Below are 57,671 nucleotides of genomic sequence, written 5' to 3' on the forward strand. Positions count from 1 at the left end.
TTTATGAGTTTTCATCAATCGATGAGACTGTTAGGGTTGTAGTTTCTCCTGATTCCGTAGCATTTGTCACAACAAAGTATGAATCTAAAGAAGTGTTCTTTGGATATATTTTTAGTGTTTACGATGCGTTAGTACATGTTGGCATGGGATTACCAATCAAGAGAATTGGACTGCGTTATAAAGATGTAATCCAGAGAAGCCGACTGACCGAAAATGGTGAATCTCTGCAATGGAATGAGCTACTCAAAAGCTCTCTGGTTTCTATACTGGAAGAGGAAGAGTTAGCCAAAGCCCAGATTTTAGGGGCGCATTCAAACTTTACAATAGTTCTCGATAGTATCGACAAAAACGCAAAAATGAATGTGAATTGTGGAATTGTAAATCACGCTCAATCGCATGAACAATGTTTTATGATAGACAGTGATTACTTCATAGAAGGGATTTTTGATTATGACTCAGCAAGCGACTTTTTACACAGAGCAAATGTCAAAGCCAGAGATTTTTTTCAATGGTGCATCACCGACAAGCTATACGAAGCTCTCAGCCCCGAGCATGTCGAGTCTTGAAAGCTTCGGTAAGAAATTTGCTGCGGTCACATGTACTGCTGCATCACTTTTTATCACAATAGGTCTAGCACCAACTAAAGACGTTTTTGACTCAACTCATACAAGCTTTGAGAAAAGTTGGAGCCTAGAGAATTCTGCGACAAAAGAAGTCATCGTCAGTGACTCTGTGGCGCGAAAGCTACCTTGGTTAAGTGAATTTTACCAAAATGCTAAATCAGCTAACACCGCTAGCGAAGTTTTGCCTGCTATATCTGGAATCAAACAGCTTTTTGCAAAAGAACAGTATGATCTTGTAAGTGATATTTTATTGGAAATGGAAATCAATAAATTGAGCCCCACCGCAATGGTAGCCATGATCAGTGCTGCTTATCCTGCAAGACATAAGTTAGATAGTTGGTCATTGGGCGTAGCAAAAGTAAAAATTGCTTTGGCAAGTGATGGTCTCGAACCTGATCAGATATTGAAAGGTTTAATTTAACACTAGATGCTTATTAACTTACCAAACGAAAAAGCTTTTGCTGAGGTTGACGCAGTAGGTGTAGCGTTGGCTCAGTATCAAGGTGAACAGAATCATATTGCTATACTATTCCACAGCGACGAAGGTGTAATGCTTTTGCATGTGGGTGATCATAAACAAAACCTACTTGAGCCACCTTCAAGTAAATATACTTGGTTAGATTTGGGAGAAGATTTTCATCCAATTCGAAAACAAGTGATTCTTGCTCACATACAGCACATTGCTCTAGAAAACAGAGATACCGATATTCGGTATGGACTAGATCATGCTGTATATTGTTTAGATCCAGAAACTGGCAAGTTAAATAGTAATTATGATAGTTCTATTGGGTTTACATGTGCGACATTTGTTATTGAAGTGTTTTTGACATGTGGGGTAAAACTCATAGACTGGGATAGTTGGCCATCTGCTGATGAAGTTCATACTAGTTTTCAGAAAAAAGTATACAGTTACCTTGAGTATCTTCATTCCCAAAACCCAGAAAGGGTTACAATAGAGTATCTAAAAGCCCAACAGAGCAACATTGGTAAGTCTAGATTCTTGCCACAAGAAATAGCAGCTTCGGTACACAGTTCAGAACCATCGAAAAAAGAGGACATAGACGAGAGTGCGTCTTCCATTCACGTCCAACTGACTGACTATACAAAGCAATATTATAGTCAGAGGCAATCTGCATAAACATGAATTGAAGTGCCATTATATAAATAAATCAACAACTTATATTATCAATATTGAGTTCAATTTTATCTGCTAACGTATTTTTTCGTTAAATGTACTGATATTAAGACGCCCCCTTTGTAACAAAGGGGCGTTTTTCAATTTGCCATACCTGAAGTTATTTATGAATTTCTAATATTCGATTTCCCGAAACTGATTTCTGTCCAAAAATCAGCTAGTGAATCACTCTACACCAGACTGATTCATCACTCCGCTAAAACATGCCCTTAAGCCCTGTTATCGGGTATTGGAGGGCATTTTTTTTACCCTAAAATGAATCAAATCTTTTAAGAACTGATTCAAGCTATCTTGATGACGCCACATTATCAACATAACGAGTTTGTGATGGTGGCGCAGTTTCCTGTAACGCAAATTGCATCAGGCTAATGGCTAAATTAGGTCATCAATATGCACGGGAGTTGATGAGATTAAGCACTGGTTTGTAAGTGACCGTTCGTGACAGGGATGTCACGGCCGAGCCCTCAAGGATGAGTTTATGGCGTGTCACTGGAAAGCCAGTGCTTAATCATTTTCTGGTTATTTACACATTGCCTCACACTCAGGATATTGTTGCTTAGTTGACACAATCAACTAATCTCGATATTGTTGATACTGTCAACTATATCGAGAGCCTTCTATGCCTTCTATGCCTTCATTGTCACTCAGTGAAACTTTGCACAGATTAGTGCATGCCTACAAAAAGCAATTGCGTAGCGATATTGCTGCACAAGAGATCGATTTACCTGTCACTCATATCCGTGCCTTGAAGGGGGTGTGTCGCAATCCTGAATCGACAGCCCAGTCTATTGCCCTGCGAATGCAGCGGGATAAAGCACAAATTACCCGTGTTCTTAATGAGCTACAGCAGGGCGGGTTGATCACTAAAATCGATAACCCAAAGGATGGCCGCAGCCAGTTGCTGCGACCCACGGCTGAGGGGGAAAAGATCATGACTCAGATCAATGCCTCAGAACGTAAAACCGTGGCGCGCATGACGCAGGCGCTCAGTTCAGCCGAAGTCGATACTTTTATTAAACTTGCCAATCGGATTAGCAAAAGTGTGGATGAGGCGATTGCCGCCAAAAGTGAAACTGATTGCCTTACTCAAAAAAGACCATCTAGTCAGCCAAAAGACATGACTGGCAAAGGAGCCATTGAGTTGCGCTTAACGGCAGAAAACGCCATAGGAGAAAATCATAATGAATAAACCTGCACCGCGTGAGCTAGAAGTGATCCGCTCCACTTATATCACTCCGCATATGTTACGCATGACCTTAGGCGGTGCGGGATTCGCTGGATTTCCTATTGATCAAGAGAGTGCCTATATCAAGTTGTTATTCCCACAAGCGGGTGAGCGTCCATTAATGCGAACCTACACAATTCGCCAGCAACGCAATGATGAAATTGATGTGGATTTTGTACTGCACGATACCGACGGCCCTGCATCGAGTTGGGCGAAAACGGCGCAGGTGGGCGATATTATTCAAATCGGCGGACCTGGGCTTAAAAAACTGATTAACCTTGAGGCAGATTGGTTTTTACTCGCAGGTGATATGACAGCCTTACCCGCAATTAGCGTGAACTTGGCACAATTGCCAAACAATGCAATGGGTTACGCTGTGATTGAAGTGCTAAGCGAAGCCGACATTCAGCCTCTTGTGCATCCCGAAAATGTTGAGCTGCATTGGGTGATTAATCCTGAGGCCGATCCCGAAGGTCGCCCTTTGGTCGAGCGGATTGCCCAATTACCTTGGCTTACTGGCGAGCCCGCCGTGTGGATTGCCTGTGAATTTAATAGCATGCGCGCGTTAAGAAGGCATTTTAAGCATGCGCATTCATTGCCGAAGAGTCATTTTTATACCTCGAGCTATTGGAAAATCGGTTGTAACGAAGGTGAGCATAAGCTGGTAAAACAAGAAGATGAACAGTTAGAAAATGGGGCCAGTGTTTAAGCTTAAATCCTTTTTAAACTAACCGAGCCATTAAACAAGATAAGGTCGCCAAGTTTGATTTTGCGACCTTATTTTGTTTGCTACTTATGCACATTTGCGGCGAGTACGCGCATTCTATTGATGAACTAACTTACCGTTTTTTACTACATCTTTGCAGGGATTCACGCCGTAGGAATAGGCAAGTTGTGCAGGCGTGGCGATATCCCACAGACAAAAATCGGCTTGTTTGCCGACCACTAAGCTGCCAACATTCTCTTCAATCCCAAGTGCCTTGGCGGCATTGAGTGTTAAACCCGCAAGCGCTTCCTCTGGCGTTAAGCGGAACAAGGTGCAGCCCATATTCAGCATCAATAGGGTCGAGCAAATCGGGGATGAACCTGGGTTGAAATCGCTGGCGAGCACCATAGGTACGCCGTATTGGCGCAGTAAATCGACAGGTGGTTTTTGGGTTTCCCGCAAAAAGTAAAATGCGCCCGGCAGCAGTACGGCGCAGGTGCCACTTTCACTTAAGGCTTTAACGCCTGCTTCATCTAAGTACTCGATATGATCCACAGACTTAGCGCCAAGACGTGCGGCCAGTGCGCTGCCGCCCATATTGGTTAGCTGCTCGGCGTGGAGTTTAATCTCTAAGCCCGCCGCTTTGGCTGCGCTGAGTACCCGTTCGGTTTGCTCAAGATTAAAGGCGATATTCTCGCAGAACGCATCCACCGCATCGGCAAGATTTTCGGCGATCACTGCGGGTAGCATCTTATTGATAATTAAGTCGACATAGCCGTCGCTATTGTCTTTATATTCTGGCGGAATCGCATGGGCGCCAAGGAATGTGGTCTTTACATCCACGTGGTGATGCTTGCCGAGCTCGCGGGCGACACGCAGGATTTTCAATTCAGTTTCAGTATCTAAGCCGTAACCCGATTTGATCTCAACCGTAGTCACTCCTTCTTTGGCTAGGGCGTTTAAGCGCTGACGGCCGAGTTCAAATAATTCTGCTTCATCCGCTTCGCGGCAGGCCTTAACGGTCGAAATAATACCGCCACCTGAGCGGGCAATTTCTTCGTAACTTGCGCCTTGTAGGCGTAACTCAAATTCATTGGCGCGATTACCGGCAAAGATTAAGTGGGTGTGGGCATCAATCAATCCTGGGGTGATCCAGCCGCCTTTGCCTCTGTAAACGGGAATGGACAACACATCGAAGGCGGGCAGTTCGCTGCGGGGGCCAAGCCAAGCAATTTTCCCATCTTTTACTGCGATAGCCGCGTTGGTGATCGCGCCATAAGGTGCTGATATGGAAGGGTCCATTGTGGCTAAGTTAACGTCAATCCAAACCTGATCCCAAGACATGTATTCCCCTCGCTGTGCTGGCAGATGTTAACCAAGTGATTAACGGTTTATTAAATTTATGTGAGCTGGCTTGTATTTACTTGTATATACAAGCTAGGATTGTAGCCGCAATTTTCACCGTTTGAAAGTGGCATGACAGACCCGTGTCTTTGTCGCCTGCGTCAGTGCCACTTTAGCAAGCATGACTTTCGCAAGGGCACAGGAACAAGAAGCTGAATTTAAGAGGAAGTGTTTTGGCTATTCCTAAGTTTGCAGAAATTAAACAATACATTATCTCCTCTATCGAGTCGGGCGAGTGGGAAGAAAGCGCCCGCGTGCCTTCCGAGAATCAGCTGGCCGATTTGTTTACCTGCAGCCGAATGACGGCACGACGTGCGTTAACCGAGCTTACGGATAGCGGCGTCCTCGAACGCTCCCAAGGGCTTGGCACCTTTGTGGCTGGGCGAAAATCCCAGTCATCTATGTTGGCGATTCGCAATATTGCCGATGAGATTAAAGACCGCGGCCACGGCTATAGCGTACAGCAATGGGTGTTAGAACAAACCGTTGCCAGTACAACTATCGCAATTTCCCTTGGGCTTGAGCGCGGTGCAAAGGTATTCCATTCGATCTTAGTGCATTGCGAGCAGGGTTTACCGCTGCAAGTCGAGGAGCGTTACGTGAACCCCGAGTTGGTGCCCGACTATTTATTGCAGGATTTTACCTTGCAGACGCCCCACGAATATTTATCACAAGTGGCACCGTTGACCGAGGCGCATCACACGATTGAAGCGATTATCGCCAGCGCCGAATTACAGCAAAGGCTCGAAATCCCCGCCACTGAGCCCTGTTTACAGATTTTACGCCGCACTTGGTCACGCCAAGGCGTCGTGAGTTTCGCAAAATTAGTTCATCCAGGTAGCCGCTTTAAACTCGGCGGCCACTTAACCTTTAGCAAGTAACGCCAGTGGCATGATTAACAGATGTAAATCAGTCACTCCAATAGCTGTACCCTTATAAGTTAAAAGATAAAAACACAATAAAAACAATAGTGCTAACCCGTATTAGCGACTTAGCGAATACGAGTTAGCACCACAGGTTGAAAGAGGAAAATTCAATGGATAAGCGCCACGACCCAAGCCGCCGTATTATTGCACCGCATGGCACACAATTAAGCTGTAAGAGTTGGCTCACAGAAGCGCCAATGCGTATGTTAATGAACAACTTACATCCAGATGTCGCCGAGCGCCCAGAAGACTTAGTCGTCTATGGTGGTATTGGCCGCGCCGCCCGCGATTGGGATTGCTACGACAAAATCATCGAAGTCTTACAACGCCTCGAAGATGACGAAACCTTATTAGTGCAATCGGGCAAACCTGTGGGCGTATTTCGCACCCACGCCGATGCGCCGCGCGTGTTAATCGCTAACTCAAACCTAGTGCCACATTGGGCTAACTGGGAGCATTTCAACGAGTTAGATAAGCTAGGTTTGGCCATGTACGGCCAGATGACCGCAGGTTCGTGGATCTACATTGGTACTCAAGGCATAGTTCAAGGCACCTACGAGACTTTCGTTTCTGTAGCGAAACAGCACTTTGATGGTATCTCCAAAGGCAAATGGATCCTCACTGGCGGGCTAGGTGGCATGGGCGGCGCGCAAACGCTGGCGGGCACTATGGCGGGCTTCTCTGTGTTAGCCTGTGAAGTCGACGAGACCCGCATCGATTTCCGTTTGCGCACTCGTTATGTCGACAAAAAAGCCACTTCGCTCGATGAAGCATTGGCGATGATTGAAGCGGCAAACCAAGCTGGCAAGCCTGTATCTGTGGGCTTACTGGCGAACGCCGCCGATGTGTTTGCCGAACTGGTTAAGCGCGGCGTTACACCTGATGTCGTAACCGACCAAACCTCGGCCCACGATCCATTAAACGGTTATCTGCCGCAGGGTTGGACTATGGCAGAGGCCGCAGCTATGCGTAAAACCGACGAAGCTGCTGTGGTTAAGGCGGCAAAAGCCTCGATGGCGGTGCAAGTACAAGCCATGCTCGATTTGCAAACTGCCGGCGCAGCAACGCTCGATTACGGCAACAACATTCGCCAAATGGCGTTTGAAGTGGGCGTTGAAAACGCCTTTGATTTCCCAGGCTTTGTGCCTGCATACATTCGTCCGCTGTTCTGTGAAGGCATTGGCCCGTTCCGCTGGGTAGCACTGTCTGGCGATCCAGAAGATATCTATAAAACCGACGCTAAAGTGAAAGAGCTTATTCCTGATAATCCACACCTGCACAATTGGTTAGACATGGCGCGTGAGCGTATCGCCTTCCAAGGTCTGCCTGCGCGTATCTGCTGGGTCGGCTTGAAAGATCGCGCTCGTTTAGCGTTAGCTTTTAACGAAATGGTCAAAAATGGTGAGTTGTCGGCGCCCGTGGTAATTGGTCGTGACCACTTAGATTCTGGCTCTGTTGCCAGCCCGAACCGCGAAACCGAATCTATGCTGGATGGCTCAGATGCGGTATCCGATTGGCCATTATTGAATGCACTACTCAACACCGCCAGCGGCGCAACTTGGGTGTCATTACACCACGGCGGCGGCGTCGGCATGGGCTTTAGCCAACATTCGGGTGTGGTGATTGTGTGTGACGGTACCGATGCGGCGGCAAAACGGGTTGGCCGTGTGCTGTGGAATGACCCAGCGACAGGCGTGATGCGCCATGCCGATGCGGGCTACGAGATTGCGAAAAACTGCGCCAAAGAGCAGGGCCTCGATTTACCTATGCAAGAGTAGCCGATGCTAACTTCTTAAAATAACAATAATAACTAAAAGCTTGGAGCTAAAAATATGAAATCTGTGAATCACTTAGTGTTAACGCCGGGCAGCTTGAGCCTAGCGCAATTGCGCGAAATCAGCCGTCATAAGCTAACACTCGAACTCGCGCCAGAGGCCATTACCGACATCAACACCAGTGCGCAAATCGTGCAAAAAGTGCTGGATGAAGGCCGTACCGTTTACGGCATCAACACGGGTTTTGGCTTGTTGGCCAATACCAAGATAGCGCCCGAAGATCTGCAATTACTGCAACGCTCAATCGTGTTGTCGCACGCTGCTGGTACGGGCCAATACATGCAAGACGCCACAGTGCGCTTGATGATGGTGTTAAAAATCAATTCATTAAGCCGTGGCTTCTCGGGCATTCGTTTAGAAGTGATTAACTTCTTAATCAGTTTAGTGAACGCCGAAGTGTATCCCTGTGTGCCAGAAAAAGGTTCTGTGGGTGCCTCGGGTGACTTAGCGCCACTGGCGCACATGTGTTTGCCTATGCTGGGCGAAGGCGAGATGAGCTATCGAGGTGAGTTAATTTCCGCCGCCGAAGGTTTAGAAATCGCTGGCCTCAAGCCAATCGATTTAGCGGCTAAAGAAGGGCTCGCTTTGCTTAACGGCACACAAGCCTCGACTGCGCTAGCGCTGGAAGGGTTATTCCACGCCGAAGACTTGTTCGCAGCAAGTTCAGTGATCGGCGCCATGAGTGTTGAAGCGGCTATGGGTAGTCGTAGCCCGTTTGATCCACGCATCCATGCGGCCCGTGGTCAGAAAGGTCAAATCGATTCGGCCATGATTTTCCGTCATCTATTGGGCGAAGAGTCTGAGATCAGCGTGAGCCATGCAAACTGTGAAAAGGTGCAAGATCCTTACTCACTGCGCTGTCAGCCACAGGTACTCGGTGCTTGCTTGACCCAAATTCGCCATGCGGCCGATGTGTTAGGCACTGAAGCCAACGGCGTAACCGATAACCCACTGGTGTTCCAAGACACGGGCGATATCATTTCGGGCGGTAACTTCCACGCTGAACCTGTGGCTATGGCGGCGGATAATCTGGCGATTGCGATTGCCGAGCTGGGTTCTATTGCCGAGCGTCGTATCGCACTGTTAATTGATTCTAGCCTGTCGAAACTGCCGCCTTTCCTAGTGAAAAATGGCGGCGTGAACTCAGGCTTTATGATCGCTCAAGTAACAGCGGCGGCATTGGCGTCTGAGAACAAAACCTACGCCCATCCAGCGTCGGTAGACAGTTTACCGACATCTGCTAACCAAGAAGATCACGTCTCTATGGCGACCTTTGCGGCGCGCCGTTTGCGCGATATGAGCGAAAACACCCGTGGTGTACTGGCAATTGAATTGTTAGCGGCGGCGCAGGGTTTAGATTTCCGCGCACCTTTAGCGCCAAGTACTGCGGTGGCTAAGGCCAAAACTGAATTGCGTGAAGTCGTCGCCTATTACGATAAAGACAGGTACTTCGCACCAGATATCGAAGCCGCGACAGACCTGTTATACACAGCAAGCTTTAACGCTTACCTGCCAGCAGGAACGCTAGCGAGCTTTTAAGCGCTTTAGCTCTTAGTGTGTAACGACTAAGCCGATGTTGACTCGGTTGGGTTGGGTGCATTGGGGCGCTTTTGCTGAAATACTCAGGATTCACTCCCCAATTTGCTAAACATAACTGCTGAAATAAAACAAAACGAAGGCATAAGTGGATTGCTTATGCCTTTTTCTTGAGTGTTTTGCCTTTTTAGCTCGATCCTCATCTTTGCCCTTTTGGTGTGTTTAACACCGTAGACTCTGCACTTTTTGCGCTGATCTTTACATTGTCAAATTCAGTGGCTACTTACCCCTCAATAAACCGTCACTTTTGTGTTTTTATCCGCCATCGTTATACACATTTTAATATATAAAACTATTTTTAATAACCATATGGTTAGGTTGTGGGACAATATGGACCTGCATTGCTAGACAAATTGTCCTTTTAGTATTATTGGGCTTTAACTCTTTAAATAGGTGTTTTTTACATTATTTAAAGTTTTTAATTTCAATATTATTTATTTATTTAGATTTAAGTTTTGTGATTGGTTATTTGCGATCTCGATCTCATGTCATTATTTGTTATCTATTTCCTCTTTAAGGATAATCTTAAATTAAGTGTGGTCTTTAAGTGGGCCCACTCGATCGGTTGCAATCTTTACCACCGCAACCACTAGACTCATAACGACAAGAGTGTGAGAGGACGCAATGAACAGACGCCAGTTTTTTAGACTGTGTGCTGCCGGAGCTGCCACCTCAGCAATTTCTGCGTTGGGATTGATGTCCGAAAAGGCCTATGCGGCCGTTCGGGAATTCAAACTCATTAGCGCGAAAGAAACCCGCAATAACTGCTGCTATTGCTCAGTGGGTTGCGGATTGCTGATGTACAGCAAAGGAAGTAATGGCAAGAACGCCGAACAGAGTATTTTCCATATCGAAGGGGATGCAGACCATCCAGTTAACCGTGGGGCCTTGTGTCCTAAAGGCGCTGGTTTAGTGGATTATGTAAATAGTCCCAATCGTCTTAAATATCCAGAGTACCGTGCACCAGGCAGCAATGAATGGACACGTATCAGCTGGAGCGAAGCTTACCAACGCATCGCCCGCCTGATGAAAGATGATCGTGATGCTAACTTAATTGAAAAGAATTCTGCCGGGACGACGGTTAACCGTTGGCTTAGCACTGGGATGATGACCTCGTCGGCGATGCCGAACGAAGGCGGCTATATCACCCAGAAATTTGCACGGGCACTGGGCCTAGTTGCAATCGATACTATTGCGCGTAACTGACACTCTCCAACGGTAGCAAGTCTTGCTCCGACATTTGGACGTGGTGCCATGACCAACCACTGGATCGATATTAAAAATTCTAATTTGATCATTATCATGGGCGGTAATGCTGCAGAGGCTCACCCTGTCGGATTCGGCTGGGTTACAGAAGCGATGCAACATAACAACGCTAAACTTTTGGTGGTCGATCCTCGCTTCACCCGTAGCGCCGCTGTGGCCGATTATTATGCGCCGATCCGTTCGGGCACAGATATCGCCTTCCTGCTCGGGGTGATCCGCTATCTTATTGAAACCAAACAAGTGAACTACGACTATGTGAAGGCTTATACCAATGCCAGTTACATAGTGCGCGAAGACTTCTCTTTTAGTGAAGGTCTGTTCAGTGGTTTCGATGAAGAAACAGATAGCTACGATAAAGAGTCTTGGTACTACGAGTTAGACGAACAGGGTTACGCGAAAGTCGATCCTAGCTTCGAGCATCCACGTTGCGTGTGGAACTTAATGAAGCAACATGTAGATCGCTATGACTTTGAAACAGTAAGCAATATTACCGGTACGCCGATTGCGGACTATGAGATGGTTTGCCAGCAAATTGGCAGCACTCATACCCACGATAGGGCCGCCACTTTTATGTATGCCTTAGGTTGGACTCACCATACTAAAGGGGCGCAGAACATTCGCTCTATGGCTATGGTGCAGTTGCTGCTGGGTAACATTGGGGTGTTGGGCGGTGGCGTTAACGCACTGCGTGGTCACTCTAACGTGCAAGGCGCGACCGATATGGGTTTATTGTGCCAAAGCTTGCCTGGTTACTTGAAGTTACCGAGTGAAAAAGACACTGATCTTAAGACCTATCTCGATCGTTACACGCCTGTCGCCTTGCGTCCGGGTCAAACCAACTATTGGCAAAATTATCCTAAATTCTTTATTTCACAAATGAAGAGCTTCTGGGGCGATAACGCCACGGTTGAAAACGACTTTGGTTATGACTGGGTGCCTAAGTGGGATAAACAGTACGACTTTACTAAGCACTTAGACATGGCTTTCCACGGTGAAGTGAATGGCTACATTATCCAAGGTGTTAACGCCATTAACTCTATGCCGAACCGCAATAAGGTACTCAAAGCCTTGAGTAATCTTAAGTACATGGTGGTGCTGGATGCCTTGGCAACGGAAACCGCAACCTTCTGGCAAAACGCCGATGGCTTCAACGAGGTGAATCCCGCTGAAATCATGACTGAAGTGTTCCGCTTACCGACGACGTGTTTTGCTGAGGAAGAAGGTTCCATCGTCAACTCTGGACGTTGGATGCAGTGGCATTGGAAGGGTGCTAACCCGCCGGGTGAAGCCAAGCCAGATGCTGAGATCCTCTCCGGTGTCTTAATGGCCATGCGTGAACTGTACAAACAAGAGGGCGGTAAATTGCCTGAGCCAGTGCAAGCGATAAGTTGGGATTACCACAATCCTTACTCGCCGCATGCCGAAGAAGTTGCTCGCGAGCTTAACGGTAAGGATCTCGTCACTCAGCGTCAGCTCAGTAGCTTCTCTGAACTCAAAGCTGATGGTAGTACTGCTAGCGCCTGTTGGATTTATGCGGGTTCTTGGACCGAAGAAGGCAACCTGATGGTTCGCCGCGACAACCATGATCCTTCGGGTAAAGGTGTCACTCCGGGCTGGGCATTCGCATGGCCAGCAAACCGTCGTGTGCTGTATAACCGCGCTTCTTGCGATATCAACGGCAAACCTTGGGATCCTAAACGTACTATCGTCGAGTGGGTTGATGGTAAGTGGCATGGTATCGATGTGGGCGACTTCAATATGAAGTTAACACCACAGGAATCCGCAGGTCCCTTCATCATGCAGCCCGAAGGTGTGGGTCGATTCTTCGCCCTTAAGTTGTTGGCCGAAGGTCCGTTCCCTGAGCACTACGAGCCGATGGAGTCGCCTATTGGGGTGAACCCGTTACACAAGGTCACCAGTAACCCTGCGGTACGCATGTTACCGGGTGTGAAGGAAACCTTAGGTTCCCATAAAGACTTCCCTTATGTGGCAACCACTTACTGTGTAACTGAACACTTTAATTTTTGGTCTACTCATGCCCGTTTGGCAGCGATTTCTATGCCGGAAACCTTCGTCGAAATTGATGAAATGTTGGCAGCAGAAAAAGGTATCGCCAATGGGGATTGGGTCACTGTCAGCTCTAAACGTGGCAGCATTGAAACCAAAGCTTTAGTGACTAAACGTCTGCAACCGTTAAAGGTGAATGGTCAGTTAGTTCATACCGTCGGCTTACCCCGTCACGGCAGCCATAATGCGCTCACTCGTAAGAGTTACTCCTGTAACGTGCTCACCACGGAAGTGGGGGATGCAAATACACAGGTGCCTGAGTTCAAAGCATTTTTGGTTAACATCACTAAAGCAAAGGGGCTCTGATTATGGCATCACAAGACATTATCCGCCGCTCCGGTACTTCAGCGGTGACGCCTGCGGCAAAGGGGCGTAATTCGTCAGAAAAGGTCGCCAAGCTGTTCGACGCCACTAAGTGTAATGGCTGTAAAGCCTGCCAAGTGGCATGTTCTGAGTGGAATGATTTACGGGAAGAAGTGGGCACGTTCCAAGGCAGTTATCAAAACCCTATGTCGCTATCGGGCCAATGTTGGACCCTGATGGAGTTCCATGAGGTGATGGAAAGCAACAAGCTGCGTTGGCAATTTACCCACTCGGCCTGTATGCACTGTGCCGACCCTGCCTGCTTAACTGCCTGTTCGACCTCGGGTGCGATTATCCAGCACGCCAATGGTGTGGTGGACTTCGATTCGGACAAGTGTATCGGCTGCGGTTATTGCGCCAGTGCTTGTCCCTTCGATGTGCCCAAAATCGATCCTAAGGACAACAAGGCCTACAAGTGCACTATGTGCTCTGACCGTTTGGCCGTGGGATTGGAACCTTCCTGTGTTAAGTCCTGTACCACAGGGGCGCTGCGTTTTGGCACCCGTGAGGACATGTTGTTTTACTCGCAAAAACGGGTCGAAGAACTGAAGGAAAGGGGCTTTGCTAAGGCAGGACTTTATAACCCTGAGGGCGTAGGTGGTACGGGTATGATGATGATATTGCACGATATCAATCAGCCCGAAAGCTACAACATGCCGGATAACCCGCAGATCCCGCTGTCACTGACTCTGTGGCAAGACTGGGTCAAACCTTTAGGCACTATGGGCATTCTTGCCACTGCCGCTGTCGCTTGTCTGCATAAGATCACCGTCGGTCGCAACATAGTGGAAGAGGACCAGCCGGGTTATCAACCGCCAGAGGAAGAGGCTAAGCAGGAAGAGGAGGGCGACAAATGAGCAAGCATGATAAGCAAGAAATGATAGTGCGTCACAAGCTGTTCGATCGCATCTGTCATTGGTTCATTGTGGCGGTTGGTCTAGTGACCTTTCTCACTGGCTTTTCCTTCTTTTATCCGTCGTTTCAATGGTTGGGGGCGATAGCGGGCACACCGCAATTGGCGAAGTTCATTCATCCCATTGCGGGCTTGATGATGTGTCTACCGCTGATGTTGATGTTGGTGCGTTACTACAAACACAACAAATGGGAAAAACACGATCTCGCTTGGATGCTCGCTATTAAGGATGTGATGTTCGAGAACGAGGAGAAAATCCCGCCTATCGGCCATTACAACCCAGGGCAAAAGGTATTGTTTCGCGCCTTCGTGCTGACGTCTGTCACTTTAACCGTGACGGGGATCATCATGTGGCAACCGTATTTTGCGCCCTATTTCTCAGCCACAGTAGTGGGTTGGGCCATTCTGTTGCACGCCATTTGTGCGCTCATCATGTTGATTTTTGTGATGGTGCATTTCTGGATGGCGACGTGGGTGGAAGGGTCAGTCACGGGCATGCTTTACGGCAAGGTCTCTAAGGCTTGGTGCCGTAAGCATCATCCTGTGATGTTGGATGAACATTCGGACGTGGAGAAAAAATAATGAGTCATACAGCCGAGATACCTCTGGTCCCCGGCAGCGAATCGCCGCTGGAACTTAAACCGTTAAAAGCGGCAGATCCCCAAGCTGTGTATCACAGAAGGGCGCAGCGTTTGCTGTCATTGGCCAAGGACTCGCCGCTGGCTGACTACTTTGAGCTGTGCCGCCGCCTGGTCTCTATACAGGCCAAATTGGCGGAGGAGGCTGACTTCGGTCAGCTGCTCGCTTGGGGGAAAGATGAGGCGACTCCGCTTTCTCTGTTGGGCTCAGAGGCAGATAGCTATTGGCAGGGACTGCTACAGCAACTGCTAAGTGATTTGTTGCCGCAAGTGGATGAATCCATTGCTCGGGTAGTGCGTTTGCTGATGCAGCAATCTCCAGAACAGCTGAGTTCGTGGGGGCGTTCACTGCGCCAAGGACATGTCAGTGAAGTGCCGGCCCATTTTAGCTTATTCATCTGGGCGGCGATGAGCGTCTACTGGTCGCATTGGGCACCTATGGTCATAAAGCGGATGGATCAACGTAAGGTGGCGCAGCAGAGTATGTGTCCCGTTTGTGGATGTCATCCGGTGGCGAGTGTGATTGTCGATCAGCCCCGTGCTGGTTTGCGCTATCTGCATTGCAGTTTGTGTGAAAGCGAGTGGCATTACATTCGCGCCCATTGCACCAGTTGCGGTCAGGACAAAGAGATGACGATTTGGTCGCTAGATGATGCTCAGGCTCAAGTGCGGATCGAAAGCTGCGATGAATGTCATGGCTACACCAAGATGATGTTTGTTGAAATGTCACCGTCTATGGATGTGGCGGCTGACGATCTCGCGACCTTGATGTTAGACAGTGAGCTAAATGCCAAAGGCTTTGGGGCGACAACATTGAACCCACTGCTAATGGCCCACGAAACCACGTAAGCCAAATAGCTTAAGTCAATGCAGGAGGGAGTCGGGTTGCTGATCCCTTCCTGCTTTTTATCCAGCAGATGACAATAACTTAAACAAGATGACACAGATGATGACCCAAGCACCCGAAACGCCACAAGCCTTGTACCGCGCTTTGCCCTCAATGGACAGCTTACTGGCGGAGCCTAGCTTTGTCGTATTGCAGCAGTCTTACGGCAAAGTGGCAGTAAAGGAAGCGCTGGATAGCCAGTTAAAGGCTGCGCGAAGCTTAATCGGCAGTGAGCGCCGTTTGCCGACATGGTGTGGCGAGCTTGCGCAATTGCACGGATGTTTGGTTGATCAACTGTCTAAAGATTACAGCCACAGCTTAATACCTGTGTGGAATCTTACTGGCACCATACTGCATACCAACCTTGGCCGAGCGCAGCAGTCAGAAGCGGCGATTCGAGCCGTGACTTCTGTTATGCGCTACCCCACACCTCTGGAGTTTGAGCTTGCGGCAGGTGAACGTGGTCACAGGGATAATGCGATCAGCGCCTTGATCCAACGTTTAACCGGTGCCGAGGCTTGTTGTGTCGTGAATAACAATGCCGCTGCGGTTTTGTTGATGCTTTCTGCGGTGGCTGCGGGGAAAGAAGTCATAGTCTCCCGTGGTGAGCTGGTGGAAATTGGCGGCGCGTTTCGCATCCCTGACATTATGCGCCAAGCAGGCTGCACCTTAGTTGAGGTCGGCAGCACCAATCGGACACATCTTAAGGATTATGAGCAGGCGATTACTGAAAATACCGCTGCAATAATGAAGGTCCACACCAGTAATTATCATATTAGTGGTTTTACCGCTTCGGTGGATGAGGCCAGATTAGGCCAACTCTGCCGCGATCGTGGGGTTGCGCTGATCTCGGATCTTGGCAGTGGTTCACTCACTGACTTACGCCGTTTTGGCCTTAAACAAGAGCCGACGCCCCAAGCCATGTTGGCTGATGGGGTCGATCTGGTCAGCTTCTCCGGCGATAAACTCCTCGGCGGCCCGCAATCGGGTTTGATTGTCGGTAAGCAGGCGCTCATTAATAAGCTTCAAAGTCATCCGCTAAAGCGTGCATTGCGCTGTGACAAGTTGATTCTCGCGGCGCTCGAGGCAACGCTGATCCACTATCTCAACCCCGAAACCTTGGATCGGGAACTGCCGATTATGGCCAAATTTGCCCGTAGCCAAGCTGAGTTGCGCCAAATCGGTGAGCGTCTGCAGCGCGCCTTAGCGCCGCTGTTTGCCCCGAGCTATGGCATCGAATTAGTGGAGTGCCAAACTCAAGTCGGTAGCGGATCGCAGCCCGATACCTTTTTACCCTCAATCGCCCTGTGCTTTAACGCGCAAGAGGGTGGCAGTTTAACGCTGCTCGAGCAGCATTTTAAGCAGGCGCAGCGGCCTGTGATTGGTCGAATGGCCCAAGATCAACTTCGCCTCGACTTGCGGGGTATCGATGATGAGGCCGAATTATTGGCCGAACTTAGCACATTAGGTGTACAGCTATGATTATGGTCACTGCGGGCCATGTCGACCACGGCAAGAGCACGTTGATCCGTGCCTTAACGGGGATGAACACCGACAGGCTTCCCGAAGAAAAACGCCGTGGCATGACTATCGATCTCGGTTATGCCTTTATGCCACTGCGAGATGGCAGTCGCTTAGCCTTTATCGATGTGCCCGGCCACGAAAAATTTATCAATAACATGCTGGTGGGCGTGAGCCATGTGCGCCACGCACTGCTGGTGTTGGCCTGTGACGACGGCGTGATGCCACAAACCCGCGAGCACCTGCAAATCCTCGCGCTTTTACCGCTAAACAGTTTGACCTTAGTGCTGACCAAGCGGGATCTGGTCGATGACCAAACCGCCGCCAAGTTGACTCAAGAGGGGATGGCGCTGCTTGCCGAATACGGTATCGAGGCCAGTGGCGTGTTTGAAGTCTGCGCGAATGATGCAGGCGACGCGGGAGTAGACACTCTTAAACAACATATTTTAGATATTGCCGAGCTGCAATCGACCCAAGCGGAAGATGCCAGCAGCTTTAGGATGACGCTCGATCGCGCCTTTAGCGTTAAAGGTGCCGGTTGTGTGGTCACGGGCACTGTGATTAGCGGCAGTGTGTGTATCGGCGATAGCCTCTACAGCTCTGGGCAAAAAGCAAAATTACGGGTGCGCGGCATTCACTGCCAAGGGATGGAAGTTCATCGAGCACTAAGTGGCACTCGGGTCGCCTTAAATCTTACCGGTGTCGATAACCACAGGGCGCCCGCCCGTGGCGACTGGTTAAGCAACCTGCCTCAGGCTGAGCTGTGCGCCAGACCCGTAGTGCAAATTCGCAGTTTCGAACCCATCAGCCATTGGCAAAATGTTCATTGTCACCACGGCGCCGACCATACCTTGGGTCGAGTGTCACTACTCGATGAAGCCGATGAGCAGGGGTGCTATCTGGCCGAAATTGTGCTCGATAAGCCGCTGCTGCTGTGTCAGGACGACCCGATAGTGCTCAGGCATATTGGTGGCAAGCAAACCCTGGGTGCAGGGCGAGTGCTGGCATTAAAAGCCCCCAATCGTAAGAAGCGCACACCGGAGCGTGTCAGCAAGTTGCAACAGCTGGCCAAGCTCTCCAATCCGGTGAATGTGCTGGCGCTACTCGGCCAGAGTGAGGCGCTCAGTATTGATGAAATCCGTTGGCGCTGGCAGCTAACCGATGAAGGGCTCGCAGCCATGCTGGCGCAGGCGGGGCTGACTCGCCTCGGCGCCTATGGGCTATCGACCCAGCTACTTGAGCAAGAAAAACAGCAGTTTATCGAGCTGTTACGTGAATATCACCAACAGCATCCCGACCAATTAGGGCTGGGGCGTAATCGTCTACAACGTATGAGCCACAGCATATTACCCAACGAGCTTGCCAATAAGGTGCTCGATAGCCTCTGCCAAGATGGACAGATGGTGCTGCGCGGCGCTCTGCTGCAGTTGGCGGACCACAGAATTGTCCTCGATAGCGAGGCGCAGCAGTGCTGGCAACGCTTGGCTCCTTGGTTGGCGCAGCAAACGTCCCCTGTGTGGGTGACAGAGATGGGGGAATATCTCGAACTCGAGCCCGCCAAACTCAGATTGCTGTGCTTTCAACTGGTGCAACAGGGCTTTATTACCGCGGTGGTGAAGGACAGATATCTGCTGAGCGAGCAGTTGTGCCATTACGCCAATTTGGTGCGTGAGCATGTGGACACCCACGGCAAGCTCGAAACCGCAGAGTTTAAGGATCTGATTGGCCTTGGCCGTAAGGTCAGTATTCAGCTGTTGGAGTTTTTTGACCGCAGTGGTTTTACTCGTAGGAAGTATCGCAGTAACAGTCGGGAGATCCGGGATGGGGAACTGTTTTATTCCCATGAGAATTGGCGGAAGAACATAGGAGTCGAACCTACCCAGGACTGCTGGCAGCCCTACCCGGATTTGAAATCCGGACGCCTCACCGGAGACGACGTTCTTCCAATAGAAGACAACTCGATAGTAGAAAATGCGTAAAGATGATTCAAGGCGATTCGTATTTAGTTTATGGGTTTGTGATACAAGTCTTAAATTGTCATCAAACTAATTGTTTTTATTTGATTTTATAGTTTTAGAGGGGCGCTATGGAATATCATTCACATGAAGTGGTTACTGAAAGAAACGTGGTCCTGTTAGAGCATGGACACGCATCTGAGCTGACTGATTACTTAGCCAATGAGGTACGGGTTGCGCTGGTCTATAACGGCATCGCTCATACTGTTATGTTGGCGAGCCCCCAAGATTTAGAAGCCTTTGCCATAGGTTTTACGCTGTCAGAACGTATCGTTTCCCATATCAATGACATCAAAGGGGTAGAACTCGAATTCACCCATGAAGGCGTGTTGATCCAAGTCGAAATCAACCAGCGATGCTTTATGGAACTCAAACAACAAAGGCGCAATATGGCGGGGCGCACGGGTTGTGGACTGTGCGGTGTCGCCCAGCTCGAAGAGGCCGTCAAGCCTGTTATGCGGGTGGACTCAGATGCCAGATTCGACATCAGCCACTTACAGGTAGCACTTGGGCAAATTCAAGATAATCAACAACATTTTAAGCTGACGGGCGCGACGCATGCTGCCATGGGGCTTAACCATCAAGGACAGATCATCGCCGCCTATGAGGATATAGGCAGGCATATCGCACTCGACAAGTTAATTGGCGCCTTTTCCGCTCACAATGTGGAACGTCCAGTGGCCGTATTGCTCACCAGCCGCGCGAGTTTTGAAATGGTGCAAAAGGCCGCCAGTGCCAATATCCAAATTCTGTTTGCTATGTCCGCCGTGACTTCACTGGCGTTGGAATTAGCAGAGAAAAGCAATATCACGCTTATCGGTTTTTGCCGCAATGGCAGGGCAACGCTTTACACCCACGGTTATCGACTGTTGGGACAGCACTGCGCTAGCTTAGCCAAAGCCATTTAAGCGTGAGGCCACTTAAGATTGGCGTTGTATATAACGATCTCAATCGCTGTGGCATAAAGGTTATAAGCGCATTGTGCTTATTTTTTTATAGTCTCGTTCATTAGGGTAATGACATGACATGGCAACAATTTAAACAAGAATACTTAGTTCGTTTTTGGGCTCCTATGCCAGCTGTGATCGCTGCGGGTATCCTTTCTACTTACTATTTTGGTCTGACTGGAACCTTCTGGGCTGTTACTGGGGAATTCACTCGTTGGGGCGGGCACTTGATGCAGCTTTTTGGCGCAGAGCCTGAAACCTGGGGATATTTCAAAGTGATAGGTCTGCAGGGGTCTCCTTTAGATCGTATCGACGGCATGATGATTATCGGTATGTTTGGTGGTTGTATTGCTGCTGCGCTCTGGGCCAATAACGTCAAACTACGTATGCCACAGAGCCGTATCCGTATTGCTCAGGCGCTGATCGGCGGCATTATTGCTGGCTTTGGTGCCCGCTTGGCTATGGGCTGTAACTTAGCGGCCTTCTTCACGGGTATTCCGCAGTTCTCTTTGCATGCTTGGTTCTTTGCTCTGGCGACCGCTGCGGGCTCTTACTTTGGCGCAAGGTTTACCTTACTGCCTATGTTCCGTATTCCGGTAAAGCTGAAGAAGGTGAATAAAGCGACTTCGATTAAGCAGGATGAAAATCAGGCTCGACGTCGTTTCCGTATCGGTATGTTAGTGTTTGTCGGTATCGTCGGTTGGGGTTTATTGACTATGTTCAATGCGCCTAAACTCGGCATAGCTATGCTTTGCGGAGTCGGATTTGGTCTGTTAATTGAACGGGCACAAATCTGCTTTACCTCAGCGTTCCGCGATATGTGGATTACTGGTCGTACTCATATGGCGAAGGCCATTATCTTAGGTATGGCGGTCAGTGCGATAGGCATATACAGCTATGTGCAACTGGGGGTACCACCTAAAATTATGTGGGCGGGTCCTAATGCGGTGATCGGCGGCTTGCTGTTTGGTTTTGGTATTGTGCTGGCTGGTGGTTGTGAAACGGGCTGGATGTACCGTGCAGTTGAAGGCCAAGTGCATTTCTGGTGGGTCGGTTTAGGCAATGTGTTAGGTTCGACTTTACTGGCGTATTACTGGGATGACCTAGCTCAACCTTTAGCGACCAACTGGGACAAAGTGAATTTATTGACCAGCTTTGGTGATCGAGGCGGCTTATTGCTGACCTATGTGCTGCTGGGACTTTCCTTTGGCGCTATGTTGCTATGGGAAAAACGTTTCTTTGCTCGCAAGGCGAAGCGTGATGAACAATTGCTAGCGGAGGCGGCGTAATGAATCAATATGTTCCAGATTATCAACTCGATATGGTCGGTGAACCTTGCCCTTATCCTGCAGTGGCCACCCTTGAAGCTATGCCTAAGTTAAAGCCCGGTGAAATCCTCGAGGTGATCAGTGACTGTCCGCAGTCCATCAACAATATTCCCCTCGACGCTAAAAATCATGGTTATAAAGTGTTAGAAATTGAGCAGAATGGACCAACGATTCGTTATCTGATCCAGCGTTGAGGATAGGACTATGTTGACTATTCTCAGTGGCTTAGGTATTGGCTTAGCCATGGGGTTTGTGATGCAAAGGGGGAGATTTTGTATGGCGGGCGGGATCCGCGATACCTATCTGCAACGGGACTTTACCATGGTGATCGCTATTTTGATTGCCATCAGCATCCAAAGTCTAGGGCTGTTCCTGTTTTACGAATGGGGTTGGGTTAAATTGCCAGAAGGGCATTTCCCTTGGTTGGCAACCTTAGTCGGTGGTGTATTGTTTGGTGTGGGTATGGCAGCAGCGGGAAGCTGCTCCACTGGTGCCTATTACCGCGCTGCCGAAGGGTTAGCTGCTAGTGTGATGGCCGTTCTCGGTTTTATTGCTGCCAGTAAATTAGTGCGTCTTGATGAGGTGAAAGGTCTACTTAAACCTTTTAAACAGCATCAACTCGAGGACCAAACGCTCTATCAAACTCTGGGCGTTTCCCCTTGGGTGATCGTGCTTGTCCTCGTATTACTCACATTGTGGTTGGCATTGGGTTATCTCAAACGCCGCAAACGTCCGGTTGCACTGATGGCACCCCGTAAAACGGGTTTAGCTCATTGGTTGTTTGAAGCGCGCTGGCATCCCTTTGTAAGTGCTTTGCTGATTGGTTTACTGGCGCTACTTGCATGGCCTGCAAGTCTTGAAAGTGGTCGTGTAGGCAGTGTTGGGATCAGTGGCCCGAGTGCGCAGTTATGGGATCTTGTCACCACAGGTAACACTAAGTTCTTTAGTTGGCCTGGATATTTTCTCTTGGGATTATTTGTAGGCGCTTTTATCGCTGCTCGGGGCAGTGCTGAGCAGCGCTGGCGCTACCCAGGTCATAAAGTGGTGTTATTTGGGTTTATTGGTGGCCTGTTGATGGGTGTGGGGAGCGGGCTTGCCGGAGGTTGCATGCTTGGTAATGCGCTCGTTGGCACGGCTTATTTGTCGTGGCAAGGCTGGCTATTTATCCCTGCTATTTTATTTGGCAGTTGGTGCTTTAACTATTTTGCGCTACTGAGGCCAATGCGTCTTGCGCAGATTTAACGTTTATAAAGGAGCTGTATATGGAACAGTATCTCGACACAACGGGTAAACTATGCCCTTTTCCTTTAATTGAGTTACAACGCTTAATTGCGAGTCTTGAGACTGGCGATAAAGTGGTACTGGATTACGATTGTGGCCAAGCAACTGAGAATATTCCCCGCTGGGCGGCTGAAGCCGGGCATGAGGTGACCCACTTTGCCCAGAAGGGCGATGCTGCTTGGACTATGACGATTCAAAAGGGCTAACTCGTCCTCAACTAAAAAGCGCTGCATTTGCAGCGCTTTTTGATCTTAGCCTTGGCAATCTATTGGCAGATATTCGTCGGGAATGTCGCTACTGCTGCATACCCAAGTGATATTGCTTTGCTCATCAACTTGTGGCGATAGATAGACTTCGTAGCCTTGATAATCACCGAGGGCTTCGCCTCCGACAAAGCCGACTATGCCATCTGTGTACAGATTAAATGTCGCAATCTGCTCGTCCGTCAGCTTTAGGGCATCTAATTCAGTTGGCCATGCTTGGTTGGTTTGATAATAGCCAACTAAGATGTCGGTGATCGGCGTTAATGCTTGGTGCTGCTGATCGATACTGGCAATGGCGAGTGTTGCGTCAGGCACAGTCATGGCTGCTGGTGTCGCTTCGGTTGCAGCCGGGGCTTCATAGCTGCTGGCTGCACTCATCTTTTCTTGATATTGCTTGTACGCTGGCAACGCAACTGCGGCGGCAACACCAATAATCGCAGCAAAAATAATGAGTCCACCGCCAGCTGTGCCCATGCGTGGCATAAAGAGGCTAAATACAAATGCCCACGCACTGCGTGATGGCGGCGTGTATTCCGTTCCCTGCGCTTTGGCGTCGACTCTTGCCATTCGTTTAGTCAGCCAAGGATAGCTGCCGTTAAGCTCGTGCAGTGACATCCAAAAACCACTCGATTCGCGAGCTTGGCGGATATATTGATCCACATTCATACGTTTCCATTGCTCTACGCCAGCGGCTAATACGGCGACGGCATTGGTGGCAGAACGTAAGCTGTTGCAGCAACGTAACCCGTGGAGATCGCAGGTATATTCGCAGGCGCGAGAATAAGCCGCACCCACTAAAGGTAACCAAGTGGCGAAGACCAAAAAGGGTGCCTTGCCAATATGATTGCGGCGAATATGGCCTAATTCGTGGCCGATATAGAAGTTAAGTGCATCTTTATCGGACTCAAGCGCATCCACAATCGATGAAAACAACACGATATAGTTACGGCCGAGGAAGCGGGTTGCCAGCGCGTTGAGCATGCCATCGGCGGCCAACAAGTAAGCTCGTGGTGGCTCTTTCATTTCTAAACGATCGCAGCATGCTAAATATTGTTTATGTAATTCAGGGAATTGCTCAGCATTGATTTCGACAGCCGTCCCTTTTAGGTAGCTAATAAAAGCGGAGTGGCTGAAAAGATAAATAATGAAAAACATCAACACATAGAGCAGGGCCATGCCCAAAGTGCCTATGATCAATGCTGCCCAGACGATCCCTGAGATAATCGCTAACAGAGTGAACAGCGATTTTTCCTTCGAATAGACAATATCTGTCATTTGGATGGGATTATCTTTCCCTGCGGTAGGGGTAATAACTTGTTCCATGTTGATCCTTTTCCTAGTGAAGTGACAAGCGGCGTGAAAATAGTCAATTTCGCTCGAAAATTCAACCACTATCACGCGTAATACCAAAATTAACCGTTTTGTGATTCGGTTAAATCAGCATTAAGCGCAACTGGCGTAGGAAGCTTGTGTCAGGATCTTGCGGCTTTTAGCCTGTTGGCAAATCCCGATGGCTGTTTTCAAAGGCGGTTAAGGTGCCTTTATCGCCGTGCCCGCTTTAATGGCTGCTTGAGCGAGGCTGACAATTTGCTTCTCTGCGGTATTGGAAAGGCTTTCATGAACTTTGCTTAGCTCATCCATTTGTTGACTAAGCATATCCATTGATGTGCTCAGGTTGTCGATCTCCATCTGTATCTGAGGATCTTCTCTATCGGCCGCAATATTGAGTAGAAGTTGCTGAGTTTGGCTGTTGATCGCGTCGCCTTTTTGCTGCATTTGTTCGCCTAACACTTTCATTTTCTCACCCTGTTGCTGCATGGGCATGATGGCGGTTTTTATTTGCGCCACTATGGCGGGATCTGTGATGACATAAGGCGTGCCTGCTTTTTTCACCCATAGGTAATCGGTATGATAAGGATTACCTTGGCGTTCAAGTTGCTCCCAATCGTCACTGTGGCCAGCACCGATAGTCATCTCGCCATCCTGTTTAACATAAATCCATGAAAAATCTGGCTGACTTTGGCTGAGCACTGATTGGCTGAAGACTGATATACCTCCATCGGCACTGTTGCTCGTTGCTTGGCCCTTTGTTTGAGTCGCCCAAATGGCGGTTGGGATCAGAGCGAGAATAAACAGACCGCCCATAAGTTGAGTGCGCGTATTCATAGTGTTTCCTTGTATGGCTGTGTGGATCGGCGGGTTATGCCAGAGTTGCATTAACCTGCCACAGCAGAATCTGTGCCATAAAAATTTCATATTACTTATCAATCTAATGGCTATTTAAGTGTCCGCCGATCACTGCCGAGATGGCGCTAGAGTGTCCGGCAATGTGTCCGAACAGGCTGGTGGACACGGGTTGCTAAGTCGATGTATTTTTTTCGCCGAATTTGATTGTTAGCACTAGAATGAAGTGCTCGTGAGAGTTGAGATAAAGGTGAATTTAATCACGATTTGTACACTATTTTGAGTGCAATTTAAGGCATGACTCTTTGAGTCAGGTTAGGTTAAGCCGATCTAGGGTTAGCTATGGCAAGCGTTGAAGTAAACCACAGAATATAAAGGAATTGAGATGGTAAAGTTAATCAATAAGATGTTGAATAATCGACTGGGCTTCACTAGGTATTGCGTCGCCGTTGTGATGGTGAGTTCGTTAAGTACAGGCGCCATGGCGGCCGATGCGCCTTCCTTTGACTGCGCAAAAGTCAATGCGGGCAGTATCGAAGCTATGGTTTGTAAGGATGCGGGACTGAGCCAACTCGATAATCAGTTAGCTGAGGTTTACAGCCAAGCGCTTGAAAAAGCAAAGAATGAACAGCCACCGACTTTAAAAGCGATGCAGCGTGGTTGGGTGAAAGGCCGTAATGAGTGTTGGAAGAGCGAGGATAAACACGCGTGTATTGAAGCTAGCTACCAAACCCGTATTGCCGAACTGCAGGCGCAGTACCGTTTAGTCGATATGACCGACCCAGTGTTTTATGCCTGTGACGGCAATCCTGCTAATGAAGTCGTGGTGACTTATTTTAAAACCGAACCCGCGACTCTAATTGCTGAACATGGTGATAGTACTTCATTGATGTTTGTACAACCCAGCGGCAGCGGCGCTAAGTATCAAGGCCGCAATGAAAGTCTTTGGGAACATCAAGGCGAAGCGAAAGTGGTTTGGGGCTTCGAAGCGCCAGAAATGACGTGTAAACTGGTGACCAAATAGCGTTAATTGAAGGTCGCCATGAAACAAGCCCTTGTGCATATCGCCTTGGTCGTAAGAGATTACGACGAGGCAATTGATTTTTATGTGAATAAATTAAAATTCGAACTGGTTGAAGACACTTATCAAGCCGAGCAAGATAAGCGCTGGGTCGTTGTTGCCCCGCCGGGTTCTAAGGGCGCGTCTATTTTGTTAGCGCGGGCTTCTAAGCCAGAGCAGTTCGATTTTATTGGTAATCAAGCGGGTGGGCGGGTGTTCTTATTCTTGAATACCGATGACTTTTGGCGTGATTATCGCCGCATGGTCGCCGATGGCGTCGAATTTGCGCGCGAGCCGCAAGAACAAGACTACGGCACAGTCGCTGTGTTTAAAGATCTCTACGGTAATTTATGGGATTTACTGCAATTGAATGATGGGCATCCTATGGCGTACAGGTTAGCGTATCAGGAGTGAGGATTAGAAATTAATACCTAGTCCAAGGTTGTACTTGATATCACGAGTAGTGTGCCAAGGTGTTTGAGTTTCATTAATATCATACTTAAACGAGAGGTAAATCTCTTGTGTAAGCAGATACTTAAGCCCTATTATTGAGTCTGAAATATAGTCAATGGTTGGCGTGTCAGGGAAAGCGATTTGGAGATCGGCATAGGTCTCCAGCACGCCATCAAACCAATACTGTTTATAGTTAATTGTGGTTGCCCAAGCATTGAGTTGATAGGTAAATATTTGACTATCTAACCAAAAGTGGTTGTAAGTGACAACAAAGTCCAGTTTATCTCGTCCTATTCCCCAAAATCGATAACCCGGTCCGAGCGCGGCGTAATAATTGCGAACGGGGAAGTCGAGTCTATCTTCTTGAAAATAATCTTCTTGACGTAATAACCAATGCTCGCTGATGAGGTAGTCAAGGCTGTAGTGAGCTTCAAGCGTATTGCGTTTAGTGGTTTTCTCTTCGGTTTCATAGCGAACCTCAGTTTTGAGGTTATGGCGCCATTGTAAGGTTTCGGCGGTAATATCGCCTTTGGCATGAAGTTTTTGGGTATTTTTAGTGTTACTGGTGACATCAATTGCGGCTTCAACACTGCCACTATAGCGCCACTCAGAGTCACTTTTTCGGTCAGAAAACACCAGATCACTAATAGGAGTTTGTCGATTATTTACCAGCACAAACCCATCGAGGTCGGAGTATTGAATGCTCACATCATGCAGGGTGCGATTAATGCTCCAATAATGATTTTGGGTGGTTTCAAAGCTTTTAATTGCACTACGTTCGATGGTTATTTTAGGGGAATAATTGGGTTTGATGATTAAGTGTTCTTCGTCAAAGTTTTTAATTTCGCCAGTGATTCTATCGCCATTTCTGAGTAACACGGTATCAGCAAGGCTTTGTCCACTTAAGCCCACCAGAAGCATGGCTATAGATAACGTAGGGTAGCGATTTGGCATTAGCGACTGGCTCAGCATAAACGGTGTCGGATATGTTGGCATTCTAGCCTATATCACAGCGAGTAAGGCAATAGTGTTAAGAGGAAGAGATGGAATTGGACATCAACGTCCAATTCCTGCTTTTACTCAAAGGATTAGCGGGAGTTAATTTCGGTGATTTTGAGGTTAATTAACTGCTTCTGCCATTGAGCTTTATCTATGCCTTCGACCCAAATCACGCTGCTTTTACGCTGCTCGCCCTTACGCAGATAGGTTTCAGGCATGCGGAAAATGGCTTCCCACACTTCGAGTTTTTCGGTTTTGAGCAAAGTACCATTATCGGCGAAGAAGCTAGCTTCAACTTCAACTAAGGTAACGTGTTCATTGCTGGTGCTGGCGAGATCGAAGCTGAGTCCGAGTTTATCGCCTTTCCATTGACCTTCGGCAAAGCTGACTTTGATGCCGTCTTTACCGGTTGAGCCTAGTAGCTCAGGTTGGGCAATTGCGGTGGCAGTCAAGGTGGTGACTGGCGCAGCCACAGTTTGAGTGGCGAGAGCAACACTTGGGACGCTGGCAATATTGCTTGAGGTGCTCACTGCCGTCGCTGCTAAGGCATTGGGCGCAGCTTTGGTTTCTGTGATCACATATTCCCAGGTAAAGTCGTCTTTGAGTCTGACTTGGGCGCCATTTTCTAGGGTGATTTGAGCTACGTCGGCGGCCATAACCGATGATGTTAGCAATAACAATGAGCTAAGTGCGCTAAGGCGTAATGAAGTTTGCATTAATTTTCTGGCTCCGATATCCGTCTGAGTCAATATTCTGCCCTAACATAAACAATTTGCCGCATATTAGTCACTGTCTAAGTCGTGTTTTGACGAATAAAGTGGATTTAGCTGGAAGATACTGACTCGAATACAGATTGAGTTCACTGAGTGTGGCACTATATTGATAGCGCGGTGACAGGACACAGTCAGATAGCGGTATTATCAATCAATTTAGCGAGAGGAGATTAAGATGCAGATTAAACATGGAATTTATGGCGTTGTTATTGGCTTGGTATTGAGCGCAGCGGCATGGGCCGATGAAGCCCCTAAAGTCGGCTGCGCGGCGAAATTAGAAGCCATCAGTGCCGAACTTGCCCAAGCGAAAGCGGCGGGTAATCAACATAAAGTCGATGGGCTCGAAAAAGCCTATTACGAAGTCTCAACCCATTGTGATGACGACAGCTTATATGCCGAGCGCGTTGCCAAAGTTTCGGCCTTAGAAGAAAAACTGACTGAGCGCCAAAACGAGTTGGCTAAAGCCATAGAAGAAGGTCGTTCTATGGATAAAATCAATAAGAAACGCAATAAGGTCGCCGAAGTGGAATTGGAGCTTGCTAAGGCGCGAGCTGAGCTAACCCAATAAGTCGCCTAGGCTCAGTCGTTTGGATAAGCATTAGGCTTAGCCCGCGTAACCTATGCTCAAAACTGTGGATTCTGTACTGGAGTTATAGCCCGCGCTCAGGATGAAATGTTCTGTAATGCGGTATCTTAGCCCAGCTTCTGCGCCCCAACGGGTGGTTTTATCTTCATCCCACCTAGGTTTGCCATCGACAATTTTGGGTGAAATATTATTCGTGTAAGACACAGTGCTGATATAGCCGCTGCCGCCCGCATAAAAGCTTAAGTCGGCAGTGAGGCTGTAGCTTAACCCTAAGCGAAAGAGGCTTTCTTGGCGATATGACAGCGCGGGTTCTGGCACTACTACATCGGTTTCTCGGCTGCGGGCATAGCCGAGGTAATAGCCCCATTGCTGGTAATTATTATCGAAATGATAGGGTGCTAATGTAATGCCGTAGAGATTGTCTGCGGCGGGAACGTAATCCAGCATGAGGGCGATATAAGAAGGATTGGCGGTTTTCTCTGATTTATCTGAGATTACCAATGGCTTCGAATTGCTATATTCGTCAGCTTGAAGTGGTTGGCTTAGGCTCAATAGTCCAAAGCTAAGACAGGCTAGCGTAGATGAATAACGACTCATGGGATGATTTCCTTGGGAACAGGTTGAAGATTGTTCATTTTCCTTTGTGCTCGGTCAATTCAAAATGCTAAAATTTCTTTTAAAATAAGTGTTTGTAAATTTATTGTGTTTGGATATCAGTATTTTCTAGGGTGACATTAACCGAGGTCAACTCGGCAGTTACCTTTGTATGGGTTTGTTGCGCTAGCGCCTACGTTGGAGTGGAATTGTGGATCAGGAAATAAGGCTCGAAATTTCGGCATGGCTAGCGGGCTTTGGGATTGATAGCCAACCCTCGGACGGCATATCAACCAGCATCATGATCATTGCCTGCTTACTGCTGGCGGGTATCGCTTATCTTATTGTTCGACGTGTAGTCATACGTGCGGTCAACATGGTGATCCTCCGCTCCAAAGTCACTTGGGACGATGTGTTCATGCGTTACAAGGTGCTCGAAAAGCTGGCCATGCTAGTGCCTGCAATCGTGCTCAATCTATTAGTGCCCATCGCCTTAACCGAACATCAAATCTTAAGTAATTTAGTCGATCGGCTGCTGAGTATTTGGCTGGTGGTGCTGATGATCCGCGCTATTTATGCGGGTTTAGATGCGGTCGATGAAATTTCAGATGTGAATCTGGTGAGTCGGCGTTTACCCGTTAAAAGCTTTGTGCAGTTAACTAAGCTGTTTTTATTCTTTGTCGGTATTATCGTATCTATCTCCATCTTGGCCGATCAGTCGCCTGTGTACTTCCTCAGCGGCTTAGGTGTGGCGACGGGTTTTGTGATGTTAGTGTTCCGCGACACTATCTTAGGTTTCGTGGCGGGCATTCAGTTAGCGGCTAACCGTATGGTGAGCAAGGGCGACTGGATCCAGATGGACAAATACGGCGCCGACGGTGCGGTAGAAGAAGTCTCGCTGACCACAGTTAAAGTGCGCAACTGGGACAAAACCATCACTATGATCCCCGCCTATGCCTTAGTGTCGGATGCGTTTCGCAACTGGCGGGGTATGTCTGAGTCGGGTGGTCGTAGGATCAAACGCGCCATCAATATTGATATCAACAGCATTAAGTTTTTGAGCGAGGAAGAGCGCGAGCGTCTGAGTAAGATCAATTGCTTAAAAGAATATTTCCCCGCCAAAATCAACGAAATCCGTGAGTCGAACGCCAGAGTGTCTGACCTCGACATGAAAGTGAACGGTCGCCATCTGACTAACGTCGGCACCTTCCGTGCTTACCTGCAGGAATACCTACAGCGTCACGATAAAATCCATAAGGAAATGACCTTAATGGTGCGCCAATTAGCGCCGACCACTGAGGGATTGCCGATTGAGGTTTATATCTTCACCAACGACACCCGCTGGGCATTTTATGAAGCAATACAAGCGGATATCTTCGACCATATTTTTGCGATATTGCCTGAGTTTGGTCTGCAGGCATTCCAAGCGCCAACGGGCAACGATATTCGTAGCTTAAAGTCGGTTAAGGTTGACTAGTGTTAATGACTGTCGACGATTATTGATTTAATTTCGAGAGATAAGAATCGCGGCTAAGGTAAGAAAGACACCGCCGCTGGTTCTGTCAAACCAATGCAGCTTGTTGCTCGCCTTTAGGCTGGGCGCAAGCACATTGGCCATGCTGGCGTAAATCATCACAAAGCTAAAATCCACTATGGCCCAAGTGGCTGCCAGTATCATAAGTTGCGGTAATTGCGGCGCGGCAAGATCGATAAATTGCGGAAACAGCGCGGCAAAAAACAGTAAATCCTTGGGATTACTGATCCCCACTAGAAACGCCTGCTGATAAAGTTGCCTTGGTGTGCCTTTGCCTTTTGATTGGCCGATCTCAAGGGGTTGATCTTGGTTCTTGGTCAACAACAGCTTGATGCCTAAAAACACTAAATAGGCTGCACCACACCATTTTAGCAAGGTAAAACCGTATTCTGAGGTGCTGATAATGGCGCCTAATCCCGCCGCTGACGCCATCATCAAGACTAAAGCGGCACTCACACTGCCAAGGCCTGTGGCTATGCTGCGCATCTTGCCGAAATGGATCCCGTGGGACATAGACAACATAGCGATGGGGCCGGGTGAGATCCCAATCAATACAATGGCCAAGAGATAGAGTAACCAAGTTTCGGGTTGCATGTGTGCCGCTCTAAATAGGGGAAGAGATTAATGCTTCGTGCTCGCCACAAAATCAGGGATCACCTTAGGATGACGGCCTTTAATGGTGCGATAGAAGCTCAAAATCTCGTGCATGTCGGTCTCGATATCACCACTAGGCTGCAATGGCGTACGGATAACGACAGTGCGGCGGCTAAAGTCTAAGCCAACAGGAGTGATAGGCACGTGAGCCTTGCAGGCAATATGGTAGAAGCCGCACTTCCAGCGGGTCACTGGGCTACGGGTGCCTTCGGGCGCCAACGCTAACTTATAATCGGTTTTCGACTCAAACAGCTGTACGGCAAAATCGACTAAGTTATTGTTTTTGCGTCTATCCACTGGGCTGCCGCCAATCGCGCGGAAGAACCAGCCCCAAGGCGGGATAAAGAGTTGGTGTTTACCGAGAAAGTGAATGCGAGTGCCCAGAGCACCACGAGCTAAGATACCCACGATGAAGTCCCAGTTACTGGTATGCGGCGCGACTATGATGATGTATTTAGCGCAGTCGGGCAGTTGGCCTTCTATCTGCCAGCCTGAAAGCTTAAGTAGCCAACGGCAAAGTGGTGTAAACATAGTTCGGTGCCCAGAGTCGAAAAATTAATAATATCATCAGCTTTTTTAGATTTTAAATTGGCTTTAGCAAGATAGTCTGTGCTGAATTCGCTATAGTACAGTTTAACCTGATTGTGGGGGAACAATACTATGTTGAAAAATGGACTATTAAACAAGGTTAGCTGGCAGCGTGTTTTTGCGGCACTTTTACTCTTAGTGACTTGCCATGTGAGTGCGGTGCCGACGGATGAAATTACGCAGATGCTTAAAGGCCAAGAAGACGCCTGGAATCGCGGCGATCTCGATGCTTATATGCAAGGCTACTGGAAGAGCGAGCAATTGCGCTTTGTCTCTAACGGTAAGTTCCGTTTCGGTTGGGAGGATACACTTGCCGCCTATAAGAAAAATTATCCCAATAAAGAAGCGCTTGGTGAGCTGAAGTTCACGATAAAAGAAATCAAAATGCTCAGCAATTACGCCGCTATGGTGGTTGGGCGCTGGGATTTACGGCGGATAAAAGATGCCCCAACGGGCGTGTTTACCCTGTTGATTGAGAAAATTGACGACCGCTGGGTGATCACTATGGATCACAGTTCGGACTAAGTCGCAGTTTTAATTGAACAACAGCGCTGACTAATAGTGCGCCGTTTCAATACAAGGCTGCACAGTTGTTCAGTTTAGATTTGCGTTAATAAACAGTCTGGCTTAGCGGGTGGCTCGGCGGGCAGGGTTAAATGGAAATCCTGCTGTCCGAGCTGTCTACCTTTGCCGTCGTATCTCACTTCAGTGAAATGCATGCCGCCCTCAGTATCCTCAAGCAGAATACTGGTGGAGCGCGTGCCATAGTCGGGGTGACGAATATAAATTGCGGCTAAGCGCCGTTCCCACTCGATCCCCACTCCCGTGTTAGGTAATTCATTATCTTGTGGTTGGGAGTCGTCTTTCATCAGCTGTAACAGCGCTTGCACTTCTAGGTTGTCGGACTGATTGATCACGGTTTCTAGCGCTTGTTGTCCCTTCGCCATTTTCGGCCAAATATCATCGAGTGCACCATTGCTAATGGCATGAAACCCATCGGCGAGTTTAACTGTGTCTTTATTGATGCTGTTAAAACAATATAAGTCAGTACCTTGGCCGAAGATGAGATTGAATGGTTGATAATTGTCACTGTGCTCAACGAGCCAATTTGGGCACACGAGCGACCCAGAGTTGAGTGTCATAGTGATGAGTTCACCACGACTACGCATGGCTTCTGGGGGCTTTTGCGGTACGCGTAAATTCGTCACAGCGGCGACTTGTCCCTGCTTATTCACCCCAAACCAAGTGCCGCCCGCCTGCAGATCTTTTCCTGCGAGTATGTTTTCTTCCGGTGGCCAAAAGTGTGCTGGCGCGGTCGGTCTATGGTGAAACTCATCACGGTTGGCACAGATGATTAAGGGATACTTAGGATGGGCATTAATGGCGACAAAGAGTATGCACATAGCAGGCTAAATTAATCCAAAGGTAGATTAACTTAGCCTGTCTGCTCACAAATGAACAGTGTTAGTGGTGTGAGTGCTTATCCGCTTTTGCTTTTTCGTGTGTATGTTCATCGGAATGATCATGGGCACTAGGTATTTCAGTCGTGCTTTGAACAGATGCGTGCGAAGCGCTATGGCTATGAGCATGTTCGTGGGAATGTCCATGCGCGTGTGAATGACTATGCGAGTTCACTACCGGTTTGCTCAGCATTAAGCGGCGTAAAAATTTACGTGGGCCTAAGCGTAGTAAGCTGGCGGCAAATAATCCCGACAGGATCAGCAGCGCGATTAAGTTCACCACTTCCGGTAAAGTGAACAACGAGAACCACAGTGGTAGACGCAGTGCAGCGACTAAACTCAGCGCAATAATACTCAGTAATATTGCCCTTTGTGGCCATGTCATTAACTTAAGCTGCGCTATGTTAAGCACAGGTGCGGCAATCAGCGGCATGATAATCGCGATAGGGCTCCAGCCACTATAGGCCAGTGCAAGAGCAAGCACCGCTGCGCCTAAGTTGCAGAAACGCATAGGTAAAAATACGAGCAACAGCACTATAACCTGCAGCAGCGGATTGCTTAATGGCACCGAAGGATGGCCGATTAAATTCACTAGGACTAGGCTGAGTAAAATCCACGGTGCGCTGCGATCGACTAAATGTGCAAAGCCGAAACGCAGGGCATTGCTAGGTAATTTAGTGTGTGGATCGGTAATAGTGACGTTAGCGTGGCTTAAATAAGCGCTAAGAATAAAGACCACAAGTAACTGGAATAACGCTATCCAAGGACCGAGTAACAGGGCGGTGATCACTAAGGCTTCTGGCCCCGCTAAGCGTTGAAACCAGCGGCGGGCTAAGCTGCTATCCTGCGGTGTTAAACCGAACTTGAAGCGCAGCGCAGCCGCACCATAGCTCAGCAGTAATATGGGCGCGAGTGTCAGTAGCCAAGTCATTAATTGTTCTGTGCTGTGATCATGGTGGGCATGTTCGTGGCCGCCAGAATCCATCAAGAGCAGCATCACGAGCAAGCCTATGCCGAGCAAACTGCCGATACCCGCTTGGTACTCGTATTTGCCTTGCTTGTCGGTATCGTGCTGGCCGTGGGGTTGATGTAGCACCACATGCAAAATAGAACCGGTAACAAAGGCTTGTAAATAAACGGTATTTTCTAAACTGAGCTGAGTGATTAATTGCTCGCCTGCAAAGTAACCTACACCCGTAAGCAGCATCATAGCGACCAGCACTAAGCTAGCCCAGCGGGTGCCGACTTGAGGTTTGAGTAACCACCAAATGGCAAGGCCGACGGGGAGGCGATGCATAATGACCCCGAGTGCGAGTAAAATCGAATTGCCATCTTGCTGCGCCAATACCATAGCGCCACCGTCTGTGATGGTGTGCAGTAGCAAGCCACCGATCCCTAGGGACAAGGTGAGATTATGGGTGATTTCTGAATAACGGTGGAATAGGCGTTCGCTGGCGGTCGGTCCCCAGATACCTAGGAATACAAAAACAACGGCTAACAAACCGCCATGCTGCAGCAGCTCTGGCAAGATGTGGATCAACACTAATCCGCTTAATGAGACGAATATAAAGCCATCGAGCCCCTTCTGTAATCCGCTGCCCGATGAAAAGTAGCGATAAAACAGTGGCCCAATTAAGAGTGCGATACAACTAGCAAGAAGATAGAGCATGGATTCCACGGAAATTTGCTGAAAAAACGCCATAGTATACCAGCTGTAAGTCAAAGTGAGCAGTGACTTGCTGGCAATTTACCAAACTGACATTTTGCGCTGGGATTTTCGGGGGCGAATTTTATTCACTTTAGCCATTTAGCGGAGAAATTTTCAGATCTAAGCCGAGAAAAGGTACTATACCCAAGCTACCTGAAGATACGAGTTTCAGAGCGCCTAGGGTGCTTCAATTCAAGGCGCATCAATGACAGAATGTCGGCCACCTTTTGAATTGTTGCAACACGGAAGTTGAGCTCCCTAGGCGCTCCGTTCCGGCGGGTTGTAACGTACTTTATGCCGTGTTGGTTATTTTTAACTTAGCCCACTAGGTCCGCAAATAACCGCAATCGCCATGGATGGCGTGAATGCCATTTATGCAGGAGCAATTAAGGGCCTTGCCTAAAGTGCGTTACATTCCCGCTGAATCCTGCATCTTCAGGTTGTTTGGGTATATAATATGGGCTTATGTTGGCTTGGGTGTTGATACGTTAAATGGATATATTTTCTGCTGCGGTAATGTTGTTTTTGATCATGGACCCTCTGGGGAATTTGCCGATTTTTGCGTCGATTCTACGGCATATCGATCCTAAGAAACGCCGTAAGGTATTGATCCGCGAGTTACTCTTCGCCTTAGTGATCATGCTGTCTTTCCTTTATGCGGGTGAGGCTATCTTAAGTTTCTTAAATCTTCGCTCTGAGTCTGTGAGTATTGCAGGCGGGATTATTCTGTTTCTTATCGCGATTAAAATGATTTTCCCTCAACCCGGTGGTGTCGTTGGATTAGCCGCGGGAGAAGAGCCATTTATCGTGCCTATGGCCATTCCCTTGATGGCAGGTCCATCGATTCTTGCCGCTTTGATTCTACTGGCGCATACCGATAGCTCACGCATGGGCGATTGGACCATAGCATTAGTGTCTGCTTGGGGGGCAAGCGCAGTGATCTTAATGTTTTATAAACTCTTCACCCGTGTGCTGGGTGAAAAAGGCCTCACTGCGGTTGAGCGTTTGATGGGCATGGTATTGGTCATGATCTCAGTACAAATGTTCCTCGACGGTATTTCAAATTATCTAAAAACCGCCGGCTAAATTTATCTCGCTCGCTTAAAACGAAACCGCATTAACGCTGTTAATGCGGTTTTTTTATGGCTTGGATTTGGCTGGAATGCCCTCAGCATAGAGGCTTGCTGAATAAACGCTGACAAAAGTGTAAATCGTGCCAGCGAAGCAATGTATCAAGTTGTTACTTCAGCGCAGTGCTGATAATGTCAAAAACTCTGTCTCTCTATCTTGAGATAGATAAACCCTGAGTAGATGACTCATAAAGGCAAATTTGTCTTAATACAAAGAGACACTAGTCTTAATAAATAGAATAGCGTTGGCTGTTACAGTAAGGATGTTAAAAATGCGAAGTGCAAAAGGCGTGACAGCGTTTGGACTGATGTTGGCATTGATTAGCGGCGCGAGTATTGCGGCTCCGAATCATACGCCTGCTGATGCGGGTGTGATTAATAAAGATCGAATTTTATATTGGTTGATTAAACGTGGTGAAGTGGCCGCCGATGCCAGTGATAGCGTAAAGCAGGAAGCGATAGAAGCGTATATTCATCGTGCCACCTTGACTCAACCTAAGGCGCCGCGCATCGAAGTTGAAGCCGAGCATGCGCGTCTGCAAAGAGCGAAGTCATCGCAAATGATGCGCTCACCCGCACAGCGTTTGCTGGTTGATGCGGATGTAAAAAAAACCGTTAAAGTACTCACCGTATTAGTGGATTTCCCTGATTTAAAACATGATAACAATGGCTTAAGTGCGGGCGATACAGCCATGTATTACCCAAGTTATCCTGCGTCCCACTACAAGGCATTACTCTTTTCGACGACAGGCTTTAACGGTCCACAGGGGCAGACGTTAGATTCGGCTTATCAATATTATCAAGCGGTTTCAGGGCAAACCTTCTCCTTCACTGGGGACGTAAAGGGTTGGTATACCGCCTCACAAAATGCCGAATACTATGGTGCTAATGATCCAGATACTCGTAGTGATTCACAGGTCGAACAATTGGTAAAAGAAGCCGTATCTCAAGCCGTCGCGAATATGTCTCCTGCAGAGTTGGCTAGCTATGATGTTGAAGACCAAAATGATTTGAACAACAACGGTAATTACAACGAGCCCGATGGCATTATCGACCATGTGATGATTTTCCACTCTAGCATAGGTGAAGAAGCCGGTGGTGGAGCTTTAGGCGCGAGTGCAATTTGGTCGCATCGATTTTTTGTTGACCAAGCAACCAATGGCTATTCGCTTCCTGGTACGGATAAAAAAGTATTCGGTTATACCATTCAGCCTATCGATGCGGCCACGGGCGTGTGTACCCATGAGTTTGGCCATGATTTAGGTCTGCCAGATGAATACGATACCACTGAAAATGATAATAAAGACGGCTCGCCTGTAGGGTTATGGTCTTTGATGTCTGGTGGAAGTTGGGCTGGTGCTATCGCTGGTGCCCAGCCGAGTGGCTTTAGTCCCTATGCGCGCTCTTACCTACAGGAAAGATATAAAGGTAAGTGGTTGAATGAACGTGAAATCAGCTTAGATAGTATTCCTAAATCCGGCATGGATGTGACCTTGAATGAAGCGGTTAATCATCAGGCGGTTAACCAAGTCTCTATTCCACTTCCTCCAACGCCAATCCCCTTTAAAACACCTTATCAGGGCAGTTATCAGTATTATTCTGGTCAAGGGGATATGCTGAATAACAGCATGATTTTTAATGTCAATTTACCTACGGTAACGACGGATAAACTTAGTTTGAGCATGAAGGCTAGTTGGAGTATTGAGCCTAACTATGACTACATGCAGGTGAAAGTGGATGGTGAGGCTATTGCGGGTAATTACACTAAGTCTAACAATGGGATAAACAGCGCTCGTCATATTATTACTGGCGAGTCGTCTGCGATTGCTCAGGCGGAAGGGAATGATGCTTGGGTAACGTTAGAATATGATTTATCTGCATATTCTGGAAAAACGATTGCTGTCGAGATCAATTATGTCACCGATGACTATACCTCAGAGTCAGGGATCACTATTGATAACATCAGTGTTAAACAAAATACCACTGAGTTATATGGTGATAACGCTGAAGTCGCGGATAAAGTGACGTTTTACGGTTATAGCCGGATTAAAGACTCACGTCCTGGTGCGACATCTCGTTATCTTATCCAGTTACGCAGCCATAACGGTGTTGATGCTGGTTTAAAAGCCGCAAGTTTTGATCCTGGTGTATTACTCTGGTTAGAAGATTTTGGCTACAGAGACAATAATGTCTCGGACCATGCTGGGCATGGCTTGATTGGCGTGATTGATGCTGACCAAAACCTGATTGGCACTCGCTCTACTGACGAGCAGATCCGCGATGCAGCCTTTAGCACAGTAAAACAAACCTTCTACTTCGGTGACAATAATCTCGATGCTGTCAGTCTGTTCGATGATAGTTTTGATTATAGTGCGCCGCTACAACCCCAGTCAGGCATAGTATTGCAGCAGTTAGGTTTGACGATGCAGGTACTATCGCAAGCCAGTAATAACAGCACTGCGGTTATTCGGTTAGCAAATGCAAATTCTGATGCTGTAGCGCCGTTAAAAGTCAGTGTTACTAATACGGTCAATCAATTAGTTGTAAACTTCACCAGTAATATTAATGGTGGTATGGGGGCATTAACCTACGCTTGGGATTTTGGTGATGGCACCACAAGTACAGCGGCTTCGCCAACCCATACCTACGCAAGCGCAGGCTCTTATACTGTGACGCTTACAGTAACTGATGCGCAAAATACTAAAGATATTAGTAGTCTGACAGTGACCGTTACTGCACCAGTTACGCCGCCAGTCACACCTCCGGTGACTCCGCCGGCGAATGAAAGTTCTGGCGGTGGTAGTCTAGGTTGGTTGAGCCTTGCTTTCCTTGGCTTATTGACTTGGCGTCGTCAGTTAAATATTCGCTAAGTGAATCGCGTAATAGCAGATCAAAAATGCCTCTAATTTAGAGGCATTTTTATTTGTCATCAGTCATTAGTGCAGCTTTGGCTAAAGCTCGGATTCAAGCTTACGGATAGCTTGCTCGGCCGCAGGCAGAAAGATTTCACTGACGATCATTTCGTGTTCACCGTGATGAAAATAGCGGCGGCGTCCCCAGAGTTCATGTTCGACACTCTGATCTAAACTTTCGGCTAAATGCGCGAGGCGGCTACAGGTCTCAAAACTGGCGACTTCGATTCTGCCAGGGACAAAATGATCTTGGCTAAACAGTAGTTCACCTAAGGGGCGGGTGCCCAGCCCTAAAAAATCCGCTTGGCGCTCGGCCATTAACTTTTCGGGGATCAAGGTTCTGGCAAACACCCAAGGGATTGAGTCGAGGCAAAGTAACACTTCGCGGATCCATACTGAGCCTTGCTGGGGATATTCGCCATCTAAGGGCGCATGCAGTCCTTCGCCAAGGACTTTGACTTCAAATTGAGTGCAGCAAGTTTTGAGTTTTTGAGTTAGGCTGCCTGTAGCTAGCAACCATTCTTTCAAGGGCGATTTTGGGAGTTTGTCGGCTAGTTCGGCTGAAAACCACTGAATAGATTCACCATAGGGGAAGCTTAAGCTAGTCACATTCATTAAATACTCGTTACAATATAGGCAAACGTCGGCAGTTTAACATGTCGCGACACTAGCATATATACCCAAGCGACCTCCTGATACTGATCTGGCGTTTTCAGGTTGTTTGGCTATATAGATTGGGAAGTATTTTCCATCACCATGATTGTTTTTAGGGAGCCGCAAGTCGCTATGAAAAAATTACTCTCAGTCTGTCTGATCCTGTTTACCAGTGTTTTCAGTGTTTATGCGGCCGATGAAAAAGAAGCTGCACCCGCGGCAACACCTACGGGTGAATACGCCTACTATGGTTTTGAGCCCGAAATCGTCACTAACTACATTTCTAACCGTAAGAAATTAGGGTTTGTGAAGATCAGCGTCGAGTTAATGGTGAAGAGCCCCGATGATCTGGTCACTATTGAGCGTCACGATCCGCTATTACGCGCCGCGATTGTGGAAGTGTTAGGTAATCAATCGGAAGAAAAGATTAAGTCACTCACTGGCCGTGAAGAAATCCGTCGTGAGTGCTTCGATATGGTCAATAACTTGATCACTCAAGAAGCAGGTAAAGCATTGATTGTAAACTTACTCTTTACCTCTTATCTGTACGATTAATTCATTGTCTTATTCTATGGGCTGACTTATGTCGGCCCATTGCGTTACAAGAGCTGCTATGTCAAAACCTGCCGTGAAATCCGTTCAATCAGCGACTGCGAAAACCGCAACCCGTGCAGTTAACATCCGCCAAAAAGTTAAAGCACCAAAGCAGGCTAAACCTGAAGCTAAAGGCAGAGTAAAGCCAAGCAAAGACAAACCAAGAGTAGAAATCAAAAAAGCCCTGCATCCGCGTAATGCCCACTTGAATGGCTATGATTTTCCGGCGCTAATCAGTGCATTCCCTCGGCTGAAAACCTTTGTGCGGCCCACGCCCTATGGCGCGTTGTCGATAGATTTTGCCGACCCCTTGGCAGTCAAAACCCTCAATGCGGCACTACTTAAACATCACTATGGGATTGGTTCTTGGGATATTCCTCAAGGAGCGTTATGTCCTCCTATCCCCGGTCGCGTCGATTATGTGCATTACGTGGCAGATCTGTTAGCCGAAGGCGATAAGTCATGTGCCATAAGTAAGGCGAGGGTATTAGATATTGGTACAGGCGCGAACGGTATTTATCCCATATTGGGCAGCCAAGTGTATGGCTGGCAATTTGTTGCCTCGGATATCAATGCCCATTCACTCACCAATGTGCAGAGTATTATCGAGCAAAACCCAGCGCTGCAAGGGCGGATAAGCTTACGATTACAGCCAGATGACAAGGCGGTCTTCAAGGGAGTAATCCAAGCCGAAGAGCGTTTTGAGTTAACCCTGTGTAATCCTCCATTTCATGCCTCTATGGCCGAGGCGAGCGAAGGTACAAAGCGTAAGGTGAATAATCTACAGCTTAATCGTGGGAGCTCAGTAAAGGCTGCACCTAAGCTGAATTTCGGCGGCCAAGCGGCAGAGCTTTGGTGCCAAGGCGGAGAGCGACAGTTCTTGGCGACTATGATCCGTGAGAGTCAGATGTTTGCAGACCAATGCCTGTGGTTCACTAGCCTAGTGTCGAAGCAAGAAAACCTGAAACCTTGTTATCAAGCCTTAGCACAGTTGAACGTCGATACAGTGAAGACGATTGAAATGCAGCAAGGCAATAAAATTACGCGGGTCTTAGCGTGGAGCTTTCAGTCGGCCGCTAAGCGCAAAATCTGGCGCGCTGAACACTTAGCCAATTAAGATTTTCAGTTTACTTAATAACAAAACAGGCGCCAATGGCGCCTGTTTTGATTAAAGGTAAAAATAACCACTGTTACTGCGGCTTTTCTTCCTGATGATCACGGCGGAATAACGCCCACTCTTCTATGGCTTCACCGTTTGGCAAGGTACAGATACCATGCTCACCTTCGGCGGTTTTCTCTATTACTAAGCTACCACCCTGAGAGATGCAATACTCAGAGGCCGGATTAGCAATCTTAACTTGCGCAGCAGGTTTTTCAGCTTCGCCGCAACCCACGAGTGCCACAGTTGCCAGCAGTAAAGTTGCAGTAAACGGTAATAGGCCTTTCATAGACACTCCTTGGTGACTTATTTACGCCCTAAAATTCGCAGAATGCGTAGGAATAAGTTGATGATATCCATATACAAAGCGGCAGCGCTATCGATGGCATTATCTATGGTTTTAGGGATCTGATTCGCCCGTCCCCAGTCGTAACCTATATACCCGCAGAAAATCAGCACCACTATCCAATCTAAAATGCCGTGGTGAGTATTAAAGATAAACACTTCAATTAGCTCGACTACGATAACCAGCAACAAAGCAATCGTGAGTGCGCCGGAAATTTTTTGGAAAAAGGCGGGAAAGAGTGTGCCCAAACACATCATGGCAATGGTCACTAGGCCTGTGATTCGAATGGCTTCCGTCACTAACTCAGGGTCGTATTGACTGACTACCATATTGATAATCAAGCCGAAGGGGACGACTACAAAGTTGTAGCCAATAAAGCTGACGACGGGATTACTCGATTTTTGAAACAGATAAATCCCAAAAAAACAGGAGGCAAAATAGCCAATAAAGAAAATCCAAGGATTCACGCTGGCAATCGCTTCTGGGTCGATATTGGTGACCATCCAATAGTTAACCGCAAAACCCCAAATCAGCGTGAGGCCGATAACGAGGTTGTACATACCTGCGCCAACGATGGGATCGTCTGTGGTCATGCGATCAAATACACTGTTTTCCGAATCCATATGTTTTCCTTGTGATTTCCTTATGTTAACTGGTCGTTCAGCCTCACCAGCGTCGAGCTAAGTTAAGGCAAGTAAAGCCGTTTTTCAAGCGAGATTATCTTAAGCCTGAGTACCACAGACACTGCAGTTGGCGTGTTTCGGTAGTTTCATCTCACGAAACTCCATCGTCATCGCATCGATCATCAAAATGCGGCCCGCTAAGGTTTTACCCATGCCAGTGATGACCTTGATGGCTTCAACCGCCTGTAAACAACCTATCATGCCGACCACAGGGGCTAGGATGCCCGACTCGACACAGCTGAGTTGTTGCTCGCCAAATAGGGCGCTAAAGCAATGATAGCAAGGTGTTTCGCTGTGATAATCGAACACTGTGACCATGCCTTCCATCCGAATTGCCGCTGCGGAGACTAAGGGCACTTTATGCTTAAAACAGCTGAGGTTGAGTTGTTCGCGTACACTGACATTATCGGTGCAGTCGAGCACTAGATTGTGATTGGCGACAAGGGCGTCAATCTCATGATCATCTAATACTGCATTGATAATGTTGATCTTAATAAAGGGATTGAGCTGACTCAGGCTCTGTTTGGCCGATTCGACTTTTGGCTGGCCGACATTGGCATCTTGATGCAGCACTTGGCGCTGCAGGTTAGAGAGTTCAACGTGATCAAAATCGACCAAGGTCAGCTCGCCAATCCCTGCAACTGTGAGGTATTGGCTGGCGGCGCAGCCTAATCCGCCTGCACCTATCATCAACACTTTCGCTTGTTTTAGGTGTTCTTGGCCGTCGATATCCATGGCTTTGATGGAGATCTGACGGCTGTATCTTAAGAGTTCGCTGTCGCTGAGAATATCGTCAGGCACATTCATTGAGATTTTCCTAGCAGAGCACGCTGTTAAAGGGCTCGACCGTCACTTGCGTGCCAGCGGCAGTATCCCCTTGGAATTGTTCCAATAAAACGAAACAGTTCGCTAGGCTCATTGAAGTCAACATGCCAGAACCTTGGCTACCAGTAATGGCAACCTCGAGTTTGCCCTCTGCATTACGGCTTAAAATGCCCCGTTGATATTCGACGCGGCCCGGTTGTTTACGCACCGGTGTGGTGAGTATGGCGTCTAACATCAAAGGTTCAACTGGGGTTAAACCCTGCATCTTGTTCAGGATAGGCCAAACGAGCTTATAAAACGTCACCATAGAAGACACGGGATTGCCCGGTAAACCACAGAATACCGCCTTGCCAATTTTTCCCATGGCGAAGGGCTTGCCTGGTTTGATGGCGAGTTTCCAGAAGGTGATTTTGCCTTCTTCATCGAGAATTTGTTTCGTGAAATCCGCTTCGCCTACCGACACGCCGCCCGAGGTTAGCACCATATCTGCTTGGCTGGCGGCTTGGCGAAATGCCTGACGTATGGCTTCAGGATCATCGGCTATTACGCCTAAATCAAGCCATTCCACATTAGCGCGGCTGAGTAAACCTTGAATCGAGTAACGGTTTGAATCGTAAATTTGCCCCGGCGCGAGTTCGCTGCCAACAGGACGCAGTTCGTCACCCGTGGAGAAAAACGCCACCTTAAGTTGACGATAGACTCGCACTTGGCTGATACCAATAGTGGCCAATACGCCGAGTTCGGCAGCGCCAATTTGAATACCAGCAGTGAGCACCTTAGTGCCTTGGGTCAGCTCTTCGCCACGGCAACGCACATTGGCACCTTGCGCCTTAGGATGGCGAATATGAATAATCTCACCTTCAACTTCGGCTTCTTCCTGCATCTGCACTGTGTCATAACCCGCAGGCACGGGCGCGCCCGTCATGATCCGTATGCAGGTATTAGGTTTAGCTTCACCTTCAAAACCATGGCCGGCGAACGAACTGCCGATAAGGCGTAATGAGGTGTGATTGGTTTGCGTATTCAAGTCGACAAAACGGAAGGCGTAACCGTCCATTGAGGAGTTGTCGAAGGGGGGCAGGTCTATACAGGAAGCGAGATCTTCCGCAAGGACGCGACCAAGGGCATGGGGAAGCAATACGACTTCGGTGTCTGACACTGGGCTAACTTGTTCGAGCAAAAGGGGAATAGCTTGATCTGGATGCATTAAGCTAGGTTGCGAACAAGGATCGGCTGTTACGGACATGAGGGTCTGCCTTATATGCAATGGGTCGTGATGACGCTGAATGAATTTCCACCTGACTATGATTGGCTATTATGCCACGGTGATCGGCGATGGCTATGATTTGCATGTGAGTTTCTGTGATAGGCCAGTCAGTTTTTCCTGCCACTTTGGATGATAACCTAGCAATAAGTAACGCAATTTGCGCAGCTAAGTCGAAGGCTGAACGCGAGTCGCTGGACAAATGAAAATCATTTTTATCAATGAATCATTAACTTAGCTAAAAATCTAAAGGTAAATTTTGTTGCTTTTGTCGACCCCCTTGATGACAATGTGCCCCATGATTCAGTTCGAATGCAAAAGAGGATTTACTATGCTGTCAGCCACTATGATCGAAAAGTTGAATGAACAAATTAATATGGAGTTCTTCTCCTCAAATTTATACCTGCAAATGAGTGCATGGTGTGAAGATCAGGGATTTGAAGGTGCAGCTAAGTTTATGCGTGAGCACGCGGACGAAGAAATGGGCCATATGCGTCGTCTATTCACTTATGTGAGTGAAACCGGTGGCTTACCTTTGTTAGGGGCGATCGAAGCGCCGCAGTCACAGTTTAGTTCTTTACTGGCTCTGTTCGAACTTACCTACGAGCATGAGCAGTTGATCACCAGTCAGATCAATGCCTTGGCCCATGCTGCCTTTTCGAATCAAGACTATTCAACCTTCAACTTCCTGCAATGGTATGTGGCCGAGCAGCACGAAGAAGAAAAGCTGTTTAAGTCGATTGTCGATAAGATACGTTTAGTGGGTGAAGATGGTAAGGCACTGTTCTTTATTGATAAAGATTTAGCTAAGTTAGCCTCTAAGGGCGGCGAAAGCATAATGAACGGTCAAGGCCAACCACAGGCTTAAGCGCGTTTTATTCGCCACAAAAAAGCAGCCTAGGCTGCTTTTTTGCTATTTATTCTTCAATTCTTTTTACTATTAGTTGCTAGCTTTCAGCATCTTAGATATTCACGCATCTATCTTGGTAATCGTGGTTGAGCAGTGCTGTGTGCTTGATGTGCAGCAAGGGGGTGATCTCGTCGAAGGGCAGTGGTTTAGAGATCAAATATCCTTGGGCGAAGTGGCAACCTAAATCACGCAGGAAATGCCACTGGGCCTCGGTTTCTATGCCTTCGGCTACTAATTCCATTTCGAGACTTTGCCCCATCATGACGATGGCTTTGACTAAGTTAGCATTAGCGTTACTTTCGAGGGCATTTTCCACAAAGCTACGATCGATTTTAATCACTGAAATCGGGAATTTTTTCAAATAACTCAGGGAAGAATAACCCGTACCGAAGTCATCGATATAGATTTGCGAGCCTAAATGGCGAATCGATTCGAGTGTGCTCAAGCAGTGGCTGGCATCGCCCATCAGCATGCTTTCTGTGATCTCAATATGCACATTGCGCGGGTTCACATGGTGGCGGTTAAAGCATTCCTGCAGCACTTGGTCGAATCCCATGCCGCGGGTGTTGATACATTGGCGGCCAGAAACATTAATCGCAACATTGATTTTTAAGCCACTTTTCTGCCACTGTCTCAAATCATGCATGGCTTGGTTGAGCACCCATTCGCCCATAGGTTCTATCAGTCCGGTTTCTTCGGCCAGCGGGATAAATTGATCCGGTGGGATCAGGCCAAAGTCGGGGTCTTGCCAGCGGATGAGTGCTTCGACGCTGCAGACGACTCCAGTTTGCATATCCACTATGGGTTGATAATGCAGGGCAAATTCATTTTGTGCCACGGCGCGGCGCAGGCGTTGCTCTAACTCCATCCGAGCGAACATGGCTTCATTCATGCCCGCGGTAAAGTATTTGAAGTTGTTCCGTCCCGCATCTTTAGCTTGATACATGGCGGTTTCGGTATTGCGGGTGAGTGAGCTGGTATCCAAACCATCTTCGGGATAGACGCCGATACCAAAGCTGGCTGAAATCTGGATCTCACGGTCATTTAAGTCAAACGGCATGCCTAAGGTTTCGATAATACGCGTTGCCATGTGTTCGATGGCGAGTTCGTTGGTCAGTCGTGGCAGAATAAGTACAAATTCATCACCCCCGATGCGGGCGATAAAGTCGGTTTTACCCGCAATGCCTTCTAAGCGTTTGGCCACATCTTTAAGTAATAGGTCGCCCGTGGCATGGCCTTGCACATCGTTGATGTATTTGAATTGGTCCAAATCTATCAGCAGAATCGCCAGTTTGCGTGAGTCATGCTGCGCCACATGGATTTCGTGCTGCAGGCGCTCATTAAACAACTTACGATTAGGCAGCCCCGTTAACGCATCGAAGTTGGCTTGATACCAAAGATCTTGCTCATATTGTTTACGTTTACTGATATCCATAAATAAACCAATGTGTTGGATTATTTTCCCCTGCTCATTTCGCACCACAGTAATGGCTAAATACTCGGGATACACTTGGCCATTTTTGCGCTTATTCCAAACCTCACCCTCCCATTTTCCTTCTGTTTGCAGCGACTCCCACATGGTGGTGTAAAAGTGTTGCGAATGACGGCTAGAACTGAGGATGGATGGACTGCGGCCTTTCACGTCTTCCAATGTATAGCCAGTAATATTGCAGAAAGCCGGATTGACCAGTTCGATATGGTTGTCGGCATCAGTCACCATTATGCCCTCGGCAGAATAGTCAAATACCGCAGCGGCGCGGGTGAGGGCATGGTTCGCCTTCTGCCGTTCGCTGATCATCCGGTTCATGGCGCGGGCCATGCGAGCGAGTTCATCAGTACCTGAAACGCGGATATTGATATTGAGCTTAGGATCTTCCGCCATTTGTTGCATGTCATTGGCAATCTTAGTGATTTTATCCATAAAGTTGCGAATGATCTTCTGTCCGAGCCAGAGTGTAACGGTTGCGGTGAACAGGGCTGATAACAAGTACAGGCCGAGGAAGGTCAGGGCTTGGTTTTGTTGATACTCGCTCTGTTGCGCCATGGTTTGGGTGATGTCTTTGGCGAGTTGATGCAGTTGTTCAATACGCTGGGTGGTGAGCGCCCACCATTTTTGGCTGTCAATCGGATGTGGCGGCATTAACAGCTGTGTCATCGCTTGGCTTAACTTGTCCTCACTGGCTGGGACTTGCGCGATGGCGTTGATCTCCGCCATCGGCAAGCCTTGCTGCCGCAGTTGCTTTAGCTTGACCATGCTGAACTGGTATTGATCTACGCTGTCTTCAATGGTTTTCAGCGCCGACTTAAATTCGGGGAGAAAGTGAATTTCGTGATTGAGTTCATCTAAGTTGAGGTGAATGTTCGCCAGCGCATCATTAAATTTTTGCAGTGAAACGTCATCGCCCTTCAGCAGATAGTCCTGAAAACTCCCCATTAAGCCACCGTAACCTAAGTTGGCATTAATATTCTGTGCCAGTGCGCTAATGCGGGTTTGTTGCTCGATTTGTTGGCTAATTTGCAGAATACGTTGATTCTCTGGCGAATCTTGCAGGTTTTTCAGTAACGATTTTCTATCGGAAATCGCGGCACTGCTCGCGTGCATCACAGCTCGGCCATATTCATACATGAAGGAGCCTATGGTGCGGTAATCATTCAGATTGAGTGAGTCGCTGAGCAGCAAATGATTGATCGCGCTACGTTCTTTTACGGCGAGTTCTTGCACCATCAGCAAGTTTATTAAATCGGTATAGGCGCGGGATTGGCTGATTTCGTTGGTTTGTAACTGCAATAGTTGAATGAGCTGTAATAGCTGAGTGTGCAGTTGACTATAGAGATCACTAAACGAGCCTTGTGTTTCGCTCGCAAGGGTTTGCCGTGCGTTGGCGAGTCTGTGGCCTGTGAGTGTGATGGCATCTAATAATGCGTTCATCTGACTGGCTTCAATACTCTTAGGATCGAGCGACTCACTGAGGTGGGCTAAAGGTTCACTGTTAAGTAACGTATCGAGAGCTTTGGAGGTCGCCTGTTGTTGCGTGACTAGCGCGTTATCGGTGGGCAGTTGGTTGGTGCTCAGACCATATTCATTCTGCAACTGATACAGTAATTCGGTGATGTGTACCGTCGCCTGCACCGCAAGATGGTTGTGCTTGGCCGAGTGTGATTCATTTATTAAGCCATGCATGCGAGTCAGAATAAAAAAACTCATCATCAACAAGGTGACAAGCGAAAACAGAATGAGCTTTTGCTTCAAACTGAGGTGGTGTAGCGCTGACGGCATTAAAGATCACTCCACTCGTTCGCCTAGCTAAAAAAGAAATTCAACGTCATCACGTTGAACTTGAGTTGAAAATGGAACTAGGCACAGGGTGAGAATATTTAACATAGGCGGCCAGTCACGGCGACCTTTAGTTTATGGATATCTAATCTAGGTCACGAAATTAAGCAGATTGTTATATATCGAGCTAAGCAGCTATTTTTATTAGTGTATTTTTTGCCTATCAAACAAACATTTCATTTGTCTGTGATGTGAGACAGTTTTTATCATTCGAAAGAATGACTTTATTTCATGTTCCATGGGCAGTGATTTAGGGAATGGTATAACCGGTGGGATAAGCGATGTTGGACTGCAAATAAAGCCCAATAAAAAGGACGTTTGCCGCAGCGAAACGTCCCTTCGTCTTAAATCAACGACCTAAGTTTAGGCCATTGAAGTCTGACTTAACCGACCTTCGCCAGTAGCGATTTACGGTAGACCACTATGTCTTCAATCGTCAGCACTGGCATATTGTGCAGTGCGCCGAAGGCGATAATTTCGGGTAAACGCGCCATAGTACCGTCTGGGTTAGTGACTTCACACAATACACCAGCGGGTTTTAAGCCAGCGAGTTGCACTAAATCGATCGTGCCTTCGGTATGGCCGCGGCGAGTTAACACGCCGCCCGGTTGGGCGCGAAGTGGATACACATGGCCAGGGCGAGCGAGATCGCTTGGCTTAGCGTTGTCGCTAATCGCCGCTTTAATGGTGGTTACGCGGTCAGCGGCAGAAACCCCAGTCGTTACACCGACAGTTGCTTCAATGCTCACAGTAAATGCCGTGCCGTATTGGCTCGAGTTGTGCTCGACCATCGCAGGCAGTTCGAGGGCTTTGATTTTTTCATCGGGTAAACACAGGCAAACAATACCGCTACATTCACGGATGAGCATGGCCATTTGGGCGTTCGTCAGTGTCTCGGCAGCGAAAATTAAATCGCCTTCGTTTTCTCTATCTTCGTCATCGACAACTAACACACCTTGGCCTTGACGCAGGGCATTAAGACCCGCTTCAACGCGTTCGATAGCAGTACCAAAAGGAGCAAGTAAAGACTGATTCATGGTTAATATCCTTAAAAAATACGACATTGGAATATCCAGAATCAGGGCGTGCAGAAATACAACCTAATCAAACCTAATGGCTCGATTTTGCTGTAGCAATATCACTTCACTTGGGGTGAAGTTATTGCAAAACATGAGGCTAACACTGCGATACATAAGCGCGTTGCACTTAAATACCACAATGTTGTCTTACATTCTCTTCCATCCGGACTCAGCACTGTCGCCATTAAAGCAAACAGTCCATTACCGTCGGCTCTGGAATAGTCAGTTTTGCACTAGGCAAAATCTAAGGCACCAGATCTGCTGACCCCGAAAGTGATTTCGGGCGCTCGCGGGCTTTGGGGGCTCAGTAAAATAATCACTTAGCCGTTACCCATATACCGCCGGTGGGGAGTTTCACCCCGCCCTGAGAATTTGCTTTTGAGCTGTTTGCGCTCAAAAACGCCGTTATGTTGCTCTTATTTACCGCGAATGGCAACTTCTCGCGTTCAATGTTTGCGCTAGTGCACACCTGACCACTATCATATTGAACACATAAGCTTATTGACTTGCCGTTGCATTCTGCGACGGTCGTTATGGACGTCACAAGGACGTATAAATGCGATCTCTGCTGCTAACTTTAGGTATTGCCATGTTGTTATCCGGTTGTTCGACCTCAAAAGGGCAAGTACCCGCCCCAGTTGCTGAAAAAATTCCCCATGTGATGACCTTGCATGGCGTAACGCGCACCGATGATTACTATTGGCTGCGTGACGATGAACGCAAAGATCCTAAAGTGTTGGCCCATCTCGAAGCCGAGAATCGCTACACTGCGGCCTATTTCAAACCCTTAAAGCCGCTGCAAGATGGCCTTTTTAAAGAGTTAACTGAGCGCTTAGTCGCCGATGAGTCGAGCGTGCCGTACCAATGGCACCAGCACAGCTATTACAGTCGTTATAAAGAAGGCGGCGAATATCCGTTAATCAGCCGTAAGGGCGCCGATGGCGTTGAGCAAGTGATGCTGGATGTTAACGAGCGAGCTAAGGGCCATGAGTTTTATGGCTTAGGCGGCGCCAGTGTTAGCCCAGATGAAACCATGTTGGCCTTTGGTGAAGACGTCCTCAGCCGCCGTGTGTACCACATCTATTTTAAAGATTTGGCCTCGGGCGACATGATCGTCGACGTGCTTGAAAATACCGAAGGTCGAGTGGTGTGGGCGAACGACAACAAACATGTGTTCTATATCGCCAAAGATTTGCAAACCTTACTTGGCTACCAAGTGTATCGCCATGAGCTGGGCACTAAGCAATCAAGCGATGTTTTAGTGTATGAAGAACAAGACGATTCTTTTTATATTTCACTCGGCAAAACCTTAGATGAGTCGCAAATTGTGCTGTTCCAAGAGAGCACCACGACGAGCGAAGTGTCGGTGCTTGATGCCAGCGAACCTCTGGGTTTATTCAAGCCAGTGTTAGCGCGGGAAGAAGGCCACGAATACAGCGTGTCTAAGCTGGGTGATACTTATTACATTCTCACCAACTGGCAGGCGACAAACTTCCGCTTGATGAAGGTCGCCATTAAAGATGCGGCGGACAAATCTAAGTGGCAAGAAGTGGTTGCGCATAACCCCAATGCCCGTATCGAAGACGAGTTAGTACTCAAGGATTATCTGATTATTCAGACCCGCGAAAATGGCCTGACGCGAATTAAAGTGATGCCGTTCAACGGTCAAAAGCCTTTCGAACTGAGCTTTGATGAGCCTGCCTATGTGATGGGTTTAGATGTTAATTCTCAGCAAGATAGCAATAAGTTACGCATTTTCTACTCTAGTCTGACAACACCTGAAGCCGTATACGAATATTCGCTAGTGAATCCCGATAGACGGGATTTATTGAAACAAGATCAAGTCTTAGGCGGCTTCGATGCCAGCCAATATCGTGCCGAACGTGTGTTTGTGACTGCCCGCGACGGTGTGAAAGTGCCCGTTTCTTTGGTGTATCGTAAAGATAAATTCAAGAAAGATGGCACTAACCCTCTGTATCAATACGGTTATGGATCTTACGGTTACACAGTTGAACCAGACTTTTCTTCATCCGTTATCAGTCTGCTCGATCGTGGCTTTGTGTATGCCATCGCCCATGTGCGCGGTTCAGAAATGCTCGGCCGCCCTTGGTATGACGACGGTAAACTGTTGAATAAGCAAAACACCTTCAATGATTTTATCGACGTGACGACGGCATTAACGGCACAAGGTTATGGCGATAAAAACAAGGTCGTCGCCTCTGGCGGCAGTGCGGGCGGTTTGCTAATGGGCGCAATTGCTAACCAAGCGCCGGACAAGTACTTTGCCATCGCCGCCCATGTGCCGTTTGTTGATGTGGTGACCACTATGCTGGACGAGTCGATTCCGTTGACCACCAATGAGTACGACGAATGGGGCAATCCGAACGAGAAGACCTATTTCGACTATATGCTCAGCTACTCGCCTTACGACAATGTTGCCGACCATGAATACCCACACCTGTTGGTCACCACAGGTTTGCATGATTCACAAGTGCAGTATTTTGAACCCGCCAAGTGGGTCGCTAAGCTGCGCGATGTTAAAAACCAATGGTACAAGAGCGACGATAAAGTCTTGTTACTTAACGTGGATATGGAAGCCGGCCACGGCGGTAAGAGTGGTCGTTATCGCCAGTACCAAGACACAGCCCAAGAATATGCCTTCTTCTTGAGTCTGTTAGGTATGGCAAAGTAGGTCATTCGTAAGTGACCGAATCTGCCGTCAGCCTAGGCAATACGGACATAGGCGCTTTACAGCAACATGAGTCACTGGGGGCAGACACACTTGCCCCAGTGACTAGCGCTGTCGTTACCAAAAATGTTGTTACAGAAGCTTCGACTATAGAAGAAACCCCAATAGCAGAATTAGTGACAGAAGCTTCGCTGAATCCCGTACTATTAAATCCTGTACCTCTGAAGCCTACACCCATAAAGTCATCATCCCTCTGGTACTTGTATGTCGTCCGCTGCGCCAACGGGCATTTATACACAGGCGTCACTACAGATGTCACACGACGCTTTAGCGAGCATCAATCGGGTGGTATCAAATCCGCTAAGTATCTGCGGGGTAAAGGTCCATTAACGCTGATGTATCAAGAGCTGGTTGGTCGTCACGGCGATGCACTGCGACGTGAGATCGCAGTTAAAAAGTTAAGCCGTGCTCAAAAGCTAGCGCTGATTGAGTCTGTCGAACATAGTGCAATATGAAAGAGTAAAATCCGGTTAAGTCATTGGTATTTGAATACAATGATTAAGCACTGTCATTACAGTGACTCGCAGCAAGTACATCCCTGTATGCTCGATCGTGACATCCATGTCACGGACGGTCACTTCCATGACAGTGCTTAATCCCGCTAACCTCTGAGTATCTTATTTGCATGAACATATCCAAATTCAACAGTGGGTTTCTCGATAAACTTCTCTCGAACTACATGTCCGGTCTTTTCTATGCTTAATTTACAATCCCTGGTAGAGCTTCTCTCAAAAGCTCTAACTCCTTTTTGTTTGCTTTAATCCAAATTTTTTTCAAGTTTGGTATCGAAGCCAAGATTTCTACAGTCTCTTTAGTCTTAATTACATTTGTTTCAACAAGATATAACGCAAAAATATTTTTATTTCCACGCAACTCGTCAATACTGGACAACTGTGGGTTTCCACTGAGGTCTAAAATTTTTACGCTGTCAAGCGTTGAAATGATAGAACCAAAATCTAACTTTTGACATTTATTTAAAGATAAGTAGCTTAAATTCTGGGTGTTTCCGGTAATTTCAGAGAGTTTGCTTGCATGGGACACACTTAATGATTCCACTGAGTCTGAGCATAAATTAATTGACTCTAATGAACGAACAACGGAGCAGTTTAATGAAATTGCGACATCAATTTTTAGATTAATAACTTTGGAGTTGAATATATTTACATGCTTAATCCCGTCAACCAATTCAGATGATTCATTTTGCTCAACATAACCTTTCCGAATGAATGCCATTATGGCTTTCCAATCATCTCGCTGCCACTCAGCGTTATATACATAATCCAATATTGGTAATATAGAATCGAAGGTAGGCAATGAATTTTCCCATCTCTGCCATTCTGAAACATTTTCTGGTGCTAACTTTATATATTTCTTAAAAGATGAAATGTCCATATTATCACTTAATTAAAATTGGGTTGTCGAATTCAGAACGTTGATCTCTTCCGGTATATTTTTGCATTTCTTTTGAGAAGCGGCTCTAAATTCTGATGATTTATTCTGTCACGCTATCCCTTTGCTCACTCTTATTTGAGCTGACTAAAGCTTTAAAGCGAAGGTCACTCTTGCTCAGAGGGGTAAGTGCCTCGGCTTTGGTGAGATATTGCATAGTGATGTGGATAGCGTCTTGATGGTGACTAAATTCCCTAAAAATACGCTTTGCAATCAGCAGATTTAATTGATGTGCGGCTAATGAGGCATGCTCATGCTTTATCTGTAAAATAACCTCTTCTAGGGAGATAGGTTGAATTTCTCCCAAGGATATAAGAAAGGCTTTTGCGACAGTTCTGGCGTGTGAGAAATAGTCTGAGTGCGCATCTAAGGCGTAGATATGCTTGAAAATGTGTTTGGCTAGGGCTTTATTGCCGTTGCGATAAAAAGATTCGCCATCAAAACAAATATCCCCTAGTCCTTCCATTATCTGTCTAGGGTTATCCGATAGGGAAAGCGATTCAATTTCTTTTTGGTATTCCGAAAACTGATCCATATTCTCGACCTTACTGGCAATACAGTGTGACTTTTCGACTATTGAAGTGGGAAGGCTGACAATCTTAGCAAATCCACTAGGTTAAAGCGTAACGGTCTGAATAAAATCAACGTCATTTCTGCAAACTCAAGCTTAATTTCGGTATAAAAAAAATGCCACTACAAGGGGTTAGTGGCATAAATGCATAAGTCGGGCATACGCTTAAAAGGGTGGGTAGAAGACTGACATCTTGGCTGGGAACCGTTGCAACATCAGTCTCTACGCCGGGAAGTTAGTAAAACCTTTGGGTATAGAGTGGTAAAGCGGCGCGTTATTCCATGCTTACTGGGCCGTCGATTTTGTTAAATTTCACATCGCCAGAACCTGCCGCAAGAATCGTTAATCCCTTAGTGTTAAAGACATTAATGTCGCCTGAGCCATCTGTGATGGTCACTGGACTCTGCACATTGGCGACTTCAATGTTGCCTGAACCATCATCGATAGCGATATTGCCGCGAATATCAGTCACCTTGATTGCGCCAGAGCCATCGTCAATCGTGAGGTTGCCGTTGATTTGACTGACTTCAATATCCCCTGAACCGTCATCAATGCTGACATTGTTACCGCCGTTGATGATGAGTTCACCTGAACCGTCTTTGACATTGATATCTGCTGTCATCTTGCTGATCAAAATGGCGCCTGAGCCGTCATCGATATCCAGTGCTAAATTCGCAGGCACTTGCAGTTTTAGGTCGATGTAGGGCGAGTAATTATTAAAACCGCTTTGTTCAAAATCGGCTTTGAGCTTGGCCTTGTTGGCCTTTTTCTCTAGGGTGAGAATGACTTTGCTGTCGTCGTTACTGTAAATGTCGGCGACGAGTTTAATTTGGGTTAGGTCTTCGACACCGATAATTTCGAGGCTGCCTGCGCCAGTCTCGGCAATCAGGCCTTGCAAGTCTTGGCTATCGAGGGTGAGTTCGCGTTGCTGGTGGTCTAAATCGGGCATGCCAGCGGCGTTGACATTAATAATGCAGCCAGTGAGCGATACCCCTGCGGTAAACACTAATATAAAAGCGAGGGTGAACATAAATGGACGTAGTGACATGTTAGCTTCCTTGTTTATCTGGCACTCGTTTTTCGGGGGAGTGCTGAGTCGTCTTGCGATGGATAAGACATTGCACAGCCCATGCCAATTTTAAGTTTCTTTTATAATCAATTGCTTAAAATAAAAGTGTCCGCGCTTGGTTGTGCGGACATGTCCGCCGAATGAGGGATTTACTCACAGATTAGTGAAATTGCTCATTTATTAAGTTAGCTTGAGCCTCATAGGTCTGACTGGGCAAACATACAAAAAATACAAAAAACATAAGAAGGGATGCAGATGGATTATTTAACGACGAACAAGACGGCTTGGGATGCGCGCACTCGGGTACATTTAACTTCGGATTTTTACGATGTGGCAGGCTTCCTGCGTGGGAATAGTTCATTACGGGAAATCGAGCTGAGCGAGCTTGATGTGGCTGGTAAAAGCTTGCTGCATCTGCAATGCCATTTTGGCTTAGATACCCTGTCGTGGGCGCGCATGGGCGCTAAAGTGCTGGGCGTCGATTTGTCCGAGGTGGCGATTGATGAAGCACAAAAGCTGGCGCAGCAGACACAATTGTCCGCCGAGTTTATTTGTAGCGATGTTTACAGTGTGGCGAGCAAGGTTGAGCAGCAAGATATTGTTTTTACGTCCTATGGTGCCATTGTGTGGCTGCCGGATTTAACCCTGTGGGCGCAGACGGTTGCTGACTGTTTAAAACCCGGCGGACAGTTTTACATGGCCGAGTTTCATCCGGCGCAGCAGTTGTTCGATGGTTACAGCTATTTTAATCGGGGTGAGCCAGATATAGAGCAGGAAGGCACCTATACCGAAAATGCCGGTGATGATCAGCAAACCTTAATGTGTTGGTCACACAGTCTATCTGAAGTGATCAATGCGTTATTGCTGGCGGGCTTAGTGTTGGAGTTCTTCCACGAATTTGATTTCAGCCCCTACAACTGTTTCGAAGGGCTCGAAGCCCAAGCCGATGGTCGTTATGTGTCAACACACCAAGGGCAGAATGTGCCCTTGGTGTATAGCATCAGCGCTCGTAAACCTGCGTAAAGCTTGCGGTTTGTGATGGCGAGGATTAACGACTACGGTAAACCGGATACTTAAGGTAACGGTTATCGTAGTAAGGGCTGCGTTCATAGAACCAGCGTAGGCGTGCCTCGGGATCGGCGGCAAATTCGGCGTTGATTAGTGCCTTGTCGAACTCAGCCTGCAGCTTAGGATCTTCTTTCAACATCTTGGCCGCCAGTGGCTCTACCGCATAATCTTCAATGTATTCAGTGCGGGTGAAGATAGGATTAAAGAAACCCCATTGCAGCAAAGAATCTGGTGATTGCGGCTCCAGCAGTAAAACCGCCAGATCGCCCAGAGGTTGATCTGTG

Annotated in this window: 52 protein-coding genes, 1 tRNA gene, 1 pseudogene and 1 riboswitch (2 of these 55 running past the window's edge); of the genes and pseudogenes, 32 read left to right on the forward strand and 22 right to left on the reverse strand. The window is 47.7% G+C overall.

Features of this window, described 5'->3' with window-relative positions; all coding sequences use genetic code 11:
- From Q4Q50_RS11575 to Q4Q50_RS11595, 5 genes are all read left to right on the forward strand, one after another.
- Positions 1–566: the 3' portion of a TIGR04255 family protein gene (locus Q4Q50_RS11575; RefSeq protein ID WP_311899407.1), read on the forward strand. The gene continues 232 nt to the left of window position 1, outside the view; the window shows 566 of its 798 coding nt (coding positions 233–798); the start codon falls outside the window, past its left edge; its stop codon occupies positions 564–566.
- Positions 553–1,044 (forward strand): hypothetical protein, encoded by a 492-nt coding sequence (locus tag Q4Q50_RS11580; protein WP_311899409.1) that lies wholly within the window; start codon positions 553–555, stop codon positions 1,042–1,044. The genes Q4Q50_RS11575 and Q4Q50_RS11580 overlap by 14 nt, the downstream gene beginning before the upstream one ends.
- A gap of 6 nt (positions 1,045–1,050) precedes the next feature.
- Complete coding sequence (locus tag Q4Q50_RS11585; RefSeq protein WP_311899410.1) at positions 1,051–1,761, forward strand: hypothetical protein; 711 nt, start codon at positions 1,051–1,053, stop codon at positions 1,759–1,761.
- Between the two features lie 676 nt (positions 1,762–2,437).
- Positions 2,438–3,007, forward strand: coding sequence for a MarR family winged helix-turn-helix transcriptional regulator (locus Q4Q50_RS11590; RefSeq protein ID WP_311899411.1), 570 nt, complete (start codon positions 2,438–2,440; stop codon positions 3,005–3,007).
- Complete coding sequence (locus Q4Q50_RS11595) at positions 3,000–3,752, forward strand: siderophore-interacting protein (RefSeq protein ID WP_311899412.1); 753 nt, start codon at positions 3,000–3,002, stop codon at positions 3,750–3,752. Before Q4Q50_RS11590 ends, Q4Q50_RS11595 begins: the two co-directional genes overlap by 8 nt.
- A gap of 114 nt (positions 3,753–3,866) precedes the next feature.
- Here the strand turns inward: Q4Q50_RS11595 and hutI are convergent, their stop codons facing one another.
- A complete protein-coding gene (gene hutI, locus Q4Q50_RS11600; protein ID WP_311899413.1) occupies positions 3,867–5,093 on the reverse strand; it encodes an imidazolonepropionase in 1,227 nt (408 codons plus the stop codon).
- 233 nt (positions 5,094–5,326) lie between these two features.
- Between hutI and hutC the strand changes: the two genes are divergently transcribed.
- From hutC to selB, 9 genes and pseudogenes are all read left to right on the forward strand, one after another.
- Positions 5,327–6,034 carry a histidine utilization transcriptional repressor HutC gene (gene hutC, locus Q4Q50_RS11605; protein WP_115335944.1) on the forward strand — a complete coding sequence of 236 codons (708 nt, stop codon included), beginning with the start codon at positions 5,327–5,329 and terminating at the stop codon, positions 6,032–6,034.
- 155 nt (positions 6,035–6,189) lie between these two features.
- Positions 6,190–7,857 (forward strand): urocanate hydratase, encoded by a 1,668-nt coding sequence (gene hutU / locus Q4Q50_RS11610; RefSeq protein WP_311899416.1) that lies wholly within the window; start codon positions 6,190–6,192, stop codon positions 7,855–7,857.
- A 54-nt stretch (positions 7,858–7,911) separates the two neighbouring features.
- Positions 7,912–9,453 (forward strand): histidine ammonia-lyase, encoded by a 1,542-nt coding sequence (hutH, locus tag Q4Q50_RS11615; protein WP_012586398.1) that lies wholly within the window; start codon positions 7,912–7,914, stop codon positions 9,451–9,453.
- Between the two features lie 681 nt (positions 9,454–10,134).
- Positions 10,135–13,149, forward strand: coding sequence for a formate dehydrogenase-N subunit alpha (fdnG, locus tag Q4Q50_RS11620; protein WP_311899417.1), 3,015 nt, complete (start codon positions 10,135–10,137; stop codon positions 13,147–13,149).
- A gap of 2 nt (positions 13,150–13,151) precedes the next feature.
- Positions 13,152–14,063, forward strand: coding sequence for a formate dehydrogenase subunit beta (gene fdxH / locus Q4Q50_RS11625; RefSeq protein ID WP_011982053.1), 912 nt, complete (start codon positions 13,152–13,154; stop codon positions 14,061–14,063).
- Entirely contained in the window at positions 14,060–14,701 is a 642-nt protein-coding gene (locus Q4Q50_RS11630) for a formate dehydrogenase subunit gamma (protein WP_006084873.1), read from the forward strand. Before fdxH ends, Q4Q50_RS11630 begins: the two co-directional genes overlap by 4 nt.
- Positions 14,701–15,606, forward strand: a complete 906-nt coding sequence (fdhE, locus tag Q4Q50_RS11635) for a formate dehydrogenase accessory protein FdhE (protein WP_071940557.1) — start codon at positions 14,701–14,703, stop codon at positions 15,604–15,606. The genes Q4Q50_RS11630 and fdhE overlap by 1 nt, the downstream gene beginning before the upstream one ends.
- 97 nt (positions 15,607–15,703) lie before the next feature.
- Positions 15,704–17,125 (forward strand): L-seryl-tRNA(Sec) selenium transferase, encoded by a 1,422-nt coding sequence (gene selA, locus Q4Q50_RS11640; protein ID WP_311899420.1) that lies wholly within the window; start codon positions 15,704–15,706, stop codon positions 17,123–17,125.
- 2 nt (positions 17,126–17,127) lie between these two features.
- Positions 17,128–18,921: pseudogene (gene selB / locus Q4Q50_RS22380) on the forward strand (selenocysteine-specific translation elongation factor); the annotation flags it as partial.
- A gap of 93 nt (positions 18,922–19,014) precedes the next feature.
- On the opposite strand, the gene Q4Q50_RS11650 reads toward selB, so the two are convergent.
- A tRNA-Sec gene (locus Q4Q50_RS11650) sits at positions 19,015–19,109 on the reverse strand.
- Positions 19,110–19,250: 141 nt separating this feature from the next.
- Between Q4Q50_RS11650 and fdhD the strand changes: the two genes are divergently transcribed.
- The 5 genes from fdhD (at position 19,251) to Q4Q50_RS11675 (ending at position 22,941) form a co-directional block, all read left to right on the forward strand.
- Positions 19,251–20,087: a formate dehydrogenase accessory sulfurtransferase FdhD gene (fdhD, locus tag Q4Q50_RS11655; protein ID WP_311899422.1), complete on the forward strand. Its 837-nt coding sequence runs from the start codon at positions 19,251–19,253 to the stop codon at positions 20,085–20,087.
- Positions 20,088–20,200: 113 nt separating this feature from the next.
- Positions 20,201–21,415: a selenium metabolism membrane protein YedE/FdhT gene (yedE, locus tag Q4Q50_RS11660; protein ID WP_006084881.1), complete on the forward strand. Its 1,215-nt coding sequence runs from the start codon at positions 20,201–20,203 to the stop codon at positions 21,413–21,415.
- Complete coding sequence (gene yedF, locus Q4Q50_RS11665) at positions 21,415–21,648, forward strand: sulfurtransferase-like selenium metabolism protein YedF (RefSeq protein ID WP_006084883.1); 234 nt, start codon at positions 21,415–21,417, stop codon at positions 21,646–21,648. The genes yedE and yedF overlap by 1 nt, the downstream gene beginning before the upstream one ends.
- A 10-nt stretch (positions 21,649–21,658) precedes the next feature.
- Complete coding sequence (locus tag Q4Q50_RS11670) at positions 21,659–22,696, forward strand: YeeE/YedE family protein (RefSeq protein ID WP_107946197.1); 1,038 nt, start codon at positions 21,659–21,661, stop codon at positions 22,694–22,696.
- 20 nt (positions 22,697–22,716) lie between these two features.
- A complete protein-coding gene (locus Q4Q50_RS11675; RefSeq protein ID WP_107946198.1) occupies positions 22,717–22,941 on the forward strand; it encodes a sulfurtransferase TusA family protein in 225 nt (74 codons plus the stop codon).
- A 45-nt stretch (positions 22,942–22,986) separates the two neighbouring features.
- Here Q4Q50_RS11675 and Q4Q50_RS11680 read toward each other — a convergent pair whose 3' ends face one another.
- On the reverse strand, positions 22,987–24,321 hold the full coding sequence (locus Q4Q50_RS11680; protein ID WP_311899424.1) for a M48 family metallopeptidase: 1,335 nt from the start codon (positions 24,319–24,321) through the stop codon (positions 22,987–22,989).
- 207 nt (positions 24,322–24,528) lie between these two features.
- On the reverse strand, positions 24,529–25,164 hold the full coding sequence (locus Q4Q50_RS11685; protein WP_311899425.1) for a hypothetical protein: 636 nt from the start codon (positions 25,162–25,164) through the stop codon (positions 24,529–24,531).
- A 403-nt stretch (positions 25,165–25,567) separates the two neighbouring features.
- Here Q4Q50_RS11685 and Q4Q50_RS11690 point away from each other — a divergent pair, with 403 nt between their 5' ends.
- Positions 25,568–26,206, forward strand: coding sequence for an MliC family protein (locus Q4Q50_RS11690; RefSeq protein WP_311899426.1), 639 nt, complete (start codon positions 25,568–25,570; stop codon positions 26,204–26,206).
- Positions 26,207–26,224: 18 nt separating this feature from the next.
- The gene (locus Q4Q50_RS11695; protein WP_011982063.1) at positions 26,225–26,656 is read left to right on the forward strand and encodes a VOC family protein; all 432 of its coding nucleotides are present in this window, start codon (positions 26,225–26,227) and stop codon (positions 26,654–26,656) included.
- Positions 26,657–26,659: 3 nt separating this feature from the next.
- Here the strand turns inward: Q4Q50_RS11695 and Q4Q50_RS11700 are convergent, their stop codons facing one another.
- Positions 26,660–27,691 (reverse strand): DUF481 domain-containing protein, encoded by a 1,032-nt coding sequence (locus Q4Q50_RS11700; RefSeq protein WP_311890542.1) that lies wholly within the window; start codon positions 27,689–27,691, stop codon positions 26,660–26,662.
- Between the two features lie 92 nt (positions 27,692–27,783).
- Entirely contained in the window at positions 27,784–28,410 is a 627-nt protein-coding gene (locus Q4Q50_RS11705) for a DUF3157 family protein (protein ID WP_011982065.1), read from the reverse strand.
- A gap of 232 nt (positions 28,411–28,642) precedes the next feature.
- On the opposite strand from Q4Q50_RS11705, the gene Q4Q50_RS11710 reads away from it, so the two are divergent.
- Positions 28,643–29,035 (forward strand): DUF1090 domain-containing protein, encoded by a 393-nt coding sequence (locus tag Q4Q50_RS11710; RefSeq protein WP_311899429.1) that lies wholly within the window; start codon positions 28,643–28,645, stop codon positions 29,033–29,035.
- Positions 29,036–29,071: 36 nt separating this feature from the next.
- Here Q4Q50_RS11710 and Q4Q50_RS11715 read toward each other — a convergent pair whose 3' ends face one another.
- Positions 29,072–29,650 carry a TonB-dependent receptor gene (locus Q4Q50_RS11715; protein ID WP_311899430.1) on the reverse strand — a complete coding sequence of 193 codons (579 nt, stop codon included), beginning with the start codon at positions 29,648–29,650 and terminating at the stop codon, positions 29,072–29,074.
- A 208-nt stretch (positions 29,651–29,858) separates the two neighbouring features.
- Between Q4Q50_RS11715 and Q4Q50_RS11720 the strand changes: the two genes are divergently transcribed.
- A complete protein-coding gene (locus tag Q4Q50_RS11720) occupies positions 29,859–31,124 on the forward strand; it encodes a mechanosensitive ion channel family protein (protein WP_311899431.1) in 1,266 nt (421 codons plus the stop codon).
- A gap of 27 nt (positions 31,125–31,151) precedes the next feature.
- Here the strand turns inward: Q4Q50_RS11720 and Q4Q50_RS11725 are convergent, their stop codons facing one another.
- Together Q4Q50_RS11725 and Q4Q50_RS11730 are read right to left on the reverse strand one after the other, a co-directional pair.
- Positions 31,152–31,775 carry a LysE family translocator gene (locus tag Q4Q50_RS11725; protein WP_311899432.1) on the reverse strand — a complete coding sequence of 208 codons (624 nt, stop codon included), beginning with the start codon at positions 31,773–31,775 and terminating at the stop codon, positions 31,152–31,154.
- A gap of 27 nt (positions 31,776–31,802) precedes the next feature.
- On the reverse strand, positions 31,803–32,366 hold the full coding sequence (locus Q4Q50_RS11730; protein WP_311899433.1) for a lysophospholipid acyltransferase family protein: 564 nt from the start codon (positions 32,364–32,366) through the stop codon (positions 31,803–31,805).
- 129 nt (positions 32,367–32,495) lie between these two features.
- Between Q4Q50_RS11730 and Q4Q50_RS11735 the strand changes: the two genes are divergently transcribed.
- Positions 32,496–32,948, forward strand: coding sequence for a YybH family protein (locus tag Q4Q50_RS11735; protein WP_006083706.1), 453 nt, complete (start codon positions 32,496–32,498; stop codon positions 32,946–32,948).
- Between the two features lie 74 nt (positions 32,949–33,022).
- Here Q4Q50_RS11735 and Q4Q50_RS11740 read toward each other — a convergent pair whose 3' ends face one another.
- Together Q4Q50_RS11740 and Q4Q50_RS11745 are read right to left on the reverse strand one after the other, a co-directional pair.
- Positions 33,023–33,826 (reverse strand): NRDE family protein, encoded by an 804-nt coding sequence (locus tag Q4Q50_RS11740; RefSeq protein WP_311899434.1) that lies wholly within the window; start codon positions 33,824–33,826, stop codon positions 33,023–33,025.
- 61 nt (positions 33,827–33,887) lie between these two features.
- Positions 33,888–35,552 carry a ZIP family metal transporter gene (locus Q4Q50_RS11745; protein WP_311899487.1) on the reverse strand — a complete coding sequence of 555 codons (1,665 nt, stop codon included), beginning with the start codon at positions 35,550–35,552 and terminating at the stop codon, positions 33,888–33,890.
- Between the two features lie 531 nt (positions 35,553–36,083).
- Between Q4Q50_RS11745 and Q4Q50_RS11750 the strand changes: the two genes are divergently transcribed.
- On the forward strand, positions 36,084–36,677 hold the full coding sequence (locus Q4Q50_RS11750) for a YhgN family NAAT transporter (protein WP_011848195.1): 594 nt from the start codon (positions 36,084–36,086) through the stop codon (positions 36,675–36,677).
- 316 nt (positions 36,678–36,993) lie between these two features.
- Positions 36,994–39,591 carry an immune inhibitor A domain-containing protein gene (locus Q4Q50_RS11755; protein ID WP_311899435.1) on the forward strand — a complete coding sequence of 866 codons (2,598 nt, stop codon included), beginning with the start codon at positions 36,994–36,996 and terminating at the stop codon, positions 39,589–39,591.
- Positions 39,592–39,672: 81 nt separating this feature from the next.
- Here the strand turns inward: Q4Q50_RS11755 and Q4Q50_RS11760 are convergent, their stop codons facing one another.
- Positions 39,673–40,248, reverse strand: coding sequence for a chorismate--pyruvate lyase family protein (locus tag Q4Q50_RS11760; RefSeq protein ID WP_107946211.1), 576 nt, complete (start codon positions 40,246–40,248; stop codon positions 39,673–39,675).
- Positions 40,249–40,419: 171 nt separating this feature from the next.
- Here Q4Q50_RS11760 and Q4Q50_RS11765 point away from each other — a divergent pair, with 171 nt between their 5' ends.
- Both Q4Q50_RS11765 and rlmF read left to right on the forward strand, forming a co-directional pair.
- Complete coding sequence (locus Q4Q50_RS11765; protein ID WP_107946212.1) at positions 40,420–40,842, forward strand: flagellar basal body-associated protein FliL; 423 nt, start codon at positions 40,420–40,422, stop codon at positions 40,840–40,842.
- Between the two features lie 58 nt (positions 40,843–40,900).
- Positions 40,901–41,998, forward strand: coding sequence for a 23S rRNA (adenine(1618)-N(6))-methyltransferase RlmF (gene rlmF / locus Q4Q50_RS11770; RefSeq protein WP_311899437.1), 1,098 nt, complete (start codon positions 40,901–40,903; stop codon positions 41,996–41,998).
- A gap of 73 nt (positions 41,999–42,071) precedes the next feature.
- Here rlmF and Q4Q50_RS11775 read toward each other — a convergent pair whose 3' ends face one another.
- The 4 genes from Q4Q50_RS11775 to moeA all read right to left on the reverse strand — a co-directional run bounded on the left by Q4Q50_RS11775 (position 42,072) and on the right by moeA (position 45,140).
- Entirely contained in the window at positions 42,072–42,329 is a 258-nt protein-coding gene (locus Q4Q50_RS11775; protein WP_106648564.1) for a putative hemolysin, read from the reverse strand.
- A gap of 17 nt (positions 42,330–42,346) precedes the next feature.
- Positions 42,347–43,009 (reverse strand): Bax inhibitor-1 family protein, encoded by a 663-nt coding sequence (locus Q4Q50_RS11780; protein ID WP_311899440.1) that lies wholly within the window; start codon positions 43,007–43,009, stop codon positions 42,347–42,349.
- A 99-nt stretch (positions 43,010–43,108) separates the two neighbouring features.
- Positions 43,109–43,876 (reverse strand): molybdopterin-synthase adenylyltransferase MoeB, encoded by a 768-nt coding sequence (moeB, locus tag Q4Q50_RS11785; RefSeq protein WP_259214508.1) that lies wholly within the window; start codon positions 43,874–43,876, stop codon positions 43,109–43,111.
- Between the two features lie 10 nt (positions 43,877–43,886).
- Positions 43,887–45,140, reverse strand: coding sequence for a molybdopterin molybdotransferase MoeA (gene moeA, locus Q4Q50_RS11790; RefSeq protein ID WP_311899444.1), 1,254 nt, complete (start codon positions 45,138–45,140; stop codon positions 43,887–43,889).
- Positions 45,141–45,489: 349 nt separating this feature from the next.
- On the opposite strand from moeA, the gene ftnA reads away from it, so the two are divergent.
- Complete coding sequence (gene ftnA / locus Q4Q50_RS11795; RefSeq protein ID WP_006083664.1) at positions 45,490–46,026, forward strand: non-heme ferritin; 537 nt, start codon at positions 45,490–45,492, stop codon at positions 46,024–46,026.
- Between the two features lie 94 nt (positions 46,027–46,120).
- Here the strand turns inward: ftnA and Q4Q50_RS11800 are convergent, their stop codons facing one another.
- Positions 46,121–49,345: an EAL domain-containing protein gene (locus tag Q4Q50_RS11800; protein ID WP_311899446.1), complete on the reverse strand. Its 3,225-nt coding sequence runs from the start codon at positions 49,343–49,345 to the stop codon at positions 46,121–46,123.
- Positions 49,346–49,785: 440 nt separating this feature from the next.
- Entirely contained in the window at positions 49,786–50,439 is a 654-nt protein-coding gene (gene ribB, locus Q4Q50_RS11805) for a 3,4-dihydroxy-2-butanone-4-phosphate synthase (protein WP_071940538.1), read from the reverse strand.
- Positions 50,440–50,628: 189 nt separating this feature from the next.
- A riboswitch (FMN riboswitch) is annotated at positions 50,629–50,857 on the reverse strand.
- Between the two features lie 180 nt (positions 50,858–51,037).
- On the opposite strand from ribB, the gene Q4Q50_RS11810 reads away from it, so the two are divergent.
- Together Q4Q50_RS11810 and Q4Q50_RS11815 are read left to right on the forward strand one after the other, a co-directional pair.
- Positions 51,038–53,173 carry a S9 family peptidase gene (locus Q4Q50_RS11810; RefSeq protein ID WP_311899448.1) on the forward strand — a complete coding sequence of 712 codons (2,136 nt, stop codon included), beginning with the start codon at positions 51,038–51,040 and terminating at the stop codon, positions 53,171–53,173.
- A gap of 11 nt (positions 53,174–53,184) precedes the next feature.
- Positions 53,185–53,685 (forward strand): GIY-YIG nuclease family protein, encoded by a 501-nt coding sequence (locus Q4Q50_RS11815; protein ID WP_311890555.1) that lies wholly within the window; start codon positions 53,185–53,187, stop codon positions 53,683–53,685.
- 244 nt (positions 53,686–53,929) lie between these two features.
- Here Q4Q50_RS11815 and Q4Q50_RS11820 read toward each other — a convergent pair whose 3' ends face one another.
- From Q4Q50_RS11820 to Q4Q50_RS11830, 3 genes are all read right to left on the reverse strand, one after another.
- Complete coding sequence (locus tag Q4Q50_RS11820; protein ID WP_311890556.1) at positions 53,930–54,622, reverse strand: leucine-rich repeat domain-containing protein; 693 nt, start codon at positions 54,620–54,622, stop codon at positions 53,930–53,932.
- A gap of 100 nt (positions 54,623–54,722) precedes the next feature.
- Positions 54,723–55,214 (reverse strand): hypothetical protein, encoded by a 492-nt coding sequence (locus Q4Q50_RS11825; RefSeq protein ID WP_311890557.1) that lies wholly within the window; start codon positions 55,212–55,214, stop codon positions 54,723–54,725.
- 310 nt (positions 55,215–55,524) lie between these two features.
- The gene (locus Q4Q50_RS11830; RefSeq protein WP_311890558.1) at positions 55,525–56,298 is read right to left on the reverse strand and encodes a DUF4097 family beta strand repeat-containing protein; all 774 of its coding nucleotides are present in this window, start codon (positions 56,296–56,298) and stop codon (positions 55,525–55,527) included.
- Between the two features lie 276 nt (positions 56,299–56,574).
- On the opposite strand from Q4Q50_RS11830, the gene Q4Q50_RS11835 reads away from it, so the two are divergent.
- Entirely contained in the window at positions 56,575–57,342 is a 768-nt protein-coding gene (locus Q4Q50_RS11835) for a class I SAM-dependent methyltransferase (RefSeq protein WP_311890559.1), read from the forward strand.
- Positions 57,343–57,367: 25 nt separating this feature from the next.
- Here the strand turns inward: Q4Q50_RS11835 and Q4Q50_RS11840 are convergent, their stop codons facing one another.
- Positions 57,368–57,671, reverse strand: the 3' end of a protein-coding gene (locus Q4Q50_RS11840; RefSeq protein WP_311899450.1) for a M14 family zinc carboxypeptidase. Its footprint extends 1,757 nt past the window's final position; only the last 304 of its 2,061 coding nucleotides appear in the window; its start codon lies beyond the right edge, outside the window; it ends in the stop codon at positions 57,368–57,370.

It is taken from the genome of Shewanella scandinavica (genome assembly GCF_031932065.1).
Lineage (GTDB): Bacteria > Pseudomonadota > Gammaproteobacteria > Enterobacterales > Shewanellaceae > Shewanella > Shewanella baltica.

Excerpts from the sequence above, each read along its gene's own strand:
- Q4Q50_RS11750 (WP_011848195.1), top strand. The coding sequence starts at position 36,084 with ATGGATATATTTTCTGCTGCGGTAATGTTGTTTTTGATCATGGACCCT.
- Q4Q50_RS11685 (WP_311899425.1), bottom strand. The coding sequence starts at position 25,164 with ATGAATACGCGCACTCAACTTATGGGCGGTCTGTTTATTCTCGCTCTG.
- Q4Q50_RS11630 (WP_006084873.1), top strand. The coding sequence starts at position 14,060 with ATGAGCAAGCATGATAAGCAAGAAATGATAGTGCGTCACAAGCTGTTC.
- Q4Q50_RS11820 (WP_311890556.1), bottom strand. The coding sequence starts at position 54,622 with ATGGACATTTCATCTTTTAAGAAATATATAAAGTTAGCACCAGAAAAT.
- Q4Q50_RS11835 (WP_311890559.1), top strand. The coding sequence starts at position 56,575 with ATGGATTATTTAACGACGAACAAGACGGCTTGGGATGCGCGCACTCGG.
- Q4Q50_RS11675 (WP_107946198.1), top strand. The coding sequence starts at position 22,717 with ATGGAACAGTATCTCGACACAACGGGTAAACTATGCCCTTTTCCTTTA.
- Q4Q50_RS11755 (WP_311899435.1), top strand. The coding sequence starts at position 36,994 with ATGCGAAGTGCAAAAGGCGTGACAGCGTTTGGACTGATGTTGGCATTG.
- Q4Q50_RS11700 (WP_311890542.1), bottom strand. The coding sequence starts at position 27,691 with ATGCCAACATATCCGACACCGTTTATGCTGAGCCAGTCGCTAATGCCA.
- moeA (WP_311899444.1), bottom strand. The coding sequence starts at position 45,140 with ATGTCCGTAACAGCCGATCCTTGTTCGCAACCTAGCTTAATGCATCCA.
- Q4Q50_RS11710 (WP_311899429.1), top strand. The coding sequence starts at position 28,643 with ATGCAGATTAAACATGGAATTTATGGCGTTGTTATTGGCTTGGTATTG.
- yedF (WP_006084883.1), top strand. The coding sequence starts at position 21,415 with ATGAATCAATATGTTCCAGATTATCAACTCGATATGGTCGGTGAACCT.
- Q4Q50_RS11825 (WP_311890557.1), bottom strand. The coding sequence starts at position 55,214 with ATGGATCAGTTTTCGGAATACCAAAAAGAAATTGAATCGCTTTCCCTA.
- Q4Q50_RS11690 (WP_311899426.1), top strand. The coding sequence starts at position 25,568 with ATGGTAAAGTTAATCAATAAGATGTTGAATAATCGACTGGGCTTCACT.
- Q4Q50_RS11705 (WP_011982065.1), bottom strand. The coding sequence starts at position 28,410 with ATGCAAACTTCATTACGCCTTAGCGCACTTAGCTCATTGTTATTGCTA.
- Q4Q50_RS11725 (WP_311899432.1), bottom strand. The coding sequence starts at position 31,775 with ATGCAACCCGAAACTTGGTTACTCTATCTCTTGGCCATTGTATTGATT.
- rlmF (WP_311899437.1), top strand. The coding sequence starts at position 40,901 with ATGTCAAAACCTGCCGTGAAATCCGTTCAATCAGCGACTGCGAAAACC.
- Q4Q50_RS11775 (WP_106648564.1), bottom strand. The coding sequence starts at position 42,329 with ATGAAAGGCCTATTACCGTTTACTGCAACTTTACTGCTGGCAACTGTG.
- Q4Q50_RS11695 (WP_011982063.1), top strand. The coding sequence starts at position 26,225 with ATGAAACAAGCCCTTGTGCATATCGCCTTGGTCGTAAGAGATTACGAC.
- Q4Q50_RS11760 (WP_107946211.1), bottom strand. The coding sequence starts at position 40,248 with ATGAATGTGACTAGCTTAAGCTTCCCCTATGGTGAATCTATTCAGTGG.
- ftnA (WP_006083664.1), top strand. The coding sequence starts at position 45,490 with ATGCTGTCAGCCACTATGATCGAAAAGTTGAATGAACAAATTAATATG.
- fdhE (WP_071940557.1), top strand. The coding sequence starts at position 14,701 with ATGAGTCATACAGCCGAGATACCTCTGGTCCCCGGCAGCGAATCGCCG.
- yedE (WP_006084881.1), top strand. The coding sequence starts at position 20,201 with ATGACATGGCAACAATTTAAACAAGAATACTTAGTTCGTTTTTGGGCT.
- Q4Q50_RS11595 (WP_311899412.1), top strand. The coding sequence starts at position 3,000 with ATGAATAAACCTGCACCGCGTGAGCTAGAAGTGATCCGCTCCACTTAT.
- Q4Q50_RS11730 (WP_311899433.1), bottom strand. The coding sequence starts at position 32,366 with ATGTTTACACCACTTTGCCGTTGGCTACTTAAGCTTTCAGGCTGGCAG.
- Q4Q50_RS11680 (WP_311899424.1), bottom strand. The coding sequence starts at position 24,321 with ATGGAACAAGTTATTACCCCTACCGCAGGGAAAGATAATCCCATCCAA.
- Q4Q50_RS11810 (WP_311899448.1), top strand. The coding sequence starts at position 51,038 with ATGCGATCTCTGCTGCTAACTTTAGGTATTGCCATGTTGTTATCCGGT.
- Q4Q50_RS11580 (WP_311899409.1), top strand. The coding sequence starts at position 553 with ATGTCGAGTCTTGAAAGCTTCGGTAAGAAATTTGCTGCGGTCACATGT.
- Q4Q50_RS11745 (WP_311899487.1), bottom strand. The coding sequence starts at position 35,552 with ATGCTCTATCTTCTTGCTAGTTGTATCGCACTCTTAATTGGGCCACTG.
- Q4Q50_RS11735 (WP_006083706.1), top strand. The coding sequence starts at position 32,496 with ATGTTGAAAAATGGACTATTAAACAAGGTTAGCTGGCAGCGTGTTTTT.
- Q4Q50_RS11585 (WP_311899410.1), top strand. The coding sequence starts at position 1,051 with ATGCTTATTAACTTACCAAACGAAAAAGCTTTTGCTGAGGTTGACGCA.
- Q4Q50_RS11800 (WP_311899446.1), bottom strand. The coding sequence starts at position 49,345 with ATGCCGTCAGCGCTACACCACCTCAGTTTGAAGCAAAAGCTCATTCTG.
- fdxH (WP_011982053.1), top strand. The coding sequence starts at position 13,152 with ATGGCATCACAAGACATTATCCGCCGCTCCGGTACTTCAGCGGTGACG.
- Q4Q50_RS11830 (WP_311890558.1), bottom strand. The coding sequence starts at position 56,298 with ATGTCACTACGTCCATTTATGTTCACCCTCGCTTTTATATTAGTGTTT.
- Q4Q50_RS11590 (WP_311899411.1), top strand. The coding sequence starts at position 2,438 with ATGCCTTCTATGCCTTCATTGTCACTCAGTGAAACTTTGCACAGATTA.
- hutH (WP_012586398.1), top strand. The coding sequence starts at position 7,912 with ATGAAATCTGTGAATCACTTAGTGTTAACGCCGGGCAGCTTGAGCCTA.
- Q4Q50_RS11715 (WP_311899430.1), bottom strand. The coding sequence starts at position 29,650 with ATGAGTCGTTATTCATCTACGCTAGCCTGTCTTAGCTTTGGACTATTG.
- Q4Q50_RS11780 (WP_311899440.1), bottom strand. The coding sequence starts at position 43,009 with ATGGATTCGGAAAACAGTGTATTTGATCGCATGACCACAGACGATCCC.
- Q4Q50_RS11670 (WP_107946197.1), top strand. The coding sequence starts at position 21,659 with ATGTTGACTATTCTCAGTGGCTTAGGTATTGGCTTAGCCATGGGGTTT.
- Q4Q50_RS11765 (WP_107946212.1), top strand. The coding sequence starts at position 40,420 with ATGAAAAAATTACTCTCAGTCTGTCTGATCCTGTTTACCAGTGTTTTC.
- selA (WP_311899420.1), top strand. The coding sequence starts at position 15,704 with ATGATGACCCAAGCACCCGAAACGCCACAAGCCTTGTACCGCGCTTTG.
- hutI (WP_311899413.1), bottom strand. The coding sequence starts at position 5,093 with ATGTCTTGGGATCAGGTTTGGATTGACGTTAACTTAGCCACAATGGAC.
- ribB (WP_071940538.1), bottom strand. The coding sequence starts at position 50,439 with ATGAATCAGTCTTTACTTGCTCCTTTTGGTACTGCTATCGAACGCGTT.
- Q4Q50_RS11740 (WP_311899434.1), bottom strand. The coding sequence starts at position 33,826 with ATGTGCATACTCTTTGTCGCCATTAATGCCCATCCTAAGTATCCCTTA.
- hutU (WP_311899416.1), top strand. The coding sequence starts at position 6,190 with ATGGATAAGCGCCACGACCCAAGCCGCCGTATTATTGCACCGCATGGC.
- fdhD (WP_311899422.1), top strand. The coding sequence starts at position 19,251 with ATGGAATATCATTCACATGAAGTGGTTACTGAAAGAAACGTGGTCCTG.
- moeB (WP_259214508.1), bottom strand. The coding sequence starts at position 43,876 with ATGAATGTGCCTGACGATATTCTCAGCGACAGCGAACTCTTAAGATAC.